Source organism: Polaromonas sp. CF318 (genome assembly GCF_000282655.1).
Classification (GTDB): Bacteria; Pseudomonadota; Gammaproteobacteria; order Burkholderiales; family Burkholderiaceae_C; genus Polaromonas.
Genome location: NZ_AKIV01000074.1, coordinates 1 through 56,608 on the forward strand (window position 1 = coordinate 1; position 56,608 = coordinate 56,608).

48 protein-coding genes (1 of these 48 cut by a window edge) are annotated in these 56,608 nt (G+C 66.4%); 18 read left to right on the forward strand and 30 right to left on the reverse strand.

Features of this window, described 5'->3' with window-relative positions:
* Positions 1–149 precede the first annotated feature (149 nt).
* Positions 150–629, reverse strand: coding sequence for a ribosomal protein S18-alanine N-acetyltransferase (gene rimI / locus PMI15_RS14020; protein ID WP_007870030.1), 480 nt, complete (start codon positions 627–629; stop codon positions 150–152).
* A complete protein-coding gene (tsaB, locus tag PMI15_RS14025) occupies positions 626–1,375 on the reverse strand; it encodes a tRNA (adenosine(37)-N6)-threonylcarbamoyltransferase complex dimerization subunit type 1 TsaB (protein WP_007870031.1) in 750 nt (249 codons plus the stop codon). The genes rimI and tsaB overlap by 4 nt, the downstream gene beginning before the upstream one ends.
* 87 nt (positions 1,376–1,462) lie before the next feature.
* On the opposite strand from tsaB, the gene dacB reads away from it, so the two are divergent.
* Positions 1,463–2,980 carry a D-alanyl-D-alanine carboxypeptidase/D-alanyl-D-alanine-endopeptidase gene (gene dacB / locus PMI15_RS14030; protein WP_007870033.1) on the forward strand — a complete coding sequence of 506 codons (1,518 nt, stop codon included), beginning with the start codon at positions 1,463–1,465 and terminating at the stop codon, positions 2,978–2,980.
* A 168-nt stretch (positions 2,981–3,148) separates the two neighbouring features.
* Entirely contained in the window at positions 3,149–3,538 is a 390-nt protein-coding gene (gene cutA / locus PMI15_RS14035; RefSeq protein ID WP_007870034.1) for a divalent-cation tolerance protein CutA, read from the forward strand.
* 9 nt (positions 3,539–3,547) lie between these two features.
* Here the strand turns inward: cutA and PMI15_RS14040 are convergent, their stop codons facing one another.
* The 5 genes from PMI15_RS14040 to purE form a co-directional block, all read right to left on the reverse strand.
* Positions 3,548–4,171 (reverse strand): LysE family translocator, encoded by a 624-nt coding sequence (locus PMI15_RS14040; protein WP_007870036.1) that lies wholly within the window; start codon positions 4,169–4,171, stop codon positions 3,548–3,550.
* 45 nt (positions 4,172–4,216) lie between these two features.
* Positions 4,217–5,680 carry a hypothetical protein gene (locus PMI15_RS14045; protein WP_007870038.1) on the reverse strand — a complete coding sequence of 488 codons (1,464 nt, stop codon included), beginning with the start codon at positions 5,678–5,680 and terminating at the stop codon, positions 4,217–4,219.
* 208 nt (positions 5,681–5,888) lie between these two features.
* A complete protein-coding gene (locus tag PMI15_RS14050) occupies positions 5,889–6,887 on the reverse strand; it encodes an L-threonylcarbamoyladenylate synthase (protein WP_007870039.1) in 999 nt (332 codons plus the stop codon).
* On the reverse strand, positions 6,887–8,128 hold the full coding sequence (locus PMI15_RS14055) for a 5-(carboxyamino)imidazole ribonucleotide synthase (RefSeq protein WP_007870041.1): 1,242 nt from the start codon (positions 8,126–8,128) through the stop codon (positions 6,887–6,889). Before PMI15_RS14055 ends, PMI15_RS14050 begins: the two co-directional genes overlap by 1 nt.
* Positions 8,125–8,631 (reverse strand): 5-(carboxyamino)imidazole ribonucleotide mutase, encoded by a 507-nt coding sequence (purE, locus tag PMI15_RS14060; protein WP_007870044.1) that lies wholly within the window; start codon positions 8,629–8,631, stop codon positions 8,125–8,127. The genes PMI15_RS14055 and purE overlap by 4 nt, the downstream gene beginning before the upstream one ends.
* A gap of 178 nt (positions 8,632–8,809) precedes the next feature.
* Here purE and trxA point away from each other — a divergent pair, with 178 nt between their 5' ends.
* Positions 8,810–9,700 (forward strand): thioredoxin, encoded by an 891-nt coding sequence (gene trxA / locus PMI15_RS14065; RefSeq protein ID WP_007870046.1) that lies wholly within the window; start codon positions 8,810–8,812, stop codon positions 9,698–9,700.
* Positions 9,701–9,712: 12 nt separating this feature from the next.
* Here the strand turns inward: trxA and PMI15_RS14070 are convergent, their stop codons facing one another.
* The 5 genes from PMI15_RS14070 to PMI15_RS14090 all read right to left on the reverse strand — a co-directional run bounded on the left by PMI15_RS14070 (position 9,713) and on the right by PMI15_RS14090 (position 14,387).
* Positions 9,713–10,102: a hypothetical protein gene (locus PMI15_RS14070; protein WP_007870047.1), complete on the reverse strand. Its 390-nt coding sequence runs from the start codon at positions 10,100–10,102 to the stop codon at positions 9,713–9,715.
* A gap of 25 nt (positions 10,103–10,127) precedes the next feature.
* Positions 10,128–11,036: a phosphoribosylaminoimidazolesuccinocarboxamide synthase gene (locus tag PMI15_RS14075; RefSeq protein WP_007870049.1), complete on the reverse strand. Its 909-nt coding sequence runs from the start codon at positions 11,034–11,036 to the stop codon at positions 10,128–10,130.
* A gap of 112 nt (positions 11,037–11,148) precedes the next feature.
* Positions 11,149–12,213, reverse strand: coding sequence for a class II fructose-bisphosphate aldolase (gene fba, locus PMI15_RS14080; RefSeq protein ID WP_007870050.1), 1,065 nt, complete (start codon positions 12,211–12,213; stop codon positions 11,149–11,151).
* Between the two features lie 144 nt (positions 12,214–12,357).
* Positions 12,358–13,695 (reverse strand): histidine kinase dimerization/phospho-acceptor domain-containing protein, encoded by a 1,338-nt coding sequence (locus tag PMI15_RS14085; RefSeq protein WP_007870052.1) that lies wholly within the window; start codon positions 13,693–13,695, stop codon positions 12,358–12,360.
* Positions 13,692–14,387: a response regulator gene (locus PMI15_RS14090; RefSeq protein ID WP_007870054.1), complete on the reverse strand. Its 696-nt coding sequence runs from the start codon at positions 14,385–14,387 to the stop codon at positions 13,692–13,694. Before PMI15_RS14090 ends, PMI15_RS14085 begins: the two co-directional genes overlap by 4 nt.
* 132 nt (positions 14,388–14,519) lie before the next feature.
* On the opposite strand from PMI15_RS14090, the gene PMI15_RS14095 reads away from it, so the two are divergent.
* Positions 14,520–15,263, forward strand: coding sequence for a phosphatase PAP2 family protein (locus PMI15_RS14095; protein WP_007870057.1), 744 nt, complete (start codon positions 14,520–14,522; stop codon positions 15,261–15,263).
* Positions 15,264–15,387: 124 nt separating this feature from the next.
* On the opposite strand, the gene pyk is transcribed toward PMI15_RS14095, so the two are convergent.
* From pyk to def, 6 genes are all read right to left on the reverse strand, one after another.
* Positions 15,388–16,821: a pyruvate kinase gene (gene pyk / locus PMI15_RS14100; RefSeq protein WP_007870060.1), complete on the reverse strand. Its 1,434-nt coding sequence runs from the start codon at positions 16,819–16,821 to the stop codon at positions 15,388–15,390.
* A 116-nt stretch (positions 16,822–16,937) separates the two neighbouring features.
* Complete coding sequence (locus PMI15_RS14105; protein ID WP_007870063.1) at positions 16,938–18,131, reverse strand: phosphoglycerate kinase; 1,194 nt, start codon at positions 18,129–18,131, stop codon at positions 16,938–16,940.
* Between the two features lie 119 nt (positions 18,132–18,250).
* Positions 18,251–18,586 carry an AzlD domain-containing protein gene (locus PMI15_RS14110; protein WP_007870065.1) on the reverse strand — a complete coding sequence of 112 codons (336 nt, stop codon included), beginning with the start codon at positions 18,584–18,586 and terminating at the stop codon, positions 18,251–18,253.
* Entirely contained in the window at positions 18,583–19,272 is a 690-nt protein-coding gene (locus PMI15_RS14115; protein WP_051001982.1) for an AzlC family ABC transporter permease, read from the reverse strand. The genes PMI15_RS14110 and PMI15_RS14115 overlap by 4 nt, the downstream gene beginning before the upstream one ends.
* A gap of 55 nt (positions 19,273–19,327) precedes the next feature.
* A complete protein-coding gene (gene fmt / locus PMI15_RS14120; protein ID WP_007870070.1) occupies positions 19,328–20,314 on the reverse strand; it encodes a methionyl-tRNA formyltransferase in 987 nt (328 codons plus the stop codon).
* A 74-nt stretch (positions 20,315–20,388) separates the two neighbouring features.
* Positions 20,389–20,910 carry a peptide deformylase gene (gene def, locus PMI15_RS14125; protein ID WP_007870072.1) on the reverse strand — a complete coding sequence of 174 codons (522 nt, stop codon included), beginning with the start codon at positions 20,908–20,910 and terminating at the stop codon, positions 20,389–20,391.
* A gap of 230 nt (positions 20,911–21,140) precedes the next feature.
* Here def and PMI15_RS14130 point away from each other — a divergent pair, with 230 nt between their 5' ends.
* The 3 genes from PMI15_RS14130 (at position 21,141) to PMI15_RS14140 (ending at position 24,147) form a co-directional block, all read left to right on the forward strand.
* Positions 21,141–22,364, forward strand: a complete 1,224-nt coding sequence (locus tag PMI15_RS14130) for a LysM peptidoglycan-binding domain-containing protein (protein ID WP_007870073.1) — start codon at positions 21,141–21,143, stop codon at positions 22,362–22,364.
* Between the two features lie 72 nt (positions 22,365–22,436).
* On the forward strand, positions 22,437–23,543 hold the full coding sequence (dprA, locus tag PMI15_RS14135; protein ID WP_007870076.1) for a DNA-processing protein DprA: 1,107 nt from the start codon (positions 22,437–22,439) through the stop codon (positions 23,541–23,543).
* A gap of 88 nt (positions 23,544–23,631) precedes the next feature.
* Entirely contained in the window at positions 23,632–24,147 is a 516-nt protein-coding gene (locus tag PMI15_RS14140; RefSeq protein ID WP_007870078.1) for a DUF494 domain-containing protein, read from the forward strand.
* A gap of 72 nt (positions 24,148–24,219) precedes the next feature.
* On the opposite strand, the gene PMI15_RS24835 is transcribed toward PMI15_RS14140, so the two are convergent.
* The 5 genes from PMI15_RS24835 to PMI15_RS14165 form a co-directional block, all read right to left on the reverse strand.
* A complete protein-coding gene (locus PMI15_RS24835; protein WP_007870081.1) occupies positions 24,220–26,910 on the reverse strand; it encodes a DUF1631 family protein in 2,691 nt (896 codons plus the stop codon).
* 27 nt (positions 26,911–26,937) lie between these two features.
* A complete protein-coding gene (gene secF / locus PMI15_RS14150) occupies positions 26,938–27,891 on the reverse strand; it encodes a protein translocase subunit SecF (protein WP_007870084.1) in 954 nt (317 codons plus the stop codon).
* A gap of 40 nt (positions 27,892–27,931) precedes the next feature.
* The gene (gene secD / locus PMI15_RS14155) at positions 27,932–29,809 is read right to left on the reverse strand and encodes a protein translocase subunit SecD (protein ID WP_007870087.1); all 1,878 of its coding nucleotides are present in this window, start codon (positions 29,807–29,809) and stop codon (positions 27,932–27,934) included.
* 104 nt (positions 29,810–29,913) lie between these two features.
* A complete protein-coding gene (gene yajC, locus PMI15_RS14160; RefSeq protein WP_036839126.1) occupies positions 29,914–30,255 on the reverse strand; it encodes a preprotein translocase subunit YajC in 342 nt (113 codons plus the stop codon).
* 214 nt (positions 30,256–30,469) lie between these two features.
* Positions 30,470–34,090 carry an indolepyruvate ferredoxin oxidoreductase family protein gene (locus PMI15_RS14165; protein ID WP_007870091.1) on the reverse strand — a complete coding sequence of 1,207 codons (3,621 nt, stop codon included), beginning with the start codon at positions 34,088–34,090 and terminating at the stop codon, positions 30,470–30,472.
* A 183-nt stretch (positions 34,091–34,273) separates the two neighbouring features.
* Between PMI15_RS14165 and PMI15_RS14170 the strand changes: the two genes are divergently transcribed.
* Complete coding sequence (locus PMI15_RS14170) at positions 34,274–34,747, forward strand: Lrp/AsnC family transcriptional regulator (protein ID WP_007870093.1); 474 nt, start codon at positions 34,274–34,276, stop codon at positions 34,745–34,747.
* Positions 34,748–34,760: 13 nt separating this feature from the next.
* Here PMI15_RS14170 and PMI15_RS14175 read toward each other — a convergent pair whose 3' ends face one another.
* Positions 34,761–35,108 (reverse strand): hypothetical protein, encoded by a 348-nt coding sequence (locus tag PMI15_RS14175; protein ID WP_007870095.1) that lies wholly within the window; start codon positions 35,106–35,108, stop codon positions 34,761–34,763.
* 185 nt (positions 35,109–35,293) lie between these two features.
* On the opposite strand from PMI15_RS14175, the gene PMI15_RS14180 reads away from it, so the two are divergent.
* Complete coding sequence (locus tag PMI15_RS14180) at positions 35,294–35,953, forward strand: hypothetical protein (protein ID WP_157214627.1); 660 nt, start codon at positions 35,294–35,296, stop codon at positions 35,951–35,953.
* Positions 35,954–35,961: 8 nt separating this feature from the next.
* On the opposite strand, the gene PMI15_RS14185 is transcribed toward PMI15_RS14180, so the two are convergent.
* Positions 35,962–36,288: a hypothetical protein gene (locus PMI15_RS14185; RefSeq protein ID WP_007870101.1), complete on the reverse strand. Its 327-nt coding sequence runs from the start codon at positions 36,286–36,288 to the stop codon at positions 35,962–35,964.
* Between the two features lie 20 nt (positions 36,289–36,308).
* The gene (locus tag PMI15_RS14190) at positions 36,309–37,556 is read right to left on the reverse strand and encodes a murein transglycosylase A (RefSeq protein WP_036839110.1); all 1,248 of its coding nucleotides are present in this window, start codon (positions 37,554–37,556) and stop codon (positions 36,309–36,311) included.
* Between PMI15_RS14190 and PMI15_RS25090 the strand changes: the two genes are divergently transcribed.
* Positions 37,504–37,647 carry a hypothetical protein gene (locus PMI15_RS25090; protein WP_007870107.1) on the forward strand — a complete coding sequence of 48 codons (144 nt, stop codon included), beginning with the start codon at positions 37,504–37,506 and terminating at the stop codon, positions 37,645–37,647. The two genes, PMI15_RS14190 and PMI15_RS25090, sit on opposite strands and share 53 nt — an antisense overlap.
* Before the next feature lie 15 nt (positions 37,648–37,662).
* Here the strand turns inward: PMI15_RS25090 and PMI15_RS14195 are convergent, their stop codons facing one another.
* From PMI15_RS14195 to PMI15_RS14210, 4 genes are read right to left on the reverse strand one after another with little or no spacing between them, the layout of a single operon-like run.
* Entirely contained in the window at positions 37,663–38,289 is a 627-nt protein-coding gene (locus PMI15_RS14195; RefSeq protein WP_007870111.1) for a response regulator transcription factor, read from the reverse strand.
* A gap of 8 nt (positions 38,290–38,297) precedes the next feature.
* Entirely contained in the window at positions 38,298–40,364 is a 2,067-nt protein-coding gene (locus PMI15_RS14200; protein ID WP_036839137.1) for a nitrogen regulation protein NR(II), read from the reverse strand.
* Positions 40,365–40,404: 40 nt separating this feature from the next.
* Positions 40,405–41,211, reverse strand: coding sequence for a carbon-nitrogen hydrolase family protein (locus PMI15_RS14205; RefSeq protein WP_007870117.1), 807 nt, complete (start codon positions 41,209–41,211; stop codon positions 40,405–40,407).
* 2 nt (positions 41,212–41,213) lie between these two features.
* A complete protein-coding gene (locus PMI15_RS14210) occupies positions 41,214–45,437 on the reverse strand; it encodes a YhdP family protein (RefSeq protein ID WP_007870120.1) in 4,224 nt (1,407 codons plus the stop codon).
* A 73-nt stretch (positions 45,438–45,510) separates the two neighbouring features.
* On the opposite strand from PMI15_RS14210, the gene glnE reads away from it, so the two are divergent.
* The 8 genes from glnE to PMI15_RS14250 form a co-directional block, all read left to right on the forward strand.
* Positions 45,511–48,273, forward strand: a complete 2,763-nt coding sequence (glnE, locus tag PMI15_RS14215; RefSeq protein ID WP_007870123.1) for a bifunctional [glutamate--ammonia ligase]-adenylyl-L-tyrosine phosphorylase/[glutamate--ammonia-ligase] adenylyltransferase — start codon at positions 45,511–45,513, stop codon at positions 48,271–48,273.
* Positions 48,274–48,317: 44 nt separating this feature from the next.
* Complete coding sequence (locus tag PMI15_RS14220; RefSeq protein ID WP_007870126.1) at positions 48,318–49,076, forward strand: CerR family C-terminal domain-containing protein; 759 nt, start codon at positions 48,318–48,320, stop codon at positions 49,074–49,076.
* The gene (locus PMI15_RS14225; protein ID WP_007870129.1) at positions 49,063–50,592 is read left to right on the forward strand and encodes an efflux transporter outer membrane subunit; all 1,530 of its coding nucleotides are present in this window, start codon (positions 49,063–49,065) and stop codon (positions 50,590–50,592) included. The genes PMI15_RS14220 and PMI15_RS14225 overlap by 14 nt, the downstream gene beginning before the upstream one ends.
* Positions 50,593–50,641: 49 nt before the next feature.
* A complete protein-coding gene (locus PMI15_RS14230) occupies positions 50,642–51,805 on the forward strand; it encodes an efflux RND transporter periplasmic adaptor subunit (protein ID WP_036839142.1) in 1,164 nt (387 codons plus the stop codon).
* A gap of 11 nt (positions 51,806–51,816) precedes the next feature.
* Positions 51,817–54,924 carry an efflux RND transporter permease subunit gene (locus tag PMI15_RS14235; protein WP_007870134.1) on the forward strand — a complete coding sequence of 1,036 codons (3,108 nt, stop codon included), beginning with the start codon at positions 51,817–51,819 and terminating at the stop codon, positions 54,922–54,924.
* A 161-nt stretch (positions 54,925–55,085) separates the two neighbouring features.
* Positions 55,086–56,132, forward strand: a complete 1,047-nt coding sequence (locus tag PMI15_RS14240; RefSeq protein WP_007870137.1) for an SDR family oxidoreductase — start codon at positions 55,086–55,088, stop codon at positions 56,130–56,132.
* Between the two features lie 44 nt (positions 56,133–56,176).
* On the forward strand, positions 56,177–56,485 hold the full coding sequence (locus PMI15_RS14245) for an acyl carrier protein (protein ID WP_238541126.1): 309 nt from the start codon (positions 56,177–56,179) through the stop codon (positions 56,483–56,485).
* A 27-nt stretch (positions 56,486–56,512) separates the two neighbouring features.
* Positions 56,513–56,608: the start of a beta-ketoacyl synthase gene (locus tag PMI15_RS14250; RefSeq protein WP_007870143.1), read on the forward strand. 1,149 nt of this gene lie beyond the right edge of the window; the window shows 96 of its 1,245 coding nt (coding positions 1–96); it begins with the start codon at positions 56,513–56,515; the stop codon falls past the right edge of the window.

Sequence of the window (56,608 nt, forward strand, 5' to 3'; positions counted from 1 at the left end):
CGGCAGGGCGGCCGCAGGGCTTGCCGCTGCGCCCGCGCGGGCAACAGCCACGTCCATCACCGCTTCAGCCGCTGGCGCCGCCTGCGGCAACCACACGCGCACCCCCATCTCGCGCAGCATGGCGCGATGCCGTTTGTCGAGGTCCAGGCTCATAGGGCCAGGCTCATGACCACGGCATCTTCGCGCGCGGATGCGCCGGCCGGGTAGTAGTTGCGGCGCGTGCCGACATGGCGAAAGCCGTAGCATTCGTACACCGCCTTGGCGCGCGCATTGCTCACGCGCACCTCCAGCCACAGCCACTGCGCGCCCTGGGCACGCGACCAGATGGCCAAGCCGTCGAGCATGACACGGGCCCAGCCCTGGCGCTGGTGTTCGGGCGCGACGGTGATGTTGAGCAGGTGCACCTCATCCACGCCCTTCATGGCCACGAAATAACCCAGCAACCGGGCGTCGGGGGCATTGCCGGCTGTCAACAGCTGCGCCTGGTAGCCGGCATTGAGCGAGTCCAGGAAGTTGCCCTGGGTCCAGGGCTGGCTGTAGGCGCTTTGCTCCACCCGCAGCACCGCGTCCAGCCATGCGGGCGTCATGGCTTCGAACTGGGCTTCCAGGGGCTTGAGGATGGCGTTCATGGTGAAAGGGGCGGGACTTCAGCGAGGAGCTTGGCGGCCTTGACCTGCTCGCGCTCCTCGGTGGTGAGCGCTACTTTATCGCGAACGTAAAGCGGCAGGGCAAGCTCGGCGCTCACGCAGTGCCCGGCGGCGGCCAGCATGGGTGCCAGGCGCAGCAAGGCGGCGGCCGTGGGCAGGGCCTCGGCCTGCGTGGGCATGGCGGCCGGCAGTCGCCCGGCGTAGACGGCAAACACATTGCCGGCCAGCAACCCGGCCGCCGCATCGGGAACAAAGTCCTCGGGCCGCAACAGCTCGCATTCACCCAGCGCGCGGCACTGCCCATCGCTGAATTCAAAGCTCTGCACATACATCTCGTCCATGCGCGCGTCGAGCAGCGCCGTGACGGTGGACGGCTTGGCGCCGGGCTGCTGCGAGCGCGCCTCCTCGGCCACCGCCATCAGCGTGTCTATGGGCAGCACAGGCATGCCCGCGCCGTCCCTTGCGCCAAAGGCGAGGCCCTGGGCCACGGCGCAGGCGGTGCGCAGGCCGGTAAACGAGCCCGGGCCGCGCCCGAAGGCGATGGCATCCAGCTCGCCCAGCGCCAGCCCGGCCTCGGCCAGCAGCGCGAGGACGGCCGGGATCAGCGTGGTCGAGGCCTGCGCGCCGCCGGGACCGCTGTGCTGCCAGATCCGCGCGCCGTCGGTCACGGCCACCGACATGCGGTCGGTGCTGGTGTCAAAGGCGAGGAATTTGAGAAATGGGGGCATGCGGTCGGTCGGGTGTATCGGGGCCGTCGGGTATCTGCACCCGATTATCCCCGCCAATGGCCGGCGCGCTGCCGCGATAATCCCCGCATGACCCAAGACCCGCCGCGACCGCGCGCGCCGCATGCCGTCGCGCGGGGCCTGCTGGCCGCCGCGCTGATCGCCGCCCTGCCCTGCATTCCCCGCACCGCCCTGGCGCAAGCCCCGCGCCTGCCCGCCCCGATTGAAAAAGCCCTGGCGCGCGCCAAGGTGCCGCGCGACGCGGTGTCCATGCTGGTGGTCGAAGCGGCCAGCGGCAAGCCGGTGCCGCGCCTGAGCTGGCGCATAGACACGCCCATGAACCCAGCCTCGGTCATGAAGCTGGTCACCACCTATTCAGCACTCGATGCACTGGGGCGCGACTTCACCTGGAAAACCAGGGTGATGCTGGACGGCAGCACCTCGGGCGGCCTGCTTAACGGCAACTTGGTGGTGCAAGGCGGGGGAGACCCCAAACTCGTCGTGGAGCGCCTGCAGGCCCTGCTGGCCCAGGTGCAGGCCGGTGGCGCGCGGGTGATTCGCGGTGACATCGTGCTGGACCGCAGCGCCTTCAGCGTGCCCGCCACCGACCCCGGCGAGTTTGACGGCGAACCGCTGCGGCCCTACAACGCGCGGCCTGATGCGCTGCTCATCAACTTCAAGTCCATCGTGATGACTTTCACACCGGACCTGCCCAGCGGCCGCGCGCTGGTGCGCTACGAGCCGCCGCTGGCGGGCGTGCAGGTGGGCACCAGCGTGCCCATGGTGCGCGTGGCGCGCTGCGGCGACTGGCGCAGCGAGCTGCGCGCCAGCGTCGAGAACCCGCTCAACATCGAGTTCCTGGGCACTTATTCGTCGGCCTGCGGCGAAAAAGTCTGGCCCAGCGCCTATGCCGACCCGGCCAGCTTTGCCGCTCGCGCCATCGAGGGCTCGTGGCGGCAGCTGGGCGGCCTGCTGACCGGCACGGCGCGCGACGCGACGCCGCAGGAACTGGCCATGCTGCGCAGCACCGGCACGCTCTCGGGCGAAAAAGCCTCTATACGGTTTGAGCACCAGTCGCCGCCGCTGCTGGATGTGGTGCGCGACATCAACAAATACTCGAACAACGTGATGGCCCAACACGTCTTTTTGACGCTGGGCCTGCATGCCGGCCTGGGCCAGCCCAAAGCCGGCACGCTCGAATCGGCCCACGCCGCGCTGGCCGCCTGGTGGAAAAAAAACCTGCCGGGCACGGCGCCGCCCTTGATGGACAACGGATCGGGCCTGAGCCGTCAGGAGCGTGTGACGGCGGCGGCCCTGTCGGCCCTGCTGCTGCATGCCGCCAGAAGCCCGCTGGCCGCGGACTTTGCCGATTCGCTACCCGTGGCGGGTGTGGACGGCACGCTGCGCGAGCGCGGCAAGAACGTGGCGGGGCTGGCCTTCCTGAAGACCGGTTCACTGCGCGACGTGAGCGCGATCGCGGGTTACGCCAACGGCCACAGCGGCGCGCGCTATATCGTGGTGGGGCTCATCAACCACCCGAACGCCGGCGCCGCGCGCCCGGCGTTGGACGCGCTGCTGGAATGGACTGTGAAAGAAGCGGCCCGCTAGGGGGTTTCCTGCCTCGGGGCAGGCAAGTTATCCCTGAGGGGTGTGGACAAAGCTGTTGATGACCCCGGGGCTTGAGGGCCAAAACCCCATCTGGCGCGGCTTGCGCCACAATGCCTGAAATTTGGGCAGCCGCCTGTCCGGCGTGGCAGGCTGAACCGGAGCCTCATCATGCAAGCAAGCAGCCATTCCCCCACCAGCCAACAGGTGTATTGCCTGGTGCTGACCACAACCGCCACGGCGCAGGAAGCGCAAAACCTGGCCCAAGGCATTGTCGAGGCCCGATTGGGCGCCTGCGTGCAGATCCAGCCCATCCAGAGCATTTACCGCTGGCAGGGCAGGCTGTGCAACGAAACCGAATTTCGCCTGACGGTCAAAGCGCCGCAGGCGCGCTACGAGGCGTTGGAGCGCTTTATCCGCGCGCACCACAGCTATGAAACGCCGGAGATAGTGCAGATACCGATCTCCGCGGGCTCCGCGGCCTATTTGCAGTGGCTTGACGAGACAACGCAGGGCGGGCCGGACGAGCCGGAGCCCGAGGGGCAGTTCGCGCTGCCTTAAAAACAGGCTCTAAGAGCGCGCCTCGCGCAAGGACGCCGTTAGCAGCCCCAGGCCCAAGGCGCCCACAGCCACCGAAGCGATGCGGTCGGCCGTGCCCCTTGTGCGGGCATAGGCCAGCCGCACCCGCTCGCGCGAAAACAAATAAGCCAGCAGCGTATGCCAGCACAACGCGTTGACCACGATCATGGCCACCGCCGCGGTCTGCAAAGCCGGGCTGGGCGAAGCCGGAAACGATGCGGCAAACACGCTGCCGAAAAACAGCGCCGACTTGGGGTTGGTGATATTGGTCAGAAAACCAAGCCGGAAAGCCGCCGGCGAAGACACCGTGGGACCGGTATTGCCCAACGCCATACCGCCGGAGCGCCAGAGCCGGCTGGCGACATAAAGCAGGTACAGGCCGCCGGCCACCTGAAGCGCCAGGCGCAGCCCTGGAAAAACTTGAAAGACCGCATTGACACCCAGCACCGCGCAGAGCGCCCAGATCGCGGCCCCCGCCGTCACGCCCAGGGCCGCGAACACCGCGCTGCGCGCGCGGTCGCTGGCCGCGAGCTGCGACACCAGCAGGACGTTGGCGCCGGGGCTCATCATGGCCGCGACGTGGAGAAACCAGATGGTGATGAGGATGGAAAGCATGGTCGTCCTAAGTGCAGTGATGTCGATAGCGCGGGCGCCTTCCGATCAAGGCGCCGCCGGCAGGTCGCTTCTTTGCAGCAGCACGGCCCGCTGGTCCATGGCCCGGATGGTCCAGCGCCCGCTGGTCCAACTCGGCAGTTTTTCAACCATCCTGAAATCCCGGTGGCTCAGGAGCATGTAGCGTACATCGTACTTTTGCACGTAGTCAACCAGCAGCGCGTCATCCTGGAAAAGGCGGCCATTGAGCCATGTGTAGGCGCCTCCATAGGAGTCGATTCGTGAATCGATGGAAGGACGAAGCCGTGGATAGGCGCGATAAACCAATTCCGCTCCAAGCTCGTATGAATTGATCACGTTGCCCCGCAAATCAGGGGCGCTCAACTTCTTGATCATGAAGCTGGTATAGCTCGGGCTGATCCCCAGCGCCGAATGCGGAAAGGCGCCGAAGGCGTTGCCGAATTGCGAAGCCAGCCCCAACACCAGCGCTGCCGCGAAAGTACAAACCGCATAGATCCGGATGGAGGTCTTTGCGCCTTGCTGTCCCGCCGTCGCCAGCGCCGAAAGTACAAATGCCGCGACCATGCCCTGATAGACGAGGAACCGGACGGTTTTCAGCGCCAGGATCAGGAACATCAGATACAGCAGCGCGTCTACCGCGCTGAGCCTGCGCCATTGAACCAACATCACCGTAGCCGTGGCGGCCGCGCAACCAAGCCCCATCCACACTGCGGGGACTTCATACCAGCCCGGGCTAAAAGTTGGCATCCATTCATTGATGATCAATTTGTCCGTATCGGCGTGCCCGAAGTTCACGACAAACTGCAGGAGGTCCAGGCCGAAGGGGTTGACCAGGCACGCGGCCAGGGTGGCGATGGTGAAAATGGCGAATGCCTTGGGAATTTGCTTTTGGCGCAGATCCCCCGCAGTACCTGAACGAAGCCCGTCCAGCCACAGGCCCACGGCATAGATCGCCGCGATGATGGGCGCCAGGATAAAGGAGCCATGTGTGTTGGCCCAAAGAACCACCACCAGCAACGCACCGGCCCACGCGAGTACCCGCGGCCTTTGTCGGCAAGCTTCCAGCAGGAGCCAGTAAAAACCCAGAAGGAACAGCGAAACAAGCTCGGGACGCAGGAAATGGCGCTGGTTTTCAATGCCCACGGCCAGAAGGCCCAGCAGCAAGGCGATCGGCAAATTCTTGCCGCTGCGCCGATAGGCAAGCCAGGCCATAAGGCAGAACAGCGCGACCCCGGCGGCACCCATGGCCAAGGGGAGTCCATCCTCGCCAACCAGGCCGATGAGCCAGTAGAACATCAGGGACGGCAACCATTCGTGCGCATTGAAACGGGCGTCGCGTATCTCCGTGAAGGGAAACAGAATGGTCTTCGGGATGGCATGGTCCCGGGCGATGAGCTCTCCCACCTTGGCCTGCAGCCAGAAGTCATTGGACACCTGCGGCACAACGCTGATGAAGACCACCGCGATGATGATCATCGCCAAGGCCGACATGCGCCAGATCTTTAGCCAGGGGCTTGCATGTGAAGCACTCGCTGACGCGCTGTCCAGGGGGTGTTGTGACGCGGAGTGCTCCAAAATACGCTTCCCATTTAAGTGTTGACTGAACCGCTTTTCGGCACAGCGCGTTCATTCCTGCGCAGCGACCGCCCCTGTTGGCGGAGCCTCGTTTATACCCCGGCGCGCCGCGGCATGGCGTGCCTCAGCTCGCGGCGGCACGCCCCAACCGGTCGCGCACGCCGTCCCATTCGGCGCCCAGCGGCGGGTTTTCCACCCAGATCAGCTTGACGCCCTTGGCGTCGAAATCGCGCAGCACGGCAAACAGCTGCTGGGCCGTGGCCAGCGCATCGTCGGGCATGCGGCGGTATAGCACCTTGTCGGACTTGATGCGCACGATGCTCCGCGCATAGACCGCGATGTGGGCCGCGTCGGCGCCCAGCAGGTCCAGCGCGGTCTGTATCGGCCCGGCATCCATCAAGCGCAGTTTGGCGTTGGGGGCGTAATGCGCCTCCAGTGTGCCGGAGGCGCGCGGCGCTTCACCCACAAGGTCCAGGGCCTGCTGCTCGAATTCATCCTTGCCCAGCACGGCTTCGCCGCAGGCCGCTTCCAGCTGCGCGCGCGTGAGCACGCCAGGGCGCAGCAGCACGGGCCGACCGCGCGTGCAGTCGACGATGCTGGACTCGATGCCGACATCGCAGGGGCCGCCGTCCAGCACCAGCAGGCCGTCGCCGAACTCCTGCCGCACATGCTGCGCGGTGGTGGGGCTGACGCGGCCGAAACGGTTGGCGCTGGGACCGGCCACGCCGGTGTTGCAGGCCTTGAGGAAAGCCAGCGCGACGGGGTGCGAGGGGCAGCGCAGGCCTATGGAATCCTGGCCGCCGGCGGCGGCCGCGGCGACGCCCGGCTTGCGCGGCAGGATCACCGTGAGCGGCCCGGGCCAGAGGGTTTTCATCAGGCGTGCGGCAAAAGGCGGCACGCCGCTCGCGTAAAGCTCTACGTGCGCGGCGTCGGCCACATGCACGATGAGCGGATGGTCGGCCGGCCGGCCCTTGGCCGCAAAAATGCCGGCGACAGCGTGATCGCTGGACGCGTCGGCGCCCAGGCCGTACACCGTTTCGGTCGGGAAGCCGACCATCTCGCCCGCCTGGATGCGGCGGGCGGCCTCAGCAATGGCCTGTGGATCGGTGCCGGACAGAATCATCAGATGTCTTCAAGGCCGGGCAGCCCCAGGATGGCGGCCGCCTGGCGCGCCGTGGCCTGGACCGCGGCGATATCGGCGCCGGTGACATTGAGGTGGCCCATTTTGCGGCCGGCGCGCGCTTCGGTCTTGCCGTAAAGGTGCAGGTGTGTGCCCGGCAGCGCCAGCACGGCCTGCCAGTCGGGCGTGCGCGCCCGGCCATGGGCATCGAACCAGACATCGCCGAGCAGGTTGAGCATGATGGCCGGCGAATGCTGGCGCGGCTGCGGCAGCGGCAAGCCGGCCATGGCGTGGACCTGCAGGTCGAACTGCGACACGTCGCAGGCATCCATCGTGTAATGGCCGCTGTTGTGCGGGCGCGGCGCCATTTCATTGACGACCAGTGCGCCGTCGGTGCTGCCGTCGTCGACCAGGAAAAACTCGACGCAGAGCACGCCCACATAGCCGACGTGGTGGGCGATGGTGTGGGTGGCGGCCAGCGCGCGTTGCGCCAGGGTGGCCGGCATATTGCCCTCATAGGCCTGGGTGACGGCCAGGATGCCGTCGACGTGCACATTGCGCTGCGGCGCGAAGCTCACGATACGGCCGTCCCAGCCGCGCGCCACGATGACCGAGCACTCGGCCTTGAGCGGCAGCATTTTTTCGAGCACACAGGACGCCTGCTTGAGGCCCGCCCAGGCGGTGGCGAGTTCGGCCGCGTTCTTGACGCGGACCTGGCCCTTGCCGTCATAACCCATGCGCGCGGTTTTTAAAATGCCGGGCAACAGGTCGGCCGGCACTGCAATGAGCTGCGCCTCGGTTTCTATGACCGCGTAGGGCGCGCAGCCAACCCCGGCCAGCGCACCCGACTCGGCGGCGCTGGCGGTGAAGTGGGATTTTTCCTCGATGCGGTTTTGCGCGATGGCAACGGCGGCCGCGCCCGGTGCCACGGGGCGGCTGGCGGCCAGGGCCTGCAGGGCGCCCGCAGGCACGTTCTCAAATTCGGTGGTGATGGCGGCGCACAGCGCGGCCAGTTGCTTGAGGCCTTGCTCGTCGGCGTAGCCGGTCTGGATGTGGTGGTGGCTGACCAGGCCCGCCGGGCTTTGCGCGTCGGGGTCCAGCACGGCGGTGAAATAGCCCAGGCGCTGCGCGGCATGCACAAACATGCGGCCCAGTTGGCCGCCGCCCATCACGCCCAGCGTGGCGGGCTGGCCGGAGGCGGAAACAGTGCCGGGAAAAACGGGGAGACCGGAAGGAAGGCTCATGCGGGCGGCAGGGTCATGGCGTGCGCGGCGGCGGTCTGCTCGGCGCGAAAGGCCTGCAGTTTGGCGGCCAGCGCCTTGTCGTGCAGGGCCAGCATGGCGACGGCGAACAGGGCCGCATTGGCGGCGCCGGCGTTGCCGATGGCGAAGGTGGCGACGGGAATGCCCTTGGGCATTTGCACGATGCTGTGCAGCGAATCGACGCCTTGCAGGTGCTTGCTGGCCACCGGCACGCCCAGCACCGGCACTACCGTCTTGGCGGCCAGCATGCCGGGCAGGTGGGCCGCACCACCGGCGCCGGCGATGATGGCCTGCAGACCGCGGCCCGAGGCGGCTTCGGCATAGGCGAATAACTCGTCGGGCATGCGGTGGGCCGACACCACGCGCGCTTCATGCGCCACGCCGAACTGCGTGAGGATCTGCACCGCGTGCTGCATGGTCTCCCAGTCGCTGCTGGAGCCCATCACCACGCCTACCAGGGCGGCCGGATTGTTTGTCGTCGTCATTGGGACCTTCTGGGTCTTGGGTTGCAGGCCGTTCGCCCGTAACCCCTGATTTTAAGGGTTGGGCGCGCGGGCGGCGGCAAACAGGCCCTGCATGCTATCGTTTGGGCCTGCTCCCGGGCCACGCCGGCCGCGCCGCGGCGGTTGAAACCCCTTATTCCAGCCCCACTTTCACTGAATCATGATAGACGTCACCATTGCCAATTTCGAAGCGGAAGTCGTTGCCGCTTCCATGACCACCCCCGTGCTGATCGACTTCTGGGCGCCGTGGTGCGGCCCCTGCAAGTCGCTGGGCCCGATTCTGGAAAAGGTGGAAGTGGAATACGCCGGGCGCTTCAAGCTCGTGAAGATCGACTCCGACCAGGAGCAGCAGCTGGGCGCGGCCTTCGGCATACGCAGCATCCCGACCTGCATCCTGATGATGAACGGCCAGCCGGTAGACGGCTTTGCCGGCGCCCTGCCCGAGGGCAAGGTCAAGGAGTTCCTGGACAAGCACCTGCCGCCGGCAGAGGAGGCAGAAGAGCCGGAACTGGCGCTCGAGGAAGAAAGCACAGACCCGGCCGCCGTGCTCGAAAAACTGCAGCACGCCGTGGCCGCCAACCCGGCCGACGACAACGCGCGCTTCGACTACGTGAAGCTGCTGCTGCAGATGGGTCGCGAGGACGATGCCAAAGTGGCGTTTGCACCCGTGATCGCGCAGACCACGGTGGTGCGGCGTTTTGACTCGCTCAAGCGCTGGATGGACGCCATGGATTTTGCCGCCACGCAGGGTGCGGGCGACGCTGCCGGCCTGGACGCCAGGATTACGGCCAACAAGCGCGACTTTGAGGCGCGTTTTGACAAGGCGCGCGGGCTGATGGTGCAGCAGCGCTGGACCGACGCTCTTGACGAGCTGCTGGAAATCCTGATGCGCGACAAGGCCTGGAACGAGGAGCTCGCGCGCAGGACCTATATCGCCATCCTCGACATCATGGAAGCCCCCAAACCCAAGGTGGCCGACGGGCAGATCCCGCCCGAGGACCCGGTTGTGGTGACCTACCGCCGCCGCCTCAGCAGCGTGGTGTTGAGTTGAGCCAAGTCCCGCTCACGAGCCAAAAAGCCAGCGGGTCAGGGCAAAAGCAAAACCGAAGAGCGCGGCGTAGCCGGCAACCTCCACACTGAATTCGCGGCGCGATTCGCGCCAGGCGCGCAGCCGCTCGACCAGCAGGCCCGCCATCACGGGCGCCAGCAGCAGGTTGAGGATTTGCAGCCAGTGCAGGCGTATTGCCAGGTGGGGTACGACCAGCACGGTCAAGATGCCGGCGGCAATGCCGGTCATGACGGACCATGCCGTTTCCTGCGCCGCCGTCAATTCATGGTCGCGCCCGCGCAGCTTGTACCAGGCGGCCTTGAACGCACCCCCGAACATCTCGCCAAAAAGCTGCAGAAACAGCTCGCCGAAAAACTCGAACAGCAGTTCCAGCAGGAATTCCATCGCGGCGCCGGGCTGGGCCTGGGCTTCAGGCCGTCAACCGGGTCAGCGCTTCCTGGTATTTGGCGGCCGTCTTGGCGACCACATCGGCCGGCAGGTGCGGCGACGGCGGGGTCTTGTCCCAGGGCTTGCCGTTGATGCGCACGGCCTCCAGCCAGTCGCGCACGAACTGCTTGTCGTAACTGGGCGGATTCAGGCCAGCCGCATAGGCGGCTTCATAGCCCTCGATGGGCCAGTAGCGCGAGGAATCGGGCGTCAGCACCTCGTCCATCAGGGTCAGCGTGCCGTTTTCGTCGAGTCCGAACTCGAACTTGGTGTCGGCAATGATGATGCCCTTGGTCAGCGCGAAGGCTGCTGCGGTGCTGTAGATCTCTATGCTGATTTTTTTGATCTGCGCGGCAAGCTCGGGGCCGACGACCTTGACCACCTGTTCATAGCTGATGTTTTCGTCGTGCTCGCCGGCTTCGGCCTTGGCGGCCGGCGTGAAGATGGGTTCGGGCAGCTTGCCGGCGTTCTTCAGGCCCGCGGGCAGGGGCACGCCGCAGACGGCCTGGCTCTCCTGGTATTCCTTCCAGCCGCTACCGGCCAGGTAGCCGCGCACCACAGCCTCGACCGGGATGGGCTTGAGGCGTTTGACCAGCATGGAGCGGTTCACCACCTGCGGCACTTCGGCCGGGGTGACCACGCTCTCGGGCGCCTCGCCGGTCAGGTGGTTGGGGCAGATATGGCCCAGCTTGGCGAACCAAAACAGCGCCATCTGCGTAAGCAGCGCGCCCTTGCCGGGAATCGGCTCGCCCAGGATGACGTCGAAGGCGCTGAGCCGGTCGCTGGCCACCATCAGCAGCCTGTCCTTGCCCACGGCGTAGTTGTCGCGCACCTTGCCGCGCGCGAGCAGGGGCAGGGAGGTCAGGGCGGAGGTATGGAGTGCTTGGGTCATGGTGCAGGCGTGGGAGAGGGAGTCAACGTAAAAAGCCCGCGACTCGCAAGAGCCACGGGCTTTGAATTATCGCCAATCCGCGCGGGCGGTTGGCGGGTTTATTCACGCCGTCTTAATGGACGACCTGGGCCAGCTCGCCCTTGGCGTATTTGGCGGCCACGACCTGCAGGGCGTCGCCCTTGATCTTGGCGCCCTGGCCTTCGCATCCGAACTGGATGTAGCGCTGCTTGCAGATCTGCTTGGCGGCTTCGCGGGCGGGCTTGAGCCATTCGCGGGCATCAAATTTTTCGGGGTTTTCGGCCAGGAACTTGCGCACCGCGGCCGTCATGGCCAGGCGGATGTCGGTGTCGATGTTGATCTTGCGCACGCCGTGCTTGATGGCTTCCTGGATTTCCTCGACGGGCACGCCGTAGGTTTCCTTCATGTTGCCGCCGTACTGGCGAATCTGGGCCAGCAGTTCCTGCGGCACCGAGGAGGATCCGTGCATCACCAGGTGGGTACTGGGAATGCGCTTGTGGATTTCCTTGATGCGGTCAATCGCCAGGATGTCGCCGGTGGGCTTGCGGGTGAATTTGTAGGCACCGTGGCTGGTGCCGATGGCGATCGCCAGCGCGTCGATCTGGGTGCGCTTGACGAAGTCGGCGGCCTGCTCGGGATCGGTCAGCAGCTGCTCGCGCGTCATGGTCGCATCGGTCCCGTGGCCGTCTTCCTTGTCGCCCTTCATGGTTTCCAGCGAACCAAGGCAGCCGAGTTCGCCTTCCACAGTGACACCGTATTTGTGGGCCAGCTGCGAAACCTTTTTCGTCACCTCGACGTTGTAGTCGTAGCTGGCGATGGTTTTGCCGTCGGCCTCGAGCGAGCCGTCCATCATCACGGACGAAAAGCCGAGGTCTATGGCGCCCTGGCAGACGTCGGGGTTCTGGCCGTGATCCTGGTGCATGACCAGGGGGATGTTGGGATACATCTCGATGGCCGCCTGGATCAGGTGCTTGATGAAGGGCTCACCGGCATATTTGCGCGCGCCGGCGCTGGCTTGCAGGATGACGGGCGCGCCGGTCTCCTTGGCCGCTTCCATGACGGCCTGCACCTGCTCGAGGTTGTTGACGTTAAAAGCCGGAATGCCGTAGCCGTTGACTGCCGCATGGTCCAGCAGCTCGCGCATCGAAACGAGTGCCATGATCAGAATCCCCAGAAAGTTAAAAACGCTGCCAGAAAAGGCGGGTTCCCGGCGGAAGGCCGTGCAACACGAGGGCTGCCTGGTGGGCCGTAACCGCGAAGTAACCGAAGGCCTCATTCTACCGGCTGCGTAAAGACCATTTATTTAAGAAGTTAGCGGCAGAATCATGCGGTAACACCGTGTAAAAGGCACGGGCGCGGGTGTCTGCCCAAAGTGGCCGCCGTGCACGTCCATCACTCGGCCCACGATTTTGTGGCCCAGACCCAGTCTTTCGGTGGAAGGCGCCGCGGCGCCCAGACGGGCCTGACCGTCGTCGCAGACCTGCAGCCATGCGCCGCTGCCATCACGGCCCCACTGGACACAGACGGCCGTGCCCCGGGCCGTGTGCTGCAGCGCGTTATCGACGAGGTTGCGCAGGGCCAGTTCGAGCAGCAGCGGATGGGCCAGTATCTCGATGCCGTCCTCGCCCTGCACGCTGAGTGTGTGGCCGCTTTCCCAGGAGGCCTGCGCATAGCCGGCCACCACCTGCCCGACCAGGGCACCCAGGTCCAGGCGCTGCATCTGCTGCTGCAGGTCGGCGCGGCTGGCCCGCGCCAGCGCCAGCAACTGGGTAATGACGTGCCCGGCGCGCATCGCGTCGGCGCCTACCTGCGCGAGCGCCTGTTCGCGCGCGCGGGGTGAAAGCTCCCCGCGCAGCGAGGCCGCCTGCAGGGCAATGGAGGACAGCGGAGTGCGCAATTCATGGGCCACCTCGCTGGCCAGTTGTCGCTCGCGCTCCAGCGAAGCCTGCTGCTGGCCCACCAGCGTGTTGATGGAACGCACGACCGAGTTGAACTCGCGGTAGGGGTGGCGGGCCTCAAGGCGCTCGGCCTTGTCGACCTCAAGTTCGGCCACGTCACGCGACAGCGCCTGCAAGGGTCGCAAGCCGCGCCAGATGGCCGCGCCCAGCGCGAGCGCCACCACAGGCAGCAGCCACAGGCCCGGCTCCGCCAATTGCCCGGCGACGTCGGCGGCCATCTCGTCGCGCTCATCGGCGCGAACCAGCACGGTGACCTGCCGCGCGTGCGGGGTGTCCCACTGTGAAAAGCTGCGCCACGTGGCCGGCGGCGTGCCCAGTTCGAGGTCGGCGAAACCGGACTGTTCACTGAAAGGCGGCACAGGCGCATCGCCCGAGCGGGCCAGCAGCCGGCCGTCGGCGCCGCGCACCAGCACGCTTAGGGAAGGCTGGTAGTCATGGCTCTTGAGCGTGGGAATGGCGGGACGGACGGTCTCCCTCGCCGCGCCGACAAAGGGCGGCAGGTCCAGGTTGAGCATCAGGGCAGCGGTGCCGGCCAGGTGCCCGTCGGTCAGCTCGCCCGCCTCATGGATTCCGGTCCGGTAGCCCACCGCCACGAAGCCGGCCCAGACCAGCAGCAGCGCCGCCAGCACCCACAGCAGCAGGCGGCGCGTGAGCGACGCCTGCGCACGCACCGCGGGCTTCATGCGCCATCCTCCCGCGGTATGAAGTAGCCGACACCGCGCAGGGTCTGGATCAGGCCCTCGCCCAGCTTGCGCCGCAGGTGGTGCACATGTACCTCGACTGCATTGCTGCCGACGGCGTCCTGCCAGTTGTAGAGGCGCGCCTCGAGCTGCTGGCGCGACAGCACCCGGCCGCGCGACTCCAGCAGCAGGCGCAACAGGGCGAACTCGCGCGGCGCCAATTCAATGGCCTGCCCCGCGCGCACCACCGTGCGGGCCGCCGGGTCTATCACCAGTTCGCCGTGGGCCAGCAGCGGATGGGCGCGGCCGGCCGCGCGCCGCAGCAGCGCGCGCATGCGCGCCTCGAGTTCGTCGAGGTCAAAAGGCTTGACCAGGTAGTCGTCGGCGCCCAGGTTCAGGCCCGAGATGCGGTCGGCGACCTGGTCGCGCGCGGTCATGATGAGCACCGGCGTCAGCGGGTCGGGCAGCGCCCCGGGCGCGCCCGCGCGGACTTGGCGCAGCCGCAGCAGCAGGTCGCCGCCATCGCCATCCGCCAGCCCCAGGTCCAGCAGCACGAGGTCAAACGGCTCGCTGGACAGGGCCGACCAGGCCGACGCCAGGCTGGCGCAGGTATCCACCGCATAGCCCCTCTGCTGCAGGTTGGTCCGCAGGCCCAGGGCGATGCCGGCATCGTCTTCGACCACCAGGATTCGCATCGCGCCATTGTCGGCGCTTCGGACGGCGGCAGGGTGTACCGCGGGGCGCCCGCAAGGCCTTAAGGATGAGTTAAGACGCCCCCTCTATCTTGCGGCCTCCCCTGCCTGGATCACACCCCACTTCCGAATCCCATGACCGCTACTCCCTTTACCGGCGACATTACTCCCCTTGTGTCGCGTGTTCGCCTGGGAACGCTGCTCGGCCTCGCGCTGCTCATTGCCTGGGACCATTCAGGCCTGGACCTGTGGATGGCGCACTGGTTCGGATCTTCGTCGGGATTTCCGCTGGAGGACCACTGGTTCTGGCGCGGCACGCTGCACGACGACATACGCTGGCTGCCATGGGTAGTCGAACTGGCGCTGCTGGCGGCCGTGGCGCGGCCCTTCGGTGCCCTGCGACGGCTGGCCGCCGAGCGCCGCGTCCAGCTGGCGCTGACCACCCTGGTCTCGCTGCTGGTGATATCCACCCTCAAGCTGCACAGCCTCACAAGCTGCCCCTGGGAGCTACGCGAGTTCGGCGGTACCGTGGCCTATGTGTCGCACTGGGCTTGGGGCGTGCGCGACGGCGGCAGCGGCGGCTGCTTTCCGGCCGGCCATGCCTCGGCGGGTTTTGCGTTTATCGGCGGTTTTTTTGCGTTCCGCCACGCCCTGCCCCGGACAGCGCGGCGCTGGCTGGCCGGCGCCCTGCTGGCGGGTCTGGTGCTGGGCCTGGCGCAACAGGTGCGCGGCGCCCACTACATGAGCCACACGCTCTGGACCGCCTGGCTCTGCTGGGCCTCGGCGGCGCTGGTGGACAACATCGTCAGCCAGGTGCTTTCACAAAGGCCGTCGCCGGCTCAGGCCCGGGTGCCTGCGCTCGCAACACTGAAGCCGTAGATCCCGGGCGCGAAGCTCTTAACCTAGCAGGGGCCGCGGAACGGGCTTTGCCCGGCCGCAGGCGCAGCGGCCCCCTCGGGGGGCAGGGAGCTACACGAAGTGAGCGACCGTGGGGGTCATATATCTAGGCCACCCGGCAAATTTTCAGCATGTTGGTGCCGCCCGGCGCGCCCATGGGCTCGCCGCAGGTGATGGCATAGACGTCGCCGCTTTGCACGATGTTGCGGCGCAGCAGGTGGCCTTCGGCCTGCTCGAGCGCGGTATCGCGATCGGCACTGGTGTCCATGAGCAAGGGCCGCACGTTGCGGTAGATCGCCATCTTGCGCTGCGTGGCCAGGCGCGGCGTGAGCGCGTAGATCGGCACGCGGATGTCGTGGCGACTCATCCATAGGGGCGTGGAGCCGCTGTCGGTCAGCGCGACGATGGCCTTGGCGCCCAGGTGGTGGGCGGTGAACAGCGCGCCCATGGCGATGGACTGGTCGATGCGGCTGAAGGTCTTGCCGGAGAAATCGCCTTCGAGTTCCTTGTATTCGGCTTTCTCGGCTTCCTCGCAGATCTTGGCCATTTCCTCCACCGTCTCCAGCGGGTACTTGCCGGCGGCGGTTTCGGCGCTGAGCATCACCGCATCGGTGCCGTCCAGCACCGCGTTGGCGACGTCGCTGACCTCGGCGCGCGTGGGCACCGGGTTGACGATCATGGACTCCATCATCTGCGTGGCGGTGATGACGACCTTGTCGCCGGCACGCGCCATCTTGATCATGCGTTTTTGCAGGGCCGGCACGGCGGCATTGCCGACCTCGACGGCCAGGTCGCCGCGGGCCACCATGATGCCGTCGCTGACCTGCAGGATTTCCTCGAGCTTGGGAATCGCTTCGGCGCGCTCGATCTTGGCGATCAGGCCGGGCTTGTGTTTGTAAGGCGCGGCGGCCACGTTGCACAGCTGGCGCGCCATTTCCATGTCGGTGGCGTTTTTGGGAAAGCTCACGGCCACGTAGTCGGCCTGGAAGCTCATGGCCGTCTTGATGTCTTCCATGTCCTTGGCGGTCAGCGCCGGGGCGGTCAGGCCGCCGCCCTGCTTGTTGATGCCCTTGTTGTTGGACAGCTCGCCGCCCAGCTTGACGGTGGTGTGCACTTCTTCGCCACGCACCATGTCGACGGTCAGCACGATCAGGCCGTCGTTAAGCAGCAGCACGTCGCCGGGTTTCACGTCGCGCGGCAATTCCTTGTAGTCCAGGCCCACGCCCTTCAAGTCGCCGGGTTCGGTGCGGGAGGCGTCGAGGATGAATTTCTCGCCGGGCTCGAGCTGGACCTTGCCTTCGGCGAACTTGCCGACGCGGATCTTGGGGCCCTGCAGGTCGGCCATGATGGCGACTTCGCGGCCGGCGCGCTGGGCGGCTTCGCGCACGAGCTGGGCCCGGTCCACATGGTCCTGGGCCGTGCCGTGGCTGAAATTGAGGCGCACCACGTTGACGCCGGCGCGGATCATTTTCTCCAGCAGTGCGGGGTCGCTGGAGGCGGGTCCGAGGGTGGCAACGATCTTGGTGGCGCGACGCGGCATAGTGAATGTCTCCATGTAATTTAGTTTCCGATTTTCACACGGAAACAGTTACAAAGGCGTTACCAATTCGCGCCAGGGGGTCATCCCCCGGCCCGCGCGGCGGGAAAAGCAGGCGCTCAGCCCGCGGCGCGTTTCTGCAAAATTTCAAAGGCCGGCAGCGTCTTGCCTTCCAGCACTTCGAGGAAGGCGCCGCCGCCAGTGGAAATGTAGCCCACCTGCTTTTCGATGCCGTACTTGGCGATCGCGGCCAGCGTATCGCCGCCGCCGGCGATGGAAAACGCGCTGCTTTCTGCGATGGCGCGCGCAATGCCTTCGGTGCCCTTGGCGAAGGCGTCGAACTCGAACACGCCGACCGGGCCGTTCCAGACGATGGTGCCGGCAGCCTTGAGCTGCGCGGCCAGCCGCGCCGTGGTTTGCGGGCCTATGTCGAGGATCAGGTCGTCATCGGCCACGTCGGTGGCGGCCTTGACGGTGGCCGGCGCATCGGCGGCAAAGCTCTTGGCGGTGACCACGTCGGTCGGGATCGGCACCTCGGCGCCGCGCGCTTTCATGGCGTCAATCACGGCCTTGGCTTCGGCCAGCAAATCGGCTTCGGCAAGGCTTTTGCCAATCTTCAGGCCGGCGGCCAGCATAAAGGTGTTGGCGATGCCGCCGCCCACAATGAGCTGATCGACGTTGGCGGCCAGCGACTTGAGGATGGTCAGCTTGGTGGATACCTTGCTGCCGGCCACGATGGCGACCAGCGGCCGGCGCGGGCTGGACAGCGCCTTGGAGATCGCGTCCATTTCGGCGGCCAGCAGCGGGCCGGCGCTGGCCACGGGCGCGTACTGCGCGATGCCGTAGGTGGAGGCCTCGGCGCGGTGGGCGGTGCCGAAGGCGTCATGCACAAAGATGTCGCAGAGCGCGGCCATCTTGCGCGCGAGTTCTTCGCTGTTTTTCTTCTCGCCCTTGTTGAGGCGACAGTTCTCCAGCAGCGCCAGTTGGCCGGGTTTGATGTCCACGCCGTCCACCCAGTTGGGCACCAGGTTCACTTCGCGCCCCATGAGTTCGCCCAGCCGTTTGGCCACGGGCGCCAGCGAATCGGCCGGCTTGAACTCACCCTCGACGGGCCGCCCGAGGTGGGAAGTCACCATCACCGCGGCGCCCGCGTCCAGCGCCATCTGTATGCAGGGGATGGAGGCGCGCACGCGCGTGTCTTCGGTGATGTTGCCGGCGTCATCCTGCGGCACATTGAGATCGGCACGGATGAACACGCGCTTGCCGGCAACTTTGCCGCTGGCGCACAGGTCGGAAAAACGGATGAAATTCATGGAAAGGCTCGCAAGGGAAGTGAAATTTCAGGCCGGTGCCGGCCTGAGCTGCCGCAATTGTAGGCGGGCGTTTTTCCTGCAAGCCCCACTGCGAGGCGCCTTTGCGTTTGCTTACCTGCCTACCATCCCAAATAGATGTGCAGCGGCAGGTAAACCGCCATGCCGGCCAGGATAGTTCCCAGCACGCCATGGCGCCAGTAATACCAGGCCGTACCCGCGACGACGGCAAACAAGCGGGCGTCCTTCCAGGTGGCGATCAAATGGCCCTGGCTCATCACCATTTCGGGGATGATGACCGCCGCCAGGGCGGCGATGGGCGCGTAATGCAGGCCGCGCTGGGCCCAGGCCGGCAGGGTCCAGGGTTTGTCCGACAGGAAAAAGAAGCTGCGCGTGATGACGGTGATGGCCGTCATGCCGAGTATGGTGGCCACGGTCCAGAGATCGGTCTGGTTCATGCGGCGTCTCCGGGGGCGGGTGCTGCGGGTTTGGCCGCCGGTTTTTCCAGCAGCAGGCAGACGGCAACTGCGGCGGCGATGGCCACCAGGATATTCAGCTTGAGCGGCAGGGCGAAGGTGGCCACGGCGGCTGCGCCGGCGATGGCCGCCGACACCGCGCGCAGACGGGTGGTGGCCAGCGAGCACATGATGCCCAACAAGGCCAGGATGCCGGCAAAGCCCAGGCCCCACGACAGCGGAATGGAATTGGCCAGCACGATGCCCAGCAGGCTGGCGCCCACCCAGCTCACCCAGCCGGTCGCGCAGTTCCCTATCCAATAGGCTTCCTGCGCTGCAATGACGGCGGGGTCTGTGCCGGGATGCGGGAAACGCCTGGTGAACAGCACGTAATTCAAGTCAGCCATCAGATATCCGTGGGCCAGGCGTTTGCAAAGGCTCTGGTGCATGACATAAGGCCGCAAATGTGCGCTGAACACCATAAAGCGCAGATTGACGCAGAACGCAGTGGCCAGAATCACCCACATCGGGGCGCCGGCGACGATGAGCGGAAGAGCGGCCAGCTGTGAGCTGCCGGCAAACACCAGGATGGCCATCAGCAGCACCTCAACGAGGCTCATGCCCGACTTGATCATGGCCACACCCGTCATCAGCCCCCAGGCCGCGATGCCAGGCGCGACCGCCGCCATGTCGTTGACGCCCGCCCGGAAATCCGGATGCTTGAACAATCTTTTCACAAAACCCTCATTCCTGTTGATCTGCCGACGCGTGGCTGAACACCATGCCGGGCCGGATATCGAAGCCGCGCAAAAAATCGGCCGCATCCAGCGCCTTGCCGCCGGCTTTTTGCAGGCGGCTCACGCGCAGCACGCCATCCACCGCGGCGATATCTATGCCTTGCGCACTGGCAGCCAGCACCTGGCCCGCCCCGGCATCAGCGGGCCGGACCGCGTCGGCCAGGATTTCGGCGCGCCAGAACTTGAGGGTCTGGCCCGCCAGCACGCCGGCCGCACCGGGAAAGGGGTTGAAGGCACGGATTCGGCGCTCCAGCACGGCGGCGCCTTGCGTCCAGTCCGTCATGGCTTCGTGTTTTTCAATCTTGTGGGCGTAAGTCACACCTTCGGCCGGCTGGGGCGTGGCAGTCAAGCCGCCGCAGGCCGCCAGTTCCAGCGCCTCCACGATAAGCCGCCCGCCCAGCCCCGCCAGGCGGTCATGAAGAGACCCCGTGGTGTCACCGGCGGCGATCGGCAGCTTGTCCACCAGCAGCATGTCGCCGGTGTCCAGGCCCGCATCCATTTGCATGATAGTGATGCCGGTTTCCGCATCACCGGCCTCGATGGCGCGGTGAATCGGCGCGGCGCCGCGCCAGCGCGGCAGCAAGGATGCATGGATATTGAGGCAACCCAACCGGGGGGTGTCCAGCACCCACTGCGGAAGGATCAGCCCATAGGCGGCAACGACCATGACGTCCGCTTTGGCGGCCAGGATGGCCTCACGGGCTGAAGCCGCGTCATCGGGGAATTTGCCGTCCAGCCGCAGGCTGCGCGGCTGGGCGACGGGGATGTGGGCGCTTGCCGCCCACTGTTTGACGGGGGAAGCCTGCAGTTTCATGCCGCGGCCGGCGGGGCGGTCGGGCTGGGTCAGGACCAGGGAGATCTCAAAACCGGCTGCGTGCAATCTTTCGAGGGCCACGCGGGCGAACTCAGGGGTACCGGCAAATATGACGCGCATGGCGCCTGATTCTAAAGACCCCTGGGGAAATCCCGGGGTCACGGCGGCAAAGCCCGCATCCCCGGCGGCTGGGATCAGCCGGCGGACTCGCGCTCTTCGTCCTTTTTCTGCTTGATCATCTTGGTTTTGATGCGGTTGCGCTTCAGGGGAGAGAGATATTCGACAAACACCTTGCCCAATAGGTGGTCCATTTCATGCTGGATGCAGACCGCCAGCATGCCTTCGGCCTCATAGACCTGGGGCTTGCCGTCCAGGTCCAGGGCCTGGACCTTGATGGCGATGGAGCGCTCCACCCCGTCATAGATACCGGGCACCGACAGGCAGCCTTCGTCGCCGACACGCTTTTCCTCGCTGGCCCAGAGGATTTCGGGGTTGATCAGCACCATGGGCTGGTTGCGGTCTTCACTCACGTCGATGACGATCAGGCGCTCGTGCACATTGACCTGGGTGGCGGCCAGGCCTATGCCGGAGGCCTCGTACATGGTTTCAAACATGTCGTCGGCCAGCTTGCGCAGGCGTGCATCAACGGCGGCCACGGGTTTGGCCACCGTGTGCAGGCGGGGGTCGGGGTAACGAAGAATGGTCAGCTGGCTCATGGGGGAAAGCAAGGGGAAATGAAGGCCCGGGGGGGAGATGTCGCTATTTTCGCCACTTTTCTCGGTTTTTCGGCATCCTGATATTCCCAGAATCGCGTATTCGTTGCTTAATCAAGGGCTTAGGTACAAAATCGTTAGTAATTTATCAAGATATGACACGGTCTTTTCCGCCTGATTCCGTTGCGGATCGCGCCGTGCCAGTCCTCTAAAAGCGCCGAAGGCCTACAAAGATGCAAACAATTTTTGGTCGTTTCAGTCAAATTTCAATAGCCGCCACCGCCCTCCTGGGCATCGCCGGCGGCCTGCATGCCCAGAATTTCCCCATCACACCGGGCCAAAAAGCAACAGCCACCCAGGTGGCCCAGGCCGGGGTCCCTCTCAGTGAGTTGGCGCCCAATGCACCGGACGAGTACACGGTCAAGCGCGGCGACACGCTGTGGGCCATTTCCGGTATGTTCCTCAAAAGCCCGTGGCGCTGGCCGGAGCTGTGGGGCATGAACCTGCAGGACATCCGCAACCCGCACCGCATTTATCCAGGGCAGCATCTTTACCTGGACAAAACCGGCGGCCGCGCCACCCTGCGCACGCGCCAGGCCTCCAGCGACGGCCCACCGACCGACACGGTACGCGTGTCGCCCCGCACCCGTTATGAGTCCCTGGCGGACAACTCCATTCCCACGCTGTCGCCCAACGCCATCGAGCCCTTCCTCTCGGAAGCCGTCCTGGTGGACGACGCGACCTTCTCAAGGGCTCCCCGCATCGTCGCAGCCCAGGAAGGCCGCGTGCTGCTCAGCCGCGGGGACCGCGCCTATGCGCGCGGCGAATACGTAGGCGGCGTGGCCACCGGCAACCCCCTGAGCGATGCCAAGGACCAGCCGCTGGACTACCGCGTCTATCGCAATGCCACCCCCCTGAAAGACCCGACCACCCAGCAGATTCTGGGCTACGAGGCACAATACATCGGCAAGGCCGAATTGATGCGCGGCGAATCCGTCATGCAGGTGCCGGGCAAGGACGGCAAGCCTCAATCGGAAATCGTGCCAGCCACGATTGACATCGTTTCCACCAAGGAAGAGATGCGGGTCGGAGACCGCCTGCTTCCCGACCCGCCCCGGGAACTGGTCAGCTACGTTCCGCACGCACCCGCCACCCCGGTCACGGGCCAGATCGTGTCGATTTACGGCAGCGCCGTGGCGAACGCGGCCGAAAACCAGGTCGTGGTGATTAATCGCGGCGCCAAGGACGGCCTTGAACGCGGCCACGTCATGGCCATCCTCAAGGACGGCGAGCGGCTGGCCGACAAGACCGACAGCGCGCGGCCGCAAATCAAGCTGCCCAATGAGCGCAACGGCCTGATGATGGTGTTCCGCACCTTCGACAAGCTCTCCTACGCGCTGATCTTGCAGATTACCGACGGCGTGAAGGTCGGCGACCGCTTCACCAACCCGAACTAAGGGCGCTGCCTGCGGCCGGGCGCGCTGCGGCGCGGCCCACCGGCAGCGGCCTCCCTGTCCGTCCAGACCGACGTGGATACCCAAGAGCTTCAGGCCTGGTTGCGGCTGACGCTTTCCCCCGGTGTAGGAAACGACACCGCGCGCAAGCTGCTGGCCGCTTTTGGCTCGGCGCAGGCCGTCTTTGGCCAGAGCGCGGCCACCCTCAGGCAACTCGGCACCGAAAAGCTGGCCAAAGCCATCCTCGAAGAGCCGCCGGCGCTGGCAGCCCAGTTGCAGCTCACCCTCGAATGGCTGCAGGCCGGCGACGACAGGCAGGTCGCCACGCTGGGCGACACCGCCTACCCGGCGGCCTTGCTCGACATCGAAGACCCGCCATTGATGCTTTACATGCTGGGCACGCTGGCCGGAAAGCCGGCGACAGCGCCCCACATCGCCATCGTGGGCAGCCGCAACCCGACGCCGCAGGGTGAAGCCAACGCCCGGCAGTTCGCCAAGGCCTTCGGCGGCGCCGGGCTTTGCGTGGTGTCGGGGCTGGCCCTGGGCGTTGACGGCGCGGCGCACGACGGCGCCCTGCTGGGCGGCGGCGAAACGATTGCGGTGGTAGGCACCGGCCTGGACAGGGTCTATCCCAAAAAACATCTTGCGCTGGCGCACCGGATCGCGCAGCAGGGCATGATCGTCAGCGAATTTCCCCTCGGCACGCCGCCGCTGGCGGCCAATTTCCCGCGGCGCAACCGCATCATTTCGGGCCTCTCCCGCGGCACCCTGGTCGTGGAGGCTGCGCTGCAATCGGGCTCGCTGATCACGGCTCGGCTGGCGGCCGAGCAGGGCAAGGAGGTCTTTGCGATTCCCGGCTCCATCCACTCGCCCCAGTCACGCGGCTGCCATGCGCTGATCAAGCAGGGCGCCAAGCTGGTGGAAGTAGCGCAGGATGTCCTGGAAGAGCTGGAGCTCTCCACCGCAGGCCGCGCGCCCGGCGGCGGTGATGTGGCGGCCGAGCCGCACGCCGCTGATCCGCTGGTCGCGGCCCTGGGCTTTGACCCCGTGAGCCTGGACGCCTTGCAGGCGCGCACCGGGCTGGACACCTCGCGGCTGCAGGCCGGCCTGCTGGAACTTGAACTGTGCGGGCAGGTGGTGCGCTTGCCGGGCGGGCTGTTCCAGCGTCTGGCCGCTGGTTAAGGTCCGTGGGGCCTGCGGATTTTCCGCGCACCGTGGACTCCGGCCGGAGGTTTGACACGGCCGGTGGCATCTGCGTTATATTGGGTGCATGTTTGAAGTACTGGTGTACGTCTACGAGAATTACTGGCAAGGTGACGCTTGCCCCGAACTCCACCGACTGAGCCGCAAACTCACCGCGGCGGGATTCGATGCCGAGGAAATCCAGGCAGCCCTGGTCTGGCTCGACGGCCTGAATGTCGCAGCCCAGGGCACGCAGATCAGCCTGCCGGCCAAAACCCCGCAGTCAAGTGGTGAATCCCCCGCAAGCTCTTCCGCCATTCAGCCGCAATCGGCCGCCAGCCTGCGTGTGTACTCCGTCGCCGAGCAGGACCATCTGGGCGCGCAAAGCCTGGGTTTTGTGAGCTTTCTTGAATCCTCCGGCGTGCTGCCGCCGCACATGCGCGAAATCGTCATAGACCGCGCCATGGCAGCCCCCGGCGACCCGGTGACGCTGGACGACCTCAAAATCATCGTCCTCATGGTGTACTGGAGTTTTGGCGAAGAGCCCGACGCGCTGGTGCTCGACGAACTGTGCGACGACACGGAGTTCCGCCTGGCCCACTGAACGCTGCACACCGCGTGCCGGCGGCCCGGCCCCGCGCGCCAGGGGCTCTTCCCCAATACGGAATTTAAAGGCCTAACCCAGCAGGCGCTCGGGGTTGGCGTCCAGCTTGGCCAGCGCGTCGCGTGTGGCGCGCACCGTCAGCGCCTCTTCTTCCGTCGGCACCAGCAAGCCCGCCTGCAGATAAGCGGCCAGGCGACGCGCCTGGATCAGGAAATTGCGGCCGTCGGCCGAAGCGAACAGGTGCAACTGCTTGCGGCCACTGCACCAGGCGAACTGCACATGGCTGACCTTGCCGTTGTGGTCCAGGCTGAACCAGGAACCCAGCTGCAATTCCTTGGCCCAGGCGCGCATGGCCTCCGTGGGGTGGCTGCCGCCGTCGGCGATCACCTCGATGTCGGTGGCGTCTATGCCTATCATGGTCACCAGGCTGTCGGTGTCCAGAGGCAGGTCCCCGACATCCTCATCGGACAGGTAATCCTCGAGGTTGGTCAGGCGCTTGGCCATGGCCTCCACCTTCTCCACGGGAATGGCGTCGGTCTTGGACATGAAGGCATCGGCCAGCGTGTCGCTGATGATTTTCAGGTGCCCGTCCTGGTCGGCGACACCCAGGCCCAGCATGGACATTCCCAGGCGCAGCAGCTGCAGCAGCTTGGGCAGGTCGGCGATGACACGCGCGCGGTCATTGCGGTTGGGTTTGGCGCTTGCCGCCCACACCAGATCGACGGCGGCCCGCTTGAGCGTGAGGGTCTCTTCATGCTGCGGGCCGTTCTTCATGGCGGCGATCGCCAGCACTTCGGCCCATACCTTGAACAGGAACTCGCGGATCTCATCGCGCACCGACATGTCATTGAGCATGTTGCGCATCTCAATGGTGTACTGGATGGTCATGGTCTCTTTTTGCTCGACCTGCTGGGCCACGCTCACCACGCGGGCGGCGTTGCCGTGCTCCGAAAGAAACCGGGACAGGAATTTGTCGAATTCATCGTAGACGAGCTGGAACACCCGGCGACCGGTTTCGGGGTATTGCTCGATCACCTGCACAACGCGTTTGATCTCGGCCTCCAGCACGCCGCCCGCCACCGTGACGTCGAAGCCGAGCACGCAGGAACCCATGCGGTCTATCAGCCGGCGCGCGGGATGCTGCAGGGACTCGAAGAACTCGGGCTCCGAGATCGCCACGCGCAGCACCGGCATCTGCAGGCGCGCGAACCAGACACGGATCACCGCGGGAATCCGGTCTTCCGCGAGGATGCTCTGGAACATCAGGGCCACGATTTCAATCGTCGCCTTTTCGGAGGAGGTGGACGCGGCCTCCTTGAGCTTGGTGGTACGTTCGCGCAAGACGCCGACGGCGTGGTCCACCTGCGCCTGGCCGTAGACCTGTCCCGGCGCATCCACCAGCAGCGTGCGTTCCCCGCCGGTTTCCTGCACGCGCTCCACGCTGGCCATGGCCTGCGCCAGCTGCGGCGAAGCCTGGCTGGGCCGCGTATCGTCGAAGCCCGCCGCCTGGTTTGACAGCAGTCGCTTGAGTTGCCCCATCACGCCCTGGGCGCGCATGCGCGCCCGGGCCAGGGGTGTGGTCGCGGTCTGCAGGCGGGTTTCATCGTACACCCCCTGGCCGGGACCGGTGGTGGCTTCCGGGCCTTTTTGCGCATTGGGCTGGCCGGTGTGGGCGCCGTTGCCGGAGCCGCCCTGGAAACTCGGGCCGCCCACGCCGCCGGAACCCGCCGCGCCAGTGCCCATAAATCGGCCGCCACCCTGCCCGCTCCGCGGACCGCCGCCAGCCGCCGCACCTGCCGCGCCTCGCGCAGCGCCACCGCTGCCGCCATAGGTGGATTCAGCGCCGCCGACCCTGGACGAAGCCACGCCGGAAGCACCTCCCCGGGCGACGCCGCCCCGGCCGCCACCCATGGCGCCCGGGCCGCGGCCGCCGGATAAGGACGGGCCTGCCCCTCCCGTGGATTCACCATAAGAAGGGGAAGCGTTGCTACCGCCAGCGCCGCCATAAGCCGCGCCGCCGACCATGCCGGACCCGGCCGGGTTGCCTTCGCCCTGCGGAGCTTTCCCTTTTTGCGCGTCGGGCGCTGTTTTGGCCGGGGCACCGGTGCCGGCGGCCGAGGGCGTGCGCTTGACCAGCGGCCTCAGGTCGATCTCGGCCATCACGCCCTGCTGCACCAGGAATTCGTTGGTGGCATGGTAGGTTTCGAGCAGGTGCTCGCCCATGTCCTTCTGGATGCCGCTCTGGACCGCGAGCCAGACCTCGCGCGGCAGGCCGGCCTTGCCCCATTGCTCCACCAGGTGCTGGGCGAGTACTTCGGGGCGCAGGATGTCCTGCTTGTGGAGTTCGGTGATCCCCTCCAGGTTCTGGATGCGCAAGCGAAGGTCGTTGAGCTCCCAGCTCGCGAAATCGAGCAGGCGCAAGGCCAGACGTGAGGCCAGGATCTTGTCCTCCATCACGTCGTTGTCCATCAGTTCGAATTTTCCGCTGTCCAGGAAGCGAGCCGGTGAATTGGCCGCGGGTATGGCCTGCGCGTTGGCCCAGGCGGCGGCGGTGCCGCGGACCCATGCATCGCCGCTTTTCTGGAAAGCCATCCAGCCGTCCCGCCGCTCCTGCATGTCGCGGGCGCTGCCCGGCTGGTCGACCAGCGCGGACAGCTTGTCTTGAATGGTTTTGGCCAGCACGGGCAATATCCGTGCTGCACGCTCCGTAAACAGCGCGCGAGCCTGCTCGACCAGAAGACTGTTATTTTTGTTGCTTGGCACGACCGCCCTGGGTGATTAGCCTATAGCTTACACCGTAGCCCCTGCGTTGGGGTCATTCGGATCTTCGCCTTTTTTGGCCGGCGCCTTGACCAGGTCTTCCCGCTTGATGCCCAGCCACATTGCGATGGCGGCGGCCACAAAAACCGAGGAATAAATACCGAACAGGATGCCTATGGTCAGGGCCAGGGCGAAGTAAAACAGCGTCGGGCCACCGAACAGCAACATGGACAACACCATGATCTGGGTCGAGCCGTGGGTGATGATGGTGCGGCTGATGGTGGAAGTGATCGCGTTGTCGATGATCTCTATGGTGTTCATCTTGCGGTAGCGGCGGAAGTTCTCGCGGATCCGGTCGAAGATCACCACCGACTCATTGACGGAATAGCCCAGCACCGCCAGCACGGCGGCCAGCACGGCCAGCGAAAACTCCCACTGGAAGAACGCGAAGAAGCCCAGGATGATGACAACGTCGTGCAAGTTCGCGATGATGGCCGCCACCGCATACTTCCATTCAAAACGGAAGGCCAGATAGACCATGATGCCGAACACCACCATGGCCAGCGCCTTCAACCCGTCATGGGCCAGTTCCTCGCCGACCTGCGGACCGACAAACTCGGTGCGGCGCAGCGTCACCTCGGGGCCGGCCGCTTTCAGGGCCGCCAGCACCTTGTCGCTTTGCTGGGCGGTGCTCACGCCCTTTTGCGCCGGCAGACGGATCATCACGTCGCGCGAGGTGCCGAAGTTCTGCACCTGCACGTCGGCAAAGCCAAGGCCGGCCACGGTGTCGCGGATTTTGCCGACATCGGCGGCCTGGGTGTAGTTCACCTCCATCAGGGTGCCGCCGGTGAACTCCACCGACAGGTGCAGGCCGCGCGTGATCAGGAAGAAGACGGCCAGCGCGAAGGTCGCAAAACTGATGACATTAAAAATCAGGGCATGCCGCATGAACGGGATGTCGCGCCGGATTTTGAAGAATTCCATCTGGGGTCCTTGGGAAACTCGGGGAGAGGAAAGGCCGGGGTTACTTGGCCGCCACGGCGCCGGACGCGGCAGGCCGCCACACGGTGCCGATGGAGACCGACTTGAGCTTTTTCTGGCGGCCGTACCAGAGGTTGACCAGGCCGCGCGAGAAAAACACCGCCGAGAACATGCTGGTCAAAATGCCGATGCAGTGCACCACCGCAAAGCCGCGCACCGGGCCGGAGCCGAAGGCCAGCAATGCCAGGCCGGCGATCAGCGTCGAGATGTTGGAGTCCAGGATGGTGGCCCAGGCCCGCTCGTAGCCCGCATGGATGGCCGCCTGCGGTGACGCCCCGCTGCGCAGCTCTTCACGCACACGCTCGTTGATCAGCACGTTGGAGTCGATGGCCATGCCCAGCGCCAGCGCCATGGCCGCCATGCCGGGCAAGGTCAGGGTCGCCTGCAGCATGGACAGCACCGCCACCAGCAGCAGCAGGTTGACGGCCAGCGCCAGGCCGGAGAACAGGCCGAACAGCATGTAATAGGCGGCCATGAAGGCGACGATCACGACAAAGCCCCAGGACACGCTGTGAAAGCCCTTGGAGATGTTGTCGGCACCCAGGGTCGGGCCAATGGTGCGCTCCTCGATGATTTCCATGGGCGCAGCCAGCGAGCCGGCGCGCAGCAGCAGCGCGAGGTCATTGGCTTCGACGACGCTCATGGAGCCGGAAATCTGGAAGCGGTTGCCGAGCTCGCCCTGGATGACGGGCGCGGTCAGCACTTCGCCCTTGCCTTTTTCGAACAGCAAAATGGCCATGCGCTTTTTGATGTTCTCGCGGCTGGTGTCGCGCATGATGCGCCCACCCTTGGCGTCGACCGTGAGGTCCACCTTGGGCTGCTGGTTCTGCGAGTCAAAGCCGGGTTGCGCATCCGTCAGGCTTTCGCCGGTCAGGATCACCTGCTTCTTGACGATCACCGCCTGGCCATTGCGCTCGAAGAAGCGCTCGTCACCGAAAGGAACGGCGCCGGTATTGTTCGCGGCGGCCCGGGCTTCGGCGCTGTCGTCCACCAGGCGCATTTCCAGCGTGGCGGTGCGGCCCAGGATGTCCTTGGCCTTGGCCGTGTCCTGCACGCCGGGCAGCTGCACCACGATGCGGTCTATGCCTTGCTGCTGGATCACCGGCTCGGCCACGCCCAGCTCATTGATACGGTTGTGCAGGGTCACAATGTTCTGCTTGAGCGCCTGGTCCTGGATGCGGCGCGCGGCTTCGGGCTTGATGGAGGCCGTCAGCTTGTACTCCGCGCCGTCCGGCGCATCAACGGTCTGCAGGTCGGCGAACTGGTCCTGGATCAACGCCTTGGTGGAGGCCAGGGTGGCGGAATCGCGCAACCTGATTTCAATGGTTTGCCCGTTGCGGCTGATGCCGCCGTGGCGGATGTTCTTTTCCCGCAAGGACAGGCGAATGTCGCCGGCCAGGGACTCGGTTCTCTTGGTCAGCGCCGCCTGCATGTCCACCTGCAGCATGAAGTGAACGCCGCCGCGCAGGTCCAGCCCCAGGTACATCGGGAAAGCGTGCAGCGAGGTCAACCAGGCGGGCGAGCGCGACAGCAGGTTGAGCGCGACCACGTAGGCCGGGTCGTTCGCGTCGGGCGAAAGGGCTTTCTGGATCGCGTCCTTGGCCTTGAGCTGCGTGTCGGTGTCACCGAAACGCGCCTTGATCGAACTGCCCTCGAGCGTGATGGCGTCGGCCGCGATGCTGGCATCCTTGAGGGCCTGCTCGACCTTGGCCAGCGTCGTGCTGTCGACCTTGATGGTGGATTTGCTGCTGGACACCTGAACAGCAGGCGCTTCGCCGAAGAAATTGGGCAGCGTGTACAAAGCCGCGATCAGCAGCGCGACCACGATGATGGCGTACTTCCAGGCCGGATAACGATTCATGGGAGGGCTGTTCCTGGTGGACAAATGAACAAAAGGGGCGCCCGCATCAGCAGCAGCCCCGATATACCGAAAATCCCTGTGAACCCTCACAGGGCCTTGAAGACTTACTTGGCTGTGCTGATCGCGCCCTTGGGCAGGACCTGGATGATGGCGCTGCGCTGCAGCTGCACTTCGACGCCGGGGGCCAGTTCCAGGGTCAGGTAGGCGTCGCCCAGCTTGGTCACCTTGCCGAGCAGGCCGCCGGCCGTCGCGACTTCATCGCCCTTGGCCAGCGCGTCGATCATGGCGCGGTGCTCTTTCTGCTTTTTCATCTGCGGGCGGATCATGACGAAATACAGCACCACAAACATCAGCACCAGGGGCAGCATACCCGTCAGCGAGGACATCATGTCACCACCGGCGGCTGCAGCGGGAGCGGTTTGGGCAAAGGCGGAAGAAATGAACACGGCTAACTCCACAACATAAAAAAACACTGGCGCGCGCAATCCAGCACGGACAGCGCGCAGAGCCCACGATTGTATGCGGCGGGGCAGCCGCACAAGGAGGTAACTGGCGCGCTCCAGGGGCTTTTCAAGCCGGGTTTACGCGCAAGGGGCCACCGCAGGCATGGCTGCGGGGCCAACTTCTCGGGGAAAGGCCGGGGCCGGGGCGGCCCCGGGCTCAGGCCGCTTTCCGCTGGACGGTAGATCCGAGGCTACGAAAGGCTTGCATCAAGGCGGCCCACTGCGGGCGAGCGGCGGCCAGGTGGCGTGCCTTGACATGGCCATACCCCTTGATCATTTCGGGAATCCGGGCGATTTCCAGCGCCGTGGCGTGGTTTTCAGCCGTCAGCCCCGCCAGCACTTCCTGCAGGCTGGCCTTGTATTCCTCGATCAGGGCTCGCTCCGTGCGCCGCTCTTCGGTGCGGCCGAACACATCCAGCGGCGTGCCGCGCAAGCCCTTGAGGCGGGCCAGCAGCTTGAACGCGCCCAGCATCCAGGGTCCGAACTGCTTTTTCTGCAGCTCGCCCTTGTCGTTTTTGGACGCGATCAAGGGCGGCGCCAGGTGGTAGTGCAGTTTGAAGTCGCCTTCAAACATGGCGTTGACCTTGCCCAGGAAGGCCGTGTCGGTGTGCAGGCGCGCCACTTCGTACTCGTCCTTGTAGGCCATCAGCTTGAACAGGTAGCGCGCCACGGCTTCTGTCAGCGTCGTCTTGCCCAGCACCGCCTCGGCACCCCGGACTTGTTCAACAAAGGACTGATAGGCCTGGGCGTAGGCGGCATTCTGGTAGGCCGTGAGGAAGTCCACGCGCTTGGCCAGCATTTCGGCCAGGGCCGGTTTCTTCACGAATTCGATGACCTGAGCCGCCTTGAACAGCGCCTGCACCGAGGCCAGGTCATGCGCGCAGCGGCGGCCCCATTCAAAAGCCGCCTTGTTGTTGTCGACCTGCACGCCATTGAGCTCGATGGCCCGCATCAGCGCGGCATGCGACAGCGGCACACGCCCTTTTTGCCAGGCAAAGCCCAGCATCAGCGGGTTGGTGTAAATCGAGTCGCCCACCAGTTGCACCGCCACCTGCTCGGCATCGAAGCTGCCCAGCAAGTCAGCGCCCACTGCGGAAGTCACGGCGCTTTCGCAGTTGCCACCGGGAAACTGCCAAGCCGGGTTCTTCACAAAGGCTGCCGTCGGCGTGCCGTGCGAATTCATGGCCACATAGGTGCGGCCCGGCTGCATGACGGTCAGCGTGTATTTGCTGGCGGCCACGATGGGGTCGCAGCCTATGACCAGGTCGGCCTTGGCGGTGTCCACCTTGGTGGTGTAAATCGCCTCGGGCCGGTTGGCGATCTGGATGTGGCTCCAGGTGGCGCCGCCTTTTTGCGCCAGGCCGCCCGCGTCCTGCGTGACCACGCCCTTACCTTCCATGTGGGCCGCCATGCCCAGCAGCTGGCCTATGGTGATGACGCCGGTGCCGCCCACGCCGCCCACCACGATGCCCCAGGCGTGTTCGGCCACGGGCAGGACGGGTTCGGGAACCGGTGGCAGGCTGGAGAGGCCGCCCTTCTTTTCTTTTTTCGGTTTCTTCAGCTGCCCGCCCTCGACGGTGATGAAGCTGGGGCAAAAGCCCTTCACGCAGGAGTAATCCTTGTTGCAGGTGTTCTGGTTGATGCGGCGCTTGCGGCCGAATTCGGTTTCCAGCGGCTCCACCGACAGGCAGTTGGACTGCACCGAGCAGTCGCCGCAACCCTCGCAGACCAGTTCGTTGATGACAACGCGCTTTTCCGGGTCGGCCATGGTGCCCCGTTTGCGGCGCCGGCGTTTTTCGGTCGCGCAGGTCTGGTCGTAAATGATGGCGGTCGTGCCCTTGAGTTCGCGGAACTCGCGTTGGAGCTTGTCGAGTTCGTCGCGGTGGAAGACCTCGACGCCAGGCGGCAGGTCGTTGAGCAGCTCGGCATGGCCGACACGTGCCGCGCTGCTATCCACGGTATGCGTGCGGCCGTGGTATTTCTCGGGCTCGTCGGTGACCACGACCAGCTTGACCACGCCCTCGGCCCGCAGGCTGTGTGCAATCTGCGCCACCGAATGGCCCTCGGGCCGCTCGCCGACCTGCTGGCCGCCCGTCATGGCGACCGCGTCGTTGTAGAGAATCTTGTAGGTGATGTTCACGCCCGAGGCGATGGCCTGGCGTATCGCCAGCAGCCCGCTGTGGAAGTAGGTGCCGTCGCCGAGGTTGGCAAAGATATGCTGGTCGGTGGTGAAGGCCGCCTGGCCCACCCAGGTCACGCCTTCACCGCCCATCTGCGTGAAAGTGGAGGTGGAGCGGTCCATCCAGGTCGCCATGTAATGGCAGCCTATGCCGGCCACGGCGCGCGAGCCTTCGGGCACGCGCGTGCTGGTGTTGTGCGGGCAGCCGCTGCAAAACCAGGGCGCGCGCTCGCCGGTATCGGCCTTGGCTTCGGCCAGGGCCCGTTCGCGCGCCTCGATCACGGCCAGGCGCTCGTCCATGCGCGAGGCCACATCGGCCGGCACGCCCAGTTTTTTCAGGCGCTTGGCGATCGCCTTGGCGATGATGGCCGGCGTCAGGTCGGCCTTGGCACGCAGCAGCCAGTTGTCGCTGGGGTTGGAGCGGCCCCATTCGCCGCCCGACTGGTCGCCTTCGGGCTCGTCGAACTTGCCCAGCACATTGGGCCGCACGTCGGCGCGCCAGTTGTAAAGCTCTTCCTTGAGCTGGTATTCGATGACCTGGCGCTTTTCCTCGACCACCAGGATTTCCTGCAGGCCCTCGGCGAAGTCGCGAGTGATGGTGGCCTCCAGCGGCCAGACCACATTGACCTTGTGCAGGCGTATGCCCAGTTGGTGGCAGGTTTGTTCATCCAGCCCGAGGTCGGCCAGGGCCTGGCGCGTATCGTTGAAGGCCTTGCCGCTGGCGATCAGGCCGAAGCGGTCCTTGGGGCCGGCGATGACGTTGTAATTGAGCTTGTTGGCGCGGATGTACGCGAGCGCCGCATACCATTTGTAGTCCATCAGCCGGGCTTCCTGCTCCAGCGGCGCGTCAGGCCAGCGAATGTGCAGGCCGCCGGGCGGCATTTCGAAATCCTCGGGGAGGATGATCTTGACGCGATCGGGGTCGACCAGGATGGAACTCGACGACTCCACGACTTCCTGGATGGTTTTCATGCCCGACCAGACGCCCGAAAAACGGCTCATGGCAAACGCATGCAGGCCCATGTCCAGGATGTCCTGCACATTGGACGGGAAAAACACCGGCAGGCCGCAGGCCTTGAAGATGTGGTCGCTCTGGTGGGCGGCGGTGGAGCTCTTGGAGACATGGTCGTCGCCGGCAATCGCGATCACGCCGCCGTGTTTCGCGGTGCCCGCCATGTTGGCGTGCTTGAAGACATCCGAGCAGCGGTCCACGCCCGGGCCCTTGCCGTACCAGATGCCGAACACGCCGTCGAATTTTTTGCTTTGCGGGTACAGGTCCAGTTGCTGGGTGCCCCAGACGGCGGTGGCGCCCAGTTCCTCGTTGACGCCGGGCTGGAACACGATGTTCTGCGCGGCCAGGTGTTTTTTGGCGGCCCACAGCGCCTGGTCATAACCACCCAGCGGCGAGCCGCGGTAGCCGCTGACAAAACCCGCCGTGTTCAGGCCCTCGATGGCGTCGCGCGTGCGCTGCAGCATGGGCAGGCGGACCAGCGCCTGGACGCCGCTCATGAAAGCGCGGCCACGCCCTAAGGAATATTTATCGTCGAGCGTGACGGTTTCCAGGGCCTTGCGGATGTGTTCAGGTAGGGGGGCGTTCATGTTCGTGGGTCTCCAGGACTGTTTTTAGTACCGCCTCGTGGGCAGGCTGCAAAAGGCTTAAGCCCGGTTAGGGCCGGCCCTCTATATGCATGCAAAGTGTATGCCGCCGGCCCTGATATGTCTTTGCTTTGTTTGCCCTATTTAGCCTACTTCCAGAAAGAATCTTGCTGCAAAATGGCAAATATGGAAACATTAGACAAGTTTGACATCGCCATCCTGAATGAGTTGCAGCGCGACGCGCGGCTGACCAACACCGAACTGGCCTCGCGCGTGGGCCTGTCGGCCGCGCCCTGCTGGCGGCGCGTGCGGGCACTCGAAGAATCGGGCTTTATCACCGGCTACCGGGCCGAGATCAACCGCCACAAGATAGGGCTGGGGGTGCTGGCTTTTGTGCGGCTGGACGCCGATCGCAACAGCGGCGACGCCACGCGCCAGCTTGAGGAAGCCATCAAGAAGCTGCCGGAAATCGTGTCCTGCCACTACATCAGCGGCACCGGCACTTTTGAACTGCAGGTGGTGGCACAGGACCTGGAGGCCTTCAGCAAGTTCGCGCTGCAAAACCTGATCAACCTGCCCAATGTGAAGGACCTGCACACCAGTTTTTCCCTGGGGGAGGTCAAGGCCAGCAGCGCGCTGCCGCTGGGGCATCTGGCCTGAATGACTGAAGGCGTTACTTGTCGGTTTTGACCAGGTTGCCGTCCACCGTGATGTACCACATGCCTTCAGCCCCGTACGCGACGATGGTGTGGCAACGGGAGGGGGAAGAAGAGGTGCAGAGTAAAAACTGCGCCAGCCCGTCCGAGGTGCTGTTTTTGAAAAACCAGGACGACCACCACTTGAAGCGAATCGGCTTGTTTGCCCCGTCGGACTTGGTAGCAACGAGGTAGGCCGCCAATCCTTTCTCGGCCAGCGGAAACATTTCCGAAGAGACGATGCGATAGGCGCCCACGCCGACGCTGGCGGCATACGCGGCAAGAATGCCGAAAATCCAGGCGATAACTTTTGCTTTTGGGCTCATGGGATATGGGGTTGACCACGGCGCTCACAACCCTTGATGGCGTTAAGCGGCGGAGGAACAGCGGACTTCAGTACCATGTTAGCTTGCCTTCAGAAGAAAGCGCCCTTTTTAAATGAGGGCGCCCTTGCACCGTGGCAACGCTCCTTCCTCTGTTGCTCTCATCCCAGTTGCCCATGGAGACCGCCATGACGAAATTCCGAAATATCTTTTGCGCCCTTTGCCTGGCACCATTGACATTCGCGCCTGCCTGGCTGATGGCCCAGCCAATGGCCAATTCAGGCGCAGGACCCGAGGCACTGCCCATGCGCAACCTGCAGATCGAAGTGCGGCAGGCCGGTAGCAGCCTGCGCTCCCAGAGTGCCCTGGGCGCGCAGGGCGGGATCGTGCTGCAGCCGGGCCGCTCGGGCGCCAATGCCCACATCACAGCCCAGGACAGCCAGCGCAGCGACACGCGCGACCTGGTGCAGCGGGTGCTGGTGCTCAACGGCCGCCCCGCCAACATCAACCTGGGCAACAGCCAGCCGCTGCGGCTGGTGCAGGGGCGCCAGGCCGCCACCGTGTTCATCGATGCCAACAGCGGGTTTTCGGCCCGCCCGCTCTGGTACGGCGGCGACAGCGTCGAGCTGGAACTGGCCGCGGGGCAGGCCAGCCGCACGGGCTCATCGCCGCTCGCGCCATTGTCCTCATCGTCCACCAGCACGTCGCTGAGCGTGCGCCTCGGGGAATGGGTCACCGTGGCGGAGTCTGACGACGCGAGCGCCGGCAGCAGCAGCGGCATCGCCGACAGCCGGCAATCCACCCGGCGGGATGGGATGCGGGTGGAAGTCCGCCTCTCTGTGCGCTAAAAGAAAGTTCAGTCGCGCACGCAGCGCGCCACCAGGGGCAACAGCGGATAACGCAACACCGCCTCGCGCCCGCTGGCGCCCAGGCCGAATTCGGCCCGCATGCGCGGATTGCTGTAAACCGTCTGCCGCGGCCCCTCGCCGCCGGCGTCACGCTGCAGCAGGTCCTGACCGCCGGGGCCCTCCAGCACCGCCGTGTCGTCGATGAATTTGACGCGGAACTCTATGCCGTGCTCGCAGCGGTACAGCGGGCCGTCGGCCTGCCAGTTGCCGCCGGCGCAGCCGCCCAATACCGCCGCGGCCAGCAGCGCCGCACAGATGTTCCATGGCTTGGTCATGATGGCTCCAGGAAGGTGGTTTAACGCGGCCAGAGCACCCACAGCCGCAGCGGCTGGTTCATGCGCGCGGCGAACTGGCCGGCTTCGGGCCCGGTGCCGGCGAAATAGTCGGCCCGCACAGCACCCACGATGGCGCTGCCGGTATCCTGGGCCAGCACCAGTTTTTGCAGGCTGCCGGCCCCGCCGCGCGAGGCCAGCCACACGGGCGTGCCGTAGGGAATGCTGCCCGGGTCAACCGCGATGGAGCGTCCCGGCGTCAGCGCCACGCCCTGCGCGCCCTTGGGGCCGAAGGCGGCGTCAAGTTCACTCAAGGGCTGCTCCTGGAAAAAGGTGTAGCGCGGATTGCTCCAGAGCATCTGCTGCACGCGCTGCGGCGGGTTTCTCGCGGCCCAGGCCTTGGTGGACTCGACCCAGGGCGTCGTCATGCGGCCTTCGCCCTGGTCCAGCAACCATTGGGTGACGCTGCGAAAGGGCTGCTCGTTGGAGCCGGCATAGGCCACGCGCACCATGCGCTGCGAACCGTCGGCCTCGGTCAGGCTGAGCCGGCCCGAGCCCTGGATGTGCAGCGACATCGCCTCGACCGGGTCGGCCAGCCAGGCGATCTCGCGGCCGCGCAGCGCCGTCCTGGCTTCGGGCAAGGTATCGATTTCCTGGCGCGAGTACCAGGGCTTGCGGCTGGCCAGCGAGGCCGGCGGGCGGTACAGCGGCACCTCGTAGCCGGCGCCGGCCTGGCGGCTGGCCTTGAGCACGGGTTCGTAATAGCTGGTCAGCAGTCCCTCGGCCGCGCCCTGCAGGCTCTCGACCCGGTAGGGCTGCAGCCGGCTCACCATCCAGCTGCGCTGCGCTTCGGCCGAGGCAATGCTCAGGCGCCGGACCTCGGCGCACAGCGGCGCAAACACCGGGCCCGGCCGCTCGCAGCTCTTGAGCCAGGCGTTCCAGCCCTCGAACAGCGCGTCCTCTTCAAAGCCCGGCAGCTCGGCCCAGCGCACCGCGACCCAGCGGCTTTTGCCTTGCAGCATGGGCGCAGGCAAGGAGCCGGAATCGCCTGGGCGGCTGCCGGCGGCGCCGGGCTCTCCCGGTGCCGACAAAGGCGGCAGCGGCGGGCTGGCGCAGGAGGCCAGCAAAGCCGTGATGGCGATAATCGTCCCCATCCGCATGGAGCGCATGGAACGCCTTTCATGCCTGGCGCGTATCGACGGAATCCAAGGAAATGTCATGGCCTTACTTTTGCTGGAAGCCCTGGGGGCTTTGCTGCTGCTGGTGTTCATTGTGTGGTGGACGATGTTTTCAGGCCGCAAGAACGGTGAACTGAAGGACCCGGAACAGCCGGCGCCCGACGCGCAATCCCGCAAGAAATAAACCCGGCCTGCGGCACTACAGATTGCGCAGCAGATTGGCGAGCTCCACCGCCGATTTGACACCCATTTTGTCAAACACCCGCGCGCGGTGGACTTCCACGGTGCGCACACTGATGTCCAGCTGGTCCGCCACCAGCTTGTTGGGCAGGCCGCCCACGACCAGCCGCATCACGTCGCGCTCGCGATCGGTGAGGCCGTCGATGCGGGACTGCAGGCCGGTGGACTCGCTGTGCTGCGCCAGCGCCGCGGCGGAATGCTTGAGCGCCTGCTCGATGCGGTCCACCAGCGCGTTGTCCGAAAACGGCTTTTCGCAAAAATCAAAGGCCCCGCGCTTGACGGCATCGACGGCGGTGGGGACGTCGGCATGGCCTGTGAGAAAAATCACCGGCAGGGTCGGCAGCAAGCCGTAGCCGATCAGTTTTTCAAACATGGCCAAGCCGCTCAGGCCGGCCATGCGCACATCCAGCAGCAGGCATGAGGGCGAGCGCACCTCGAAGCCCTTGGACACCCGGGCGTCGAAGGCCTCGGCGCTGTCGAAGGTCTCGCTCAGCAGGCGGCGCGAGCGCAGCAGCCAGGCCAGCGCGTCGCGCACGCTGGCGTCGTCGTCGACGATGTAGACCGTGGCATTGTGGATGGGTTCCATGCTGTCCTTCAAGCTTGCGCGGATGCGCCGTCCCGGGCCGGCGCCGCGGGCAGGGTGAAACTGAAAATCGTACCTTGCGGCTCGGCCGCCTCAAACCCGAGGAAACCGCCGTGCTGTTCTATCACGGTACGGCACAGGCTGAGCCCCAGGCCCATGCCCTCTTCCTTGGTGGTGAAAAAAGGTGTGAACAGCCGTTCCGCGACGTCGCCGGCAATGCCCTCGCCGCGGTCTATCACCGAGAACTCGACCCAGCGGCTGTGCGCGTTGGAAGCGGCCGGGCGTATGCGCAGGGTCAGCACTTTTTCAGGCAGCACCGCGCTGGCGCCAGGCTGCGCGCCTTCGGGCTGTACCTGCATGGCCTGCATGCCGTTGCGCGAGAGGTTGAGCAGCACCTGCTCGACCATGGTGCGGTCGCACAGCACGGGCTCGCAGGCTTCATCGACCTCGATCACGACGCGCACGCCGAGCTTGCGGGCCTGCAGGCTCACCAGCGGCATGATGGCGTCGAGCAGCGCGCGCGGCTGGACCGCCTCGCGCACCTGGTCGCGCCGGCGCACGAAGTCGTGCACGCTTTTGATGACCTTGCCGGCACGCTCGGCCTGCTCGGCGATGCGTCGCATGGCCAGCTGCAGGTCTTCGGACAGCGGGGCCGGCGTCGGGGCGGCCGCGTGGGCCCGGTCCGCGCCGGTTTCCTCCTGCAGCAGGTTGAGCGATCCGGTGGCGTAACTCGAGATGGCCGCCAGCGGCTGGTTGAGTTCGTGGCTCAGCAGCGAGGCCATTTCACCGACCATGGCCAGTCTGGCCGTGGCTTGCAGGCGGTCCTGGCTGGCGCGCGAAAGCTCCTCGACCCGGCGCTGTTCGCTCACGTCCAGGATGGCGCTCATCCAGCCGGTGTGCTTGCCCACGGCGTTGATCAGCGGCGCTTCCATGATCAGCACCGGAAAGCGCGTGCCGTCGCGCCGCATGAACACCGACTCGTGGCCTTCGCGCGGCAGGTTGCTGCCCGCCAGCCGGATTTCCTGGCGCTGCTGGTAAACGCCGGCGAGCTCCGGCGGCCAGTAGGGCGAAGGAAAGCTCTGGTTCAGCAAATCCTTGGCTTCCACACCCACCATCTTGCAAAAAGCCGGGTTCACGTAGGTGATGCGGCCCTGCAGGTCGCGCGCGCGCAGCCCGGTCAGCACCGAGTCCTCCATGGCCTTGCGAAAGGCCAGCGCCTCGCCCAGGTCGTGCTCGACCTTGAGCCTGCGCCGCATGTCCCTGGCCAGCAGGAAGAGCACCGCCATCAGCGCCAGCGACATGGCGGTCACCAGCGCGGTCAGCACATTGGGAAACAGGGCCGGCGTGCCCAGCCGGCTCTCCATGCGCACGACCAGCGTGTTGCCAGGCAGGTCCAGCAGTTGCTGCGCGATGTAGATGCGGTTGCCGCGCGAGGGCACGCCGTGCAGCGCCAGCCGCGTGCCGTCGGCCTCGGTGAAGGACAAGCCCACGCCGCGCGCCAGTTGGCGGCCCACCAGCTCGCCCAGGATGTCCTGCAGCGAATAGGTAGCGACGGTGTAACCCGCGAGGCGGCCGGCCACGACGATAGGCAGGCACATGTCCAGCACTTCCAGGCCCAAGCCGTCAGGTTGCGGCATGAAATAGCTGGTGGAGTAGGCAGAACCGCTCAGGCGCCGGGCCGTGGTGCAGGTCAGGGCCACGTCGGCCTGCATGCTGGCCCTGCCCAGCCGCTCGAACACCGAGGTGCGATAGGGGGTTTCGACAAAGGCCAGCACGTCCAGCGACTCGCTGCGCCATTCGAGCCGCATGATCTCGCGGTGCTCGCGCAGCACTTCGGCGGCCGGCGCATGCCATGCCCCGGGTGTGCGCTCGCCGGACTGCAGCGCCTGGAAAGTCTGGATGTTGCGCGTGAGGCCCGAGCGGATGTCGGTGACGGTTTCGGCGGCGTCGTGCTCGAGCCGGCTTTGCACCATGCTGGACTCGTAGCGCCCCGACAGCCACACCAGGATGCCCAGCAAGGCCACCACCAGCGCCACCAGCAGGGCCCACAGCGACCAGCGCCGGCTGGCCCGGCTCATCACGCCCTTGACACGCGGAAACTTCACGCCCGGCGCCTCCTCACAGCACGCGGTGGGCCAGGGCCGGCAGGCGGCCGCGCACGCCCTGCTGCTCGTCCTTCAGGATCTCGGCCATCACCAGGCCGGCACCTTCCGCGCGCTCGGCCAGGACCTGGCCCCAGGGGTCGACCACCATGCTGTGGCCCCAGGTATGGCGCCCGTTCTCATGGATGCCGCCCTGGGCCGCGGCCAGCACATAGGCCTGGTTTTCGATGGCGCGCGCGCGCAGCAGGACTTCCCAGTGCGCCTGACCGGTGGTGTAGGTGAAGGCGCTGGGCACCAGCAGCAGGTCGGCCGCCAGGGCGCGGTACAGCTCGGGAAAGCGCAGGTCGTAGCAGACGCTCATACCTATGGTGTAGACATGGCCGTCGCGCGACGCAAGCTCGAAACGCACCGGCTGCGTGCCGGGCTCCAGCACGCGCCTTTCGTCGTAGTCTTCCTGGCCCTGGGCGAAGCGAAACAGATGGATCTTGTCGTAGCGGGCCGCGCTTTCCCCCGAAGGCGCGTAGGCCAGCGAGCAGTTGCGCGCGCGGCCGGGATTATCCGTGGCCATGGGCAGGGTGCCGCCCACGATCCACAGCCCGAATTCGCGCGCCGAGCGGCTCAGGAAATCCTGGATGGGGCCCTGCCCCGGGGACTCCTGGAACTGCAGCTTGTCGGTGTCCTTGCGGCCCATGACGCAGAAGTACTCGGGCAGCACCGCCAGCTCGGCACCTTGCGTCGCGGCTTGCCCGAGCAACTGGCGGGCCACCTCGAGGTTGTCCTCGATGCGGGTGCCCGACACCATTTGAATAGCGGCTACTTTCATGGTCAGCGCGTCTCCGTGGAAGCCTGGCTGGGCTTGTTGTCGGCCTGGGCCTTGCGGTCCAGCTTGGTGACCCGGGGGTCGGACCAGGTGCCGTCGATGTGGAACTCCTGGGTGGCCGCCTGTATCAGGGGCCGGCGCAAAAACATCTGCGCCAGGAAGCTGCCCAGCCCGATGGCCGGGTTGATGGCCGTGGCGATCAGCGAGGCCGTGCCGGCGTTGATCTCCGGCACCACCACGACCTTGATGTCCTGCGTCTCCCTGGCGATGTCGGCCGAGCCCTCCATGAGCACGGCGGCATTGACGCCGCGCATCTGCAGGTTGTTGGTATAAGCCACACCCTGGTTGATGTTGACGTCGCCGCGCACGAAGTCGAAGGCGAAGCCCTCGGAAAAGACGTCGCGAAAATCCAGCGCCAGCCGCCGCGGCAGGGACTGCAGGCTCAGCACGCCGAGCAGCTTGGCGATGCCGGGGTCGGCCTTGACGAATTGCCCAGACTCGACATTGACGTTGAATTGCCCGCTCATGGACGGATAGTCGAAGCTCAGCGGCGAGCCCACCCAGGCCACCTGGCCTTCGAGCTTGCCCTTGCCGCGGCGAATCACCTCGCCCATGCCGAAACGCTTGAGCAGGGCGCCCGAGTCGGCGATTTCGAGCTTGAAATTCATCACCGTGCGGCGGCGTTCGGCGGCCACGCGCGCGGCGCGGTTGCTGCCCGCGGCAGCAGCGGCCTGCGCGTTCAGGGCCACCCAGTTGCCGTTGGCCGTCAGCACGGCCTCGGGCAGGATCACGTTGAATTTGTTCAGCCGCCATTCGCGCACGCCCTCGCGCGCCGCGCTTGAAGCGCCGCGATTGACGGCGTCGATCTCCACCCGTCCCAGCTTCTTGCCGCGCAGCTCCAGGTCTTCCACGACGATGTCCAGGGCCGGGATGCTGGCCGGCTGCTCGTTCAGGATGGCTTCCACCTCGTTGGCCGTGCCGGGTTCCAGGCTCAGGCGCGAGAGCCGCGCGTAGACGCGCCCGGCGCCTATGCCGCCGGGCTGGCGGAATTCAACATAACCGTTGAGCTCGGTGGCGTCGATGTTGGCGCGCCAGGTCAGGCCTTCGCGCGAACCGCCCACCACCACGTTGTTGAGCTTGCGCCCTTCCACCACCAGCTCGCGGGCGCGTATGGCCATGGTGGTCGGCAGGTAGCTCATGGCGGCGTTCGCGGCGGCGCGGTTGAGCGCCGCGGACGCCGCCGGCGGGGCGGTCTGCAGCGTGCCGCCCACCGTGGAGTCCCCCAGCAACTTCTGCCAGGCGTCGAGGTCCACATGGGCCAGGTTGATGTTGGCCGCCACGCCGGCTTCCTGCATGGGCGCGGCCTCGCCCGGCTCCAGGCCCACGGCGATGCCGCCGCGAATCACGCGCGGCTCGTTGCCGCTCAGGTCGCGCACGTAGACCACAGAGGCGGTGCGCCCTATCGAGACCGACAGCTGGTCTTCAAGTTTTTGCCCCGGACCCATGGAGGCCTGCAGCAAAGCATTTTCAAAGCGCAGCGGCAGCATCGCGTCGGCGGTTTTGTTCAGGGGCGCGGGCAGGTTCAGCGCCATGCCCTGCAGGTTGCTGGAAATCGCCAGCTCCGGCACGCCGCGGCGAAACCCGAGTGTCGCGGTGTAGGCCGTGCTGCCGCTGGCGTTTTGCGCCATGCGCGCCAGCGGGCCCAGCTCCCTGGCCTGGCGCAAGCCTTCGGCGCTCACGCTGCCTTGCGCCTTGAAGGTCGCGACGGTTTCCGTCTCTGCGCTGCCCGTGGCACGCGGATGCGTGCTCAGGCCGCCGTCAAAGCGCACATCGCCGCCCAGCAGTTTGGCCTGGCCGCCGGCGACGGAGAAACCCTTTTCGCTGACATTCACCACGCCCTTGAGTTTTGCCAGCATGGGCGCGGCCGCCGCGAACTGCACGTCATTGCCGGGCAGCGTGACCGTGCCTTCGACGCGGGATTTGTCGATCGAATGGATGGGCAGCTCCATGTGGAAACGGTAGTCGGCCGTGCCGCCGGCCTTGGCCCCGGCCAGCGCGTGGCTGGTCATGCTGCCCACCGGCGACTGGTTGACGAAGCCCAGCGCGTCGGCCAGCGCCCCCTTGAGGTCCACGTTCACATGGACCGTCGAATCATGGGTCAGGTCCGGAATGCGGGCTTCGCCCTTGGCCAGCTGCAGGCCCGGCAGGCCGGCGACCTTGCCGCTGGCGCCGTTCACTTCGAGCGAGGCGCGGTCAAAGACCAGTTCACCGCCCAGCTCGGTCAGGGCCGGCCAGGGCGCCGCGCCGGCCGGCTGTATGGTTTTGGGCACATAGGCGAAGTGGCCATTGCGGATTTTGGCGGAGACGCGGAAATCCCCCTGCGCCGGGTTGGTGAAGGGCAGGTGCTCGAGCGGGCCTTTGACCTTGAACTTCACGTCGCTGACCTGGCCCTGCACCACCGCGTCGCGCACATAGTGGCGGACCTGGTCGGGCAGCACCAGAGGCAGGTAGCGATGCACCCGCGCGCCGTCGCCCCGGCTCAGGCTGCCCTGCAGGTCGAGTACGCCGGGAAAACGCGGGTCGGGCGCGCCCGCGGCGGCCGGGCCGGCCGCGTCGCCCGTGCGCCAGCTGGCCTGCGCCTGGCCCTGTGCGTCGGCATTGGCGAACTGCAGGTTGCGCAGTTGCGCCTCGATTTTGCGACCCGAAAATTTCCATTGGGCATCGACAGCCAGCTGGTCAAACGGCACCAGCGAATCCTCAAAGACGCCGGGCAGGTCGAGCGCGCCGTTGGCGATCTTGACCTTGGCCTGCCCGCCCTCGTGGGTGAGGTCAAAGTCAATCGCGGCGCCGCTGATGCCCGGCCTGCCGGGCCTGGGATGCGCCGCGGCGGAGGCGGCCGCCGCCGGTGGCTGGGGCGCCGGCAGCGCCGCAACGCTCAGGCCGGCCACCCGGCCTTTCGCGGCATAGGTGCTGGGCGCGGCGATGGGTCCTTGCCAGCGCGCCTCGACAGTCTCCACCAGCCCCTTGGGCGCGAAGGAGGCGATGAAACCGTGTGTGGCGGCATCAAGCGGCAGGCGGTTGGCGATCTGCGCGAGCGCGGCCAGGTCGAGCTTGTCGGCCTTGAGCTCGGTGTGCTGCGACACGCCGGCCCCGTCGCCGGTGTGCGCCAGGGCCACATTACCGCCCGGCCACTGCAGGCCGTCGCGGGTGCGAAAGCGCAAGCCCTCGGTGCTGAAGTCAAAGCCGTTGTCGCGCTGGCCGCCGCCTATGCGCCCCGCGACGGATTCAAAGGCCAGCGGCTGGAGCTTGGCGCCGAAGCGCGCATCCACGTCCTGCAGCGCCACGTCGGCGGTGCCGCCGGTAATACGGCCCTTGCTCACATCCGCCCAGGCGCGCAACGCGCCGTTGCCGCGCGCCAGTTCCACACCCAGCGTGTCCACGCTGACGTACTGCCGGATGCGCGATGCGTCCACGCGGGCGAAGTCGGCGAACAGCTGCCCCGTCCAGGCGTCGAAGTCGCCGGCGCTGCCGGACAGCAGCGATTGCCGGAAGATGCCCCTGACGCTGAAGCGGTCACCCCATTCCGGCGGCGGCGTGGCATCCAGGCGCAGCAGGTGGCGGCGCCGCGCGTTGCGCATGACCCAGTCGACCTGTGTAAGCGCCAGCGGCGGCGCCCGCTGCAATTCGTCGGTCCAGCGCACGGTGCCGCCGCGTATGGCGAACTCGGTTTGCGAAAAAAACCAGTCGGCCGCGGCGCTCTGGCCGCCGGCGCGATCCTGCGAGACGTCCAGCCCGCCCACATAGATTTTCCCGTCCGCGGCGCGGCGTATGTCCAGTTCGGGCCTGTCGATGTAGATCTGCTCAAAGCCCAGCCCCCAGATCGAGGAAGGCGACAGGGCGCCCAGCACGCGCGGCAGCCTCAGGGCTTCGCGGCCCTGCGCGTCCAGCAGGGTGACGTCGCTCAACTCGAAGGAAGGGATCATGCCCTGGGAATGCGCGGTGATGCCGCCTATGCGCACAGGCACCCCCAAGGCCTTGCTGGCCTCTATTTCCAGGCGCGGACGGAATTCGCCGATTCGCGGCACAATCCAGCCATGCAGCACGAACCAGCTCAGGCCAAAGAGCAGCCAGGCCGCGCCGACGAGCCACAACAGAATGCGCAGGATCAAGGCAAGCCAGTGCAGGCGGCGCGGCGGCAGGGGGGACAGGCTGGGAATCGTTGGCTCCATTGACCAGAGAATTATGACCGCCGGGGCGCTTATCCGCCCGGCGGGGGACCATGAAGTTTTGTGAAGTAGTGTGATGACCGTTGCCCTGACCGCCAGCCCTGAATCTCCCTCCGCCGCCGGGCCGGCCGCGTCAGGTTATTCCCGCTTCGTCCAGCGCGTGCGCCGCCGCTATGCCGAATGGCTTGCGCTGCTGCCCCCCGGGGCGCCGGTGCGCGCCGGCATGCAAACCGCCCTGGATGCCCTGCTGGCGCAGGGGCTGGAAACCGGCGCCGCGCTGCGGGTGTTGCGCCAGCTGGTGATGGAAAGGTTGGTGGTGCTCGATTGCGACGGCGCCAGCGAAGACCAGGCGCCGCTGAAGGTCGTGACCTGCGCCATGACCGAATTGGCGGAGCTGGCCCTCGACGTGGCCATGCGGGAGTCGGCCCGCACGCTTGACGCCCAGCACGGCGCGCCGCAGGCTCCCGGCGGGGAGCGCGCCCGGATGTGGGTGGTCGGCATGGGCAAGCTGGGAGCGCGCGAACTCAATGTCTCCAGCGACATCGACCTGATCTATGTCTACGACCACAACGGTGAAACCGCCGGGCGCAGCGACGGACGCGGCCAGATATCGAACCACGAATACTTCGCGCACCAGGTCAAGGCCGTCTTCAGCCTGATCGGCGATGCCACCGAGCACGGCTTTGTTTTCCGGGTTGACCTGGCGCTCAGGCCCAACGGCAATTCCGGCCCGGCCGCCGTCTCGCTCAGCGCGCTGGAAGAATATTTCCAGGCGCAAGGCCGCGAATGGGAGCGTTTCGCCTGGCTCAAAAGCCGTGTGGTGGCACCGCTGGCGTGCGTGCAAAGCGGCGCCGCGCAGGCGCTGCGCGGCCCGGTGCTGCCCTTTGTGTTCAGGCGCTACCTCGACTACAACGTATTCGACGCGCTGCGCACGCTGCACCGGCAGATCCGCGAGCATGCGGCCAAACGTTGCGCCGGCCATCCCGAACGCGCCAACGACGTCAAGATGTCGCGCGGCGGCATACGCGAAATTGAATTCACCGTGCAGTTGCTGCAGGTGGTGCGCGGTGGGCAATTCCCGGAACTGCGCACCCGCCCCACGGTGGACGCCCTGCAACGCGTGGCCCGCGCCGGCCTGATGCCGCAGGAAACGGCCGACGCGCTGGCGCGGGCCTACGATTTCCTGCGCCGGGTGGAGCACCGCATCCAGTACCTGGACGACCAGCAGACCCATGTGCTGCCCACGCGCGACGACGACCTGGCCTGGATCGCCGAAACACTGGGCTACGGCAACTGCTGCCCCTTTCTCAGCGAACTCGACGCGCATCGGGAACTGGTGGCCGGCGAGTTTGACAAGCTGCTGGGCGGCAAGCCCGACTGCAAGGGCTGCGGCGGTAAAGCCAAGGCCCCACCGCAGCAACTCGATGACCTGCTGGAGCAGCTTTCCGAGCAATGGCCCGAACAGTTCCGCGCGCGCCTGGCGCTGTGGCGCCAGCATCCCCGCGTGCTGGGCCTGCGCGAGGATTCACGCGCGCGCCTGACGCGGCTGGTGCAGCGCACCGCCGCCTGGCTGGCCGAGGGTACGGTGACGGAAGAGGCCGCCGTGCGCATCATCGACTGGATAGAACCCCTGCTCAGGCGCGAAAGCTACCTGGCGCTGCTGCTGGAGCGGCCGGCCGTGCATGAGCGCCTGCTGCGCCTGCTGGGCGCGGCCAAATGGCCCGCGCGCTACCTGCTGCTGCATCCCGGCGTGATCGACGAGCTGGCCAGCGACGAGCTGCTCAAGGAACGCTTTGACGGCGCGGCTTTCGCCCGCGACGTGGAGCAACGACTGGCTGCCCTGCGCAGCACCGGCGAGGACGACGAGGAAACCTGCCTGAACCTGCTGCGCCGCGCCCACCATGCCGAGGTCTTTCGCACGCTGGCGCGTGACCTCGAAGGCGTGCTCACGGTCGAGCAGGTGGCCGACGACCTGAGCGCTCTGGCCGAAGCGATCCTGGACATCACCGCGCGCTGGTGCTGGCAGCGCCTGAAAAACCGCCATCGTGACACGCCGCAGTTCGCCATCATTGCCTACGGCAAGCTGGGCGGCAAGGAGCTCGGCTACGGCAGCGACCTGGACATCGTGTTCGTCTACGAGGACGAGGACGAACGCGCGCCCGAGGTCTATGCGGCCTTTGTGCGCAAGCTGATCAACTGGCTGACCATCAAGACCGGCGAGGGCGACCTGTTCGAGATCGACACGGCCCTGCGCCCCAACGGCAATTCGGGCCTGCTGGTCACCAGCTTCGAGGCCTACACCCGCTACCAGCAGCAGCGCGGCAGCAACACCGCCTGGACCTGGGAACACCAGGCCATGACACGCGCGCGCTGCGTGCTCGGCGGCGATTCGCTGCGCCAGCGCTTTGACCAGGTGCGCGAGACCGTCATCACCGCCCCGCGCGATACCGCGGCGCTGCGCAGCGAGATCGTCGCCATGCGCGAGAAGGTGCGCAGCGCCCGACCGGTGCGGGGCGACAAATTCGACGTGAAACACAGCCCCGGCGGCATGGTGGACGCCGAGTTCGCCGTGCAATTCCTGGTGCTGTCCGAATCCGCGCGGCACCCGGAGCTGATCGCCAACGTGGGCAACATCTCCCTGCTGCAGCGCGCCGAAGCCGCCGGCCTGCTGCCGCCCGGCGTGGGCCAGCGCGCGGCCGCCGCCTACCGCGAGCTGCGGCGCGTGCAGCACCGCGCCCGCCTCAACGAGGAGCCGACCCAGGTCAGCCCGCCGGCGCTGCAGGCCGAGTGCGACGCCATCCGGCAGCTGTGGATTTCCACCTTCAAATCAAACGATTGATTTAATTCAATCGCTTGTTTGATTCATGTGCTCTAATGCGGCACATGAATGCCGATCCCCGCCCCAAAACTGTATCGCGCGCCTCCGGCACTGAAGGCGAAGCCCGCAAGCAGCGCTCCGACGGCGCTCACGCCAGGGCGCACCTGCTGCACGCGGCGCTGCGCCTGTTCTCCGAGAAGGGTTTTGCCAAGACTTCGATACGCGACATCGCCCAGGCCGCGGGGGCCAACGTGGCGGCCATCAGCTATTATTTCGGCGACAAGGCGGGGCTGTACCGCGCCGTGTTCACCGAACCGCTGGGCAGCGCGCGCGACGACATCGCGCTGTACAACCAGCCGCACTTCACGCTGCGCCAGTCACTGGAGGGGTTTTTCTCGGGTTTCCTGGAGCCCCTGCGCCAGGGCGAACTGGTCCAGCTGTCGACCCGGCTGCATTTTCGCGAGATGCTGGAGCCCACGGGCCTGTGGGCCGAAGAAATCGACAACGGCATCAAGCCCGCACACGCGGCCCTGGTAAAGGTGCTGTGCCGCCACCTGGGGCTGTCCAAGGCCGATGACGAGGTGCACAGGCTGGCCTTTTCCATCACCGGCCTGGCCATTCACATGTTCATCAGCCGCGAGGTGGTGGACGCGATCCGGCCCCAGCTGTTCGGCACCCCCGACGCCGTGGAGCAGTGGGCCTCCAGCCTGGTGGCCTATGCCGAAGCCATGGTCGCCGTCGAAACGGCGCGCCGGAGCCACCTTCCAGACCATCCCGCGGCCGGCGCGCCGCAACTGAAAACCGCAAGCCATGAAAAAACCTGATTCCCAGCGCAAGCCGTCCCGCCTGACGGCACCGGGACTTTTGGCCGCCTGTGCGCTGCTGCTGGCCGGCTGCGCCACGGACCTTCCCCACAACACACCCGCCGCCCCCGTCCCGACGCAGTGGCAGGCGCCCGTGCCGGCTGCCGCGCCAGGCACCACCGCCGCCCTGCCCCACAACGGCAGCCTGGCCGGGCTGTCCCGCTGGTGGGGGCAGCAGAACGACCCCTTGCTGGTGGAACTGATCATGGCGGCGGAGGCCGTCAGCCCCAGCGTCTCGACGGCACGTTCCAACATCGAGCAGGCGCGGGCTTCGCGCGTGGCTTCCGGCGCGGCGATGCTGCCCACGCTGGACGCCATCGGCAGTGCCAGCCGCGGGCGCTCGGCGCCTGTCAACCGGGCGACGCCGCCGATCGCCACGACGCTGGAGGCGGGCCTGCAGGCGTCCTGGGAGATCGACCTGTTCGGCCAGTACGCGGCCAGCCGCGATGCCGACCAGCAGCGCTTTGAGGGCTCGCAGGCGACCTGGCATGCCGCGCGCGTGTCCATGGCCGCCGAAGTCGCGACGCAGTATTACAGCCTGCGCGCCTGCGAGAAGCTGCTGGAGGTCGCGCGCGCCGACGCCGCCTCGCGGGCCGAAACCTCGCGGCTCGCGGAACTGAGCACCAAGGCCGGCTTCCAGGCGCCCGCCACTGCGGCATTGGCCCAGGCCAGCGCCGCGGAAGGGCACGGCAACGCCATCCAGCAGCGCACGCTCTGCGACCTGGACATCAAGGCGCTGGTGGCGCTGACGGCCATTGACGAGCCCGCGCTGCGGCAAAAACTGGCCGCCAATCCCGTCGACCTGACACAGGAATCCATGGCACCGGTCATCAGCGTGCCCGCCGAGGTGCTGGCCCAGCGGCCCGACATCTTCAACGCAGCGCGCGAGGTGGACGCGGCCCACCTGGAAGTAGGCAGTGCGCGCGCGCAACGCTTTCCGAGGCTGAGCCTGAGCGGCTCGGTGTTCACCACCAAGTCGCGCACCAGCGCCTCCACGCAGCGTTTTGACACCTGGACGGTCGGGCCGCTGCAGCTGACGGTTCCGCTGTTTGACGGCGGCGCCAGCGAAGCCAATGTGGAGGCCGCCAAGGCCCGCTACGAGGACGCCGTGGCCCAGTACCGCGCCAGCGTGCGCAAAGCCGTGCAGGAGGTGGAGGAAGCACTGGTCAAGCTGCAAAGCACCGCCGAGCGCAACGAGGACGCGCGGGTCGCCGCGCAAGGCTACCGCGCCTCCTTCACCGGCACCGAGGCCCGCTACAAGAGCGGGCTGGCCAGCCTGGTCGAGCTCGAGGACGCCCGCCGCACGCTGCTGGCGGCGCAGAGCAATGTGGTCGCGCTGCAGCGCGAGCGCCGCAGCGCCTGGGTTGCCCTGTACCGCGCGCTGGGCGGCGGCTGGACCACGGCCGAGCCGCCGGTGCAACCCCTGGTGTCTAACGTCTCGGCGCCCGTCACGCCCGCTGCCATCACGGCGCCCTGAAGCCGCAAGCCCATCACTTTCGCCACTCATGACAGAGCCCTCGCACACCATGCCAAAACTCAAGCCCACCCCTTTTGCCATTGCCTTGATTGCCGCTGCCGTGCTGGTGGCGGGAGGCGCCGCCTTTTTCTTCTCCAAATCGCAGGCCAAAGGCGACACCCCGCCCACCGCCAAGCCGGCCCTGACCGTCGCCACGGCACTGCCGCGGCAGATGACCCTGCCGGTCAGGCTCAACGCCAACGGCAACATCACGGCCTGGCAGGAGGCCGTGATCGGTTCCGAGTCCAACGGCTTGCGGCTGGTGCAGGTGCAGGCCAATGTCGGCGACCAGGTCAAGGCCGGGCAGGTGCTGGCGGTGTTCTCGGGCGACAGCGTGCTGGCCGACACCGCGCAGGCCCGCGCCAGCCTGATCGAGGCGCAGGCCAACGCCGCCGACGCAGCCGACAACGCGGCGCGCGCGCGCACCCTGGCCAGCTCGGGTGCGCTGAGCGACCAGCAGATCAACCAGTACAACACCGCCGAGCAGACCGCCAAGGCGCGTGTCGAGGCGGCCAAGGCCGTGCTCGACGCGCAGCAGCTGCGCGGCAAAAACACCCAGGTACTGGCGCCCGACAGCGGCGTGATCTCCGCGCGCACCGCGACGGTGGGTTCGGTGGTGCCCCAGGGAACCGAGTTGTTCCGCTTGATACGCGGCGGGCGCCTCGAGTGGCGCGCGGAGGTGACCTCGGCCGAACTGGGCCGCATCAAGGCCGGCACCACGGCCAGGGTGGTGGCCGCCAGCGGCGCCGAACTCAAGGGCCGGGTGCGCATGATCGCCCCCAGCGTGGATCCGCAAACCCGCGCGGCACTGGTCTATGTGGACCTGCCGGTTTCCGCCGGCATGGCGTCGCCGGCCAAGGCCGGCATGTTCGCGCGCGGGGAGTTCGAGCTGGGCGAGACGCCCGCGCTGACCGTGCCGCAGCCGGCGCTGGTGGTGCGCGATGGCTTTAACTACCTGTTTCGCCTCAATGCCGACAACCGCGTCAGCCAGCTCAAGGTGCAGACCGGCCGGCTGGCCGGAGACCGGGTCGAAATCACTTCCGGCCTGGCCGCGGACGCGCGCATCATCGTCAACGGCGCGGGTTTCCTGAACGACGGCGACCTGGTCAGGGTCAGCGACGCCGTCCCCGCCGCACCGGCCACCGCCAGGCCGGCGACGGCCGCCAGCAAATAAGGAGCAGGCCCATGAACGTCTCCTCCTGGTCGATCAAGAACCCGATTCCGGCGGTCATGCTGTTTGTGCTGCTGACCTTTGCCGGCATGCTGTCCTTCAAGGCGATGAAGGTACAGAACTTTCCCGATATCGACCTGCCCACAGTGACGGTGTCTGCCTCTCTGCCGGGCGCGGCGCCCGCCCAGCTTGAAACCGAAGTGGCGCGCAAGCTGGAAAACTCCATCGCCACGGTGCAGGGCCTCAAACACATCTATACCAAGGTGCAGGACGGCGGCGCCACCATCACGGCCGAGTTCCGGCTCGAAAAACCCGTGCAGGAAGCCGTGGACGACGTGCGCGCCGCGGTGTCCAAGGTGCGCAGCGAGCTGCCCGCCGACGTGCGCGAACCGGTGGTCTCCAAGATGGACCTGGCTGGCCAGCCCGTGCTGGCCTTCACCATCAGTTCGCCGCGCATGGACGAGGAAGCGCTGTCCTGGTTCGTCGACAACGACGTCTCGCGCAAGCTGCTGGCGGTGCGCGGCGTGGGCGCGGTCAACCGCGTGGGCGGCGTTTCGCGCGAGGTGCGCGTGGCGCTGGATCCGTCGCGCCTGCAGGCCCTGGGCGCCACGGCGTCCGACATTTCCCGCCAGTTGCGCCAGGTGCAGACGGAGAGCGCCGGCGGGCGCGCCGACCTGGGCGGCAGCGAGCAGCCCATGCGCACCCTGGCGACGGTGAAATCAGCCGCGGAACTGGCCAACATAGAGCTGGCCCTGAGCGACGGCCGGCGCATACGGCTGGACCAGGTCGCCACCGTGACCGACACCACCGCCGAGCCGCGCGCGGCGGCGCTGCTGGACGGCAAACCCGTGGTCGGGTTCGAGGTCGCGCGCAGCCGCGGCGAAAGCGAGGTCGCGGTGGGTGCCGCCGTGCAGGCCGCACTGGCCGAACTCAAGCGGCAATACCCCGACGTGGAACTCGTCGAGGCCTTCAACTTCGTCAAGCCGGTGCAGGAGGAATACGACGGCTCCATGCACCTGCTCTACGAGGGCGGCATCCTGGCCGTGCTGGTGGTGTGGCTGTTCCTGCGCGACTGGCGCGCCACCTTCGTCTCCGCGGTGGCGCTGCCGCTGTCGGTGATCCCGGCCTTCATCGGCATGCACATGCTGGGTTTTTCCATCAATGTGATCACGCTGCTGGCGCTCTCGCTGGTGATAGGCATCCTGGTGGACGACGCCATCGTCGAGGTGGAAAACATCGTGCGCCACCTGCGCATGGGGAAAACGCCTTATGAGGCCGCGATGGAAGCGGCCGACGAAATCGGCCTGGCGGTCGTGGCCACCACCTTCACGCTGATCGCGGTGTTCCTGCCCACCGCCTTCATGAGCGGCGTGGCCGGCAAGTTCTTCAAGCAGTTCGGCTGGACGGCCTCGCTGGCCGTTTTCGCCTCGCTGGTGGTGGCGCGGGTGCTCACGCCCATGATGGCGGCCTACATCCTCAAGCCCGTGGTGGGCACGCACAGCGACCCGGGCTGGATGAAGTGGTATATGCGGGCCGCCTCGTGGTGCCTGCATCACCGCCTGAAGACCATGATCCTGGCCACGCTGTTTTTCTTCGGCTCGGTGGCCCTGATCCCGCTGCTGTCCACGGGCTTCATCCCGGCCGACGACAACTCGCAGACCCAGGTCTACCTGGAATTGCCACCCGGCGCGACGCTGGCCCAGACCAGGGCCTCGGCCGAGCATGCGCGCCAGCTCATCAGCAAGGTCGAGCACGTCAAGAACGTCTACACCACCATAGGCGGGGGCACGGCCGGCGGCGACCCCTTCGCCATGCAGGGCGCGGCGGAAACCCGCAAGGCCACGCTGACCGTGCTGCTCGACGAGCGCAACGAACGCCCGCGCAAGCAGGGCATCGAGAACAAAATGCGCGCGGCCCTGGAATCCTTGCCCGGCGTGCGCAGCAAGGTCGGCCTGGGCGGATCCGGCGAAGCCTATATCCTGGTGCTGACGGCCGAGGACGCCAACGCCTTGCAGGCCGCCGCGATGGCGGTGGAAAAAGATTTGCGGACCATTCCCGGCCTGGGCAATATTTCATCCAGCGCCAGCCTGGTGCGGCCTGAAATCGCCATCAAGCCGGACTTCGCGCGTGCGGCCGACCTGGGCGTGACCAGCGCGGCCATGGGCGAGACGCTGCGTATCGCGACGGTCGGCGACTACGAGGAATCGCTGCCCAAGCTCAACCTCTCGCAGCGCCAGGTGCCCATCGTCGTCAAGCTCGACGACGCGGCCCGCAAGGACCTGAGCGTGCTCGAGCGCCTGGCCGTGCCCAGCGTCAAGCCCGGCGTCGGCCCGGTCATGCTGGGCCAGGTGGCCACGCTGGAAATCACCGGCGGTCCGGCGGTCATAGACCGCTACGACCGATCGCGCAACGTCAAATTCGAGATCGAACTCTCGGGGCGAGCCTTGGGCGACATCACCGAGGCGGTGAAATTGCTGCCGGCCGTCAAGAACCTGCCGGCGGGTGTCAAGGTGGTGGAAATCGGCGATGCCGAAGTCATGGGCGAACTGTTTGGCAGCTTCCTGCTGGCCATGGCAACCGGCGTGCTGTGCATCTACATCGTGCTGGTGCTGCTGTTCAAGGACTTCCTGCACCCGGTGACCATCCTGGCGGCCCTGCCGCTGTCGCTGGGCGGCGCCTTCGTCGGCCTGCTGATCGCGCAGAAGAGCTTTTCCATGCCCTCGCTGATCGGCCTCGTCATGCTGATGGGCATCGCCACCAAGAACTCCATCCTGCTGGTGGAGTACGCCATCGTGGCACGGCGCGACCACAATATGTCGCGCTGGGACGCGCTGCTGGACGCCTGCCACAAGCGCGCGCGGCCCATCATCATGACCACGCTGGCCATGGGCGCCGGCATGATGCCTATCGCCCTGGGCCTGGGCGCCGCCGACCCGAGCTTTCGCTCGCCGATGTCGATCGCCGTGATCGGCGGCCTGATCACCTCCACCGTGCTCAGCCTGCTGGTGGTGCCCGCGGTGTTCACCTATATCGATGACCTGGAGCACTTCATCCGGCGCACCAGCAGGCGATTGCGCGGCCGGCAGGGCGAAACCCCCGCTCCGGCGCAAGCCGGGGAATAGACCAGGGATGGGCCGGGTGCGGCGAGGGGAACTTGCCCCCCGCCAAAAAAGCCCGGCCGGCGTGCGATTGTGCTGATTTAGACGGTTTCGCCCACGGGGGTTTTACAAGCGTGTCATATAGGCTGGCTTATACTCCCGGGTTCAGCTTTACATTTCTTCACATGTCTAAACGCGTACTGCTTTCGGGCGCAACCGGCCTGATTGGCGGCGAGTTAATGCTTCTTCTGGCCGCGCGCGGCATCTACAGCACCGCTGTGGTGCGCGCCGCCGATTCGAACCAAGCCCGTGACCGCCTCCTGGAGCGCCTCAAAAAGAGCGTTCTGTGGAAACCCGAGTTCGCCGAGATGGTGTCCGCCGAAGCCGGCGACGTCATAGAGCCCAACTTCGGCCTGAGCACGGCCGTGCTGCAGTCCGCCGACGTGATCCTGCATTCGGCGGCCAGCACTTCCTTCAAGCCCGGCGCAGGGGTTTACCCTATCAATATCAAGGCGGCCGAACAGTTTTCCGGCATCCTCAAAAACCTGGCCCCCTCGCAGCGCGGCTTTTTCGTCGGCACCGCGGCGGTCACCACCGAACCGCGCGGCGTGATCACGGAAGACATGCCCTTCGCCGGCTATGCCAATGACTACATTCGGTCCAAGCGCGACGCTGAAACCCTGTTGCGCGCCGCAGGCAGCCCCTTTGTCAGCCTGCGCCCCGGCATTGTGCTGTCGCGCGGCATTGACGACGCCAAGCTTTCCCGCAACATGCTGTGGTCGATTCCCGTGATGGCCGAATTGGGGGACGTTCCCCTGGATCCCCAGGCCAGGCTCGATTTCGCGCCGGTGGACTTCATCGCCGGCGCTTTCGCCGAAATGCTGCTCAAGGGCGAACTGGCCCACGACTGCTACCACGTGTCAACCGGCGAAGACTCCATGACGTTCAAAGTGCTGGCCGATGAGTTGACGGCCACCATGCCGGGCATAGGCAAGCTGGTGATGCGGGGGCGCGACTTCGTGCCGACACCCAAATTCGCCCGCCAGCGCTGGATGTTCGAGGCACTGCAACCCTACCTGCCTTTTTTGACAGCCGATGCGGTGTTCAGCAACGCGCGTTTGCGCGCTGAAATCGGCGCGGCGGCCGTTGCACCGGCGCCGGTCAGCTATTTAGGGGAGCTCCTGGGAACGTTCAGCCTGTCGGATGCCGTCCGGCAGATGTACACCCCCTGAAGCACAAAAACAACGCCACCGCTTTTGTAGAATGACCTCGAGGTTTGAACAAAGGTCAGCCGTCACGGCGATGGTGGGACAATGACGCTTTGCATATACGTACTGGTTGGGTGATGAATTCTGATTTGATCAAACTTTTTGCCGAGACATTTGGCATCAGCGAGGAAAAACTGCTGCCTGATGCCACGCTGGAAAGCCTTGGATTGGACTCCTTGGCGGTCATCGAATTCCTCTTCCAGATCGAAGACCAGTTCGGCATCCAGATTCCCGACCAGGCCAATCCGCCCCGGACCCTGGCTGAAATGGTTCAACTGATCGAGCCTTTGCTGCCATCGGGCAAGCCCGCCGCTTGAGCCCCTGGCGGGCGCCCCAGGACATCCATGCGTCGCGTTGCCATCACGGGTCTGGGCGTCATCTCCGCCGTGGGGACCGGCACCCCGGCTTTTTTTGACGCCCTGCTGACCGCCCGCTCCGGC

What these genes read in the sequence shown, in the direction of transcription:
- rimI (WP_007870030.1), bottom strand. Translation starts at nt 629, where the DNA reads ATGAACGCCATCCTCAAGCCCCTGGAAGCCCAGTTCGAAGCCATGACG.
- tsaB (WP_007870031.1), bottom strand. Translation starts at nt 1,375, where the DNA reads ATGCCCCCATTTCTCAAATTCCTCGCCTTTGACACCAGCACCGACCGC.
- dacB (WP_007870033.1), top strand. Translation starts at nt 1,463, where the DNA reads ATGACCCAAGACCCGCCGCGACCGCGCGCGCCGCATGCCGTCGCGCGG.
- cutA (WP_007870034.1), top strand. Translation starts at nt 3,149, where the DNA reads ATGCAAGCAAGCAGCCATTCCCCCACCAGCCAACAGGTGTATTGCCTG.
- PMI15_RS14040 (WP_007870036.1), bottom strand. Translation starts at nt 4,171, where the DNA reads ATGCTTTCCATCCTCATCACCATCTGGTTTCTCCACGTCGCGGCCATG.
- PMI15_RS14045 (WP_007870038.1), bottom strand. Translation starts at nt 5,680, where the DNA reads ATGTCGGCCTTGGCGATGATCATCATCGCGGTGGTCTTCATCAGCGTT.
- PMI15_RS14050 (WP_007870039.1), bottom strand. Translation starts at nt 6,887, where the DNA reads ATGATTCTGTCCGGCACCGATCCACAGGCCATTGCTGAGGCCGCCCGC.
- PMI15_RS14055 (WP_007870041.1), bottom strand. Translation starts at nt 8,128, where the DNA reads ATGAGCCTTCCTTCCGGTCTCCCCGTTTTTCCCGGCACTGTTTCCGCC.
- purE (WP_007870044.1), bottom strand. Translation starts at nt 8,631, where the DNA reads ATGACGACGACAAACAATCCGGCCGCCCTGGTAGGCGTGGTGATGGGC.
- trxA (WP_007870046.1), top strand. Translation starts at nt 8,810, where the DNA reads ATGATAGACGTCACCATTGCCAATTTCGAAGCGGAAGTCGTTGCCGCT.
- PMI15_RS14070 (WP_007870047.1), bottom strand. Translation starts at nt 10,102, where the DNA reads ATGGAATTCCTGCTGGAACTGCTGTTCGAGTTTTTCGGCGAGCTGTTT.
- PMI15_RS14075 (WP_007870049.1), bottom strand. Translation starts at nt 11,036, where the DNA reads ATGACCCAAGCACTCCATACCTCCGCCCTGACCTCCCTGCCCCTGCTC.
- fba (WP_007870050.1), bottom strand. Translation starts at nt 12,213, where the DNA reads ATGGCACTCGTTTCGATGCGCGAGCTGCTGGACCATGCGGCAGTCAAC.
- PMI15_RS14085 (WP_007870052.1), bottom strand. Translation starts at nt 13,695, where the DNA reads ATGAAGCCCGCGGTGCGTGCGCAGGCGTCGCTCACGCGCCGCCTGCTG.
- PMI15_RS14090 (WP_007870054.1), bottom strand. Translation starts at nt 14,387, where the DNA reads ATGCGAATCCTGGTGGTCGAAGACGATGCCGGCATCGCCCTGGGCCTG.
- PMI15_RS14095 (WP_007870057.1), top strand. Translation starts at nt 14,520, where the DNA reads ATGACCGCTACTCCCTTTACCGGCGACATTACTCCCCTTGTGTCGCGT.
- pyk (WP_007870060.1), bottom strand. Translation starts at nt 16,821, where the DNA reads ATGCCGCGTCGCGCCACCAAGATCGTTGCCACCCTCGGACCCGCCTCC.
- PMI15_RS14105 (WP_007870063.1), bottom strand. Translation starts at nt 18,131, where the DNA reads ATGAATTTCATCCGTTTTTCCGACCTGTGCGCCAGCGGCAAAGTTGCC.
- PMI15_RS14110 (WP_007870065.1), bottom strand. Translation starts at nt 18,586, where the DNA reads ATGAACCAGACCGATCTCTGGACCGTGGCCACCATACTCGGCATGACG.
- PMI15_RS14115 (WP_051001982.1), bottom strand. Translation starts at nt 19,272, where the DNA reads ATGGCGGCGGTCGCGCCTGGCATCGCGGCCTGGGGGCTGATGACGGGT.
- fmt (WP_007870070.1), bottom strand. Translation starts at nt 20,314, where the DNA reads ATGCGCGTCATATTTGCCGGTACCCCTGAGTTCGCCCGCGTGGCCCTC.
- def (WP_007870072.1), bottom strand. Translation starts at nt 20,910, where the DNA reads ATGAGCCAGCTGACCATTCTTCGTTACCCCGACCCCCGCCTGCACACG.
- PMI15_RS14130 (WP_007870073.1), top strand. Translation starts at nt 21,141, where the DNA reads ATGCAAACAATTTTTGGTCGTTTCAGTCAAATTTCAATAGCCGCCACC.
- PMI15_RS14140 (WP_007870078.1), top strand. Translation starts at nt 23,632, where the DNA reads ATGTTTGAAGTACTGGTGTACGTCTACGAGAATTACTGGCAAGGTGAC.
- secF (WP_007870084.1), bottom strand. Translation starts at nt 27,891, where the DNA reads ATGGAATTCTTCAAAATCCGGCGCGACATCCCGTTCATGCGGCATGCC.
- secD (WP_007870087.1), bottom strand. Translation starts at nt 29,809, where the DNA reads ATGAATCGTTATCCGGCCTGGAAGTACGCCATCATCGTGGTCGCGCTG.
- PMI15_RS14165 (WP_007870091.1), bottom strand. Translation starts at nt 34,090, where the DNA reads ATGAACGCCCCCCTACCTGAACACATCCGCAAGGCCCTGGAAACCGTC.
- PMI15_RS14170 (WP_007870093.1), top strand. Translation starts at nt 34,274, where the DNA reads ATGGAAACATTAGACAAGTTTGACATCGCCATCCTGAATGAGTTGCAG.
- PMI15_RS14175 (WP_007870095.1), bottom strand. Translation starts at nt 35,108, where the DNA reads ATGAGCCCAAAAGCAAAAGTTATCGCCTGGATTTTCGGCATTCTTGCC.
- PMI15_RS14180 (WP_157214627.1), top strand. Translation starts at nt 35,294, where the DNA reads ATGACGAAATTCCGAAATATCTTTTGCGCCCTTTGCCTGGCACCATTG.
- PMI15_RS14185 (WP_007870101.1), bottom strand. Translation starts at nt 36,288, where the DNA reads ATGACCAAGCCATGGAACATCTGTGCGGCGCTGCTGGCCGCGGCGGTA.
- PMI15_RS25090 (WP_007870107.1), top strand. Translation starts at nt 37,504, where the DNA reads ATGGCCTTACTTTTGCTGGAAGCCCTGGGGGCTTTGCTGCTGCTGGTG.
- PMI15_RS14190 (WP_036839110.1), bottom strand. Translation starts at nt 37,556, where the DNA reads ATGAACACCAGCAGCAGCAAAGCCCCCAGGGCTTCCAGCAAAAGTAAG.
- PMI15_RS14195 (WP_007870111.1), bottom strand. Translation starts at nt 38,289, where the DNA reads ATGGAACCCATCCACAATGCCACGGTCTACATCGTCGACGACGACGCC.
- PMI15_RS14200 (WP_036839137.1), bottom strand. Translation starts at nt 40,364, where the DNA reads ATGAGCCGGGCCAGCCGGCGCTGGTCGCTGTGGGCCCTGCTGGTGGCG.
- PMI15_RS14205 (WP_007870117.1), bottom strand. Translation starts at nt 41,211, where the DNA reads ATGAAAGTAGCCGCTATTCAAATGGTGTCGGGCACCCGCATCGAGGAC.
- PMI15_RS14210 (WP_007870120.1), bottom strand. Translation starts at nt 45,437, where the DNA reads ATGGAGCCAACGATTCCCAGCCTGTCCCCCCTGCCGCCGCGCCGCCTG.
- glnE (WP_007870123.1), top strand. Translation starts at nt 45,511, where the DNA reads ATGACCGTTGCCCTGACCGCCAGCCCTGAATCTCCCTCCGCCGCCGGG.
- PMI15_RS14220 (WP_007870126.1), top strand. Translation starts at nt 48,318, where the DNA reads ATGAATGCCGATCCCCGCCCCAAAACTGTATCGCGCGCCTCCGGCACT.
- PMI15_RS14225 (WP_007870129.1), top strand. Translation starts at nt 49,063, where the DNA reads ATGAAAAAACCTGATTCCCAGCGCAAGCCGTCCCGCCTGACGGCACCG.
- PMI15_RS14230 (WP_036839142.1), top strand. Translation starts at nt 50,642, where the DNA reads ATGCCAAAACTCAAGCCCACCCCTTTTGCCATTGCCTTGATTGCCGCT.
- PMI15_RS14235 (WP_007870134.1), top strand. Translation starts at nt 51,817, where the DNA reads ATGAACGTCTCCTCCTGGTCGATCAAGAACCCGATTCCGGCGGTCATG.
- PMI15_RS14240 (WP_007870137.1), top strand. Translation starts at nt 55,086, where the DNA reads ATGTCTAAACGCGTACTGCTTTCGGGCGCAACCGGCCTGATTGGCGGC.